This is a genomic window from Pseudomonas sp. D47, assembly GCF_045447305.1.
Lineage (GTDB): Bacteria > Pseudomonadota > Gammaproteobacteria > Pseudomonadales > Pseudomonadaceae > Aquipseudomonas.
This window is the reverse complement of record NZ_JBJGXU010000053.1, coordinates 1-40,888: the sequence shown is the minus strand read 5'-3', so window position 1 is coordinate 40,888 and position 40,888 is coordinate 1. Positions and strand designations below refer to the sequence as shown.

The 40,888-nt window shown below is 61.0% G+C and carries 36 protein-coding genes; 17 read left to right on the top strand and 19 right to left on the bottom strand.

Annotated features, from left to right (window positions below; translation table 11 throughout):
* Nucleotides 1-138: 138 nt before the first annotated feature.
* Nucleotides 139-2,202 (bottom strand): transketolase, encoded by a 2,064-nt coding sequence (tkt, locus tag ACI77I_RS25040; protein WP_094951657.1) that lies wholly within the window; start codon nucleotides 2,200-2,202, stop codon nucleotides 139-141.
* A 175-nt stretch (nucleotides 2,203-2,377) separates the two neighbouring features.
* Here tkt and ACI77I_RS25035 point away from each other — a divergent pair, with 175 nt between their 5' ends.
* A complete protein-coding gene (locus ACI77I_RS25035) occupies nucleotides 2,378-2,602 on the top strand; it encodes a YdcH family protein (RefSeq protein ID WP_094951656.1) in 225 nt (74 codons plus the stop codon).
* 158 nt (nucleotides 2,603-2,760) lie between these two features.
* Here ACI77I_RS25035 and ACI77I_RS25030 read toward each other — a convergent pair whose 3' ends face one another.
* The gene (locus tag ACI77I_RS25030; protein ID WP_406998833.1) at nucleotides 2,761-4,137 is read right to left on the bottom strand and encodes a VOC family protein; all 1,377 of its coding nucleotides are present in this window, start codon (nucleotides 4,135-4,137) and stop codon (nucleotides 2,761-2,763) included.
* Between the two features lie 289 nt (nucleotides 4,138-4,426).
* Here ACI77I_RS25030 and ACI77I_RS25025 point away from each other — a divergent pair, with 289 nt between their 5' ends.
* From ACI77I_RS25025 to ACI77I_RS25015, 3 genes are all read left to right on the top strand, one after another.
* Nucleotides 4,427-5,836 (top strand): OprD family porin, encoded by a 1,410-nt coding sequence (locus ACI77I_RS25025; RefSeq protein WP_263273353.1) that lies wholly within the window; start codon nucleotides 4,427-4,429, stop codon nucleotides 5,834-5,836.
* Between the two features lie 146 nt (nucleotides 5,837-5,982).
* Entirely contained in the window at nucleotides 5,983-8,619 is a 2,637-nt protein-coding gene (locus ACI77I_RS25020; RefSeq protein ID WP_406998831.1) for an MGH1-like glycoside hydrolase domain-containing protein, read from the top strand.
* Between the two features lie 145 nt (nucleotides 8,620-8,764).
* On the top strand, nucleotides 8,765-9,358 hold the full coding sequence (locus ACI77I_RS25015; RefSeq protein WP_406998829.1) for a hypothetical protein: 594 nt from the start codon (nucleotides 8,765-8,767) through the stop codon (nucleotides 9,356-9,358).
* Between the two features lie 62 nt (nucleotides 9,359-9,420).
* Here the strand turns inward: ACI77I_RS25015 and ACI77I_RS25010 are convergent, their stop codons facing one another.
* Together ACI77I_RS25010 and ACI77I_RS25005 are read right to left on the bottom strand one after the other, a co-directional pair.
* The gene (locus ACI77I_RS25010) at nucleotides 9,421-9,735 is read right to left on the bottom strand and encodes an SCP2 sterol-binding domain-containing protein (protein ID WP_048730219.1); all 315 of its coding nucleotides are present in this window, start codon (nucleotides 9,733-9,735) and stop codon (nucleotides 9,421-9,423) included.
* Between the two features lie 56 nt (nucleotides 9,736-9,791).
* The gene (locus ACI77I_RS25005) at nucleotides 9,792-10,502 is read right to left on the bottom strand and encodes a histidine phosphatase family protein (protein WP_242150442.1); all 711 of its coding nucleotides are present in this window, start codon (nucleotides 10,500-10,502) and stop codon (nucleotides 9,792-9,794) included.
* A gap of 196 nt (nucleotides 10,503-10,698) precedes the next feature.
* On the opposite strand from ACI77I_RS25005, the gene sohB reads away from it, so the two are divergent.
* The gene (gene sohB, locus ACI77I_RS25000; RefSeq protein WP_094951650.1) at nucleotides 10,699-11,724 is read left to right on the top strand and encodes a protease SohB; all 1,026 of its coding nucleotides are present in this window, start codon (nucleotides 10,699-10,701) and stop codon (nucleotides 11,722-11,724) included.
* 154 nt (nucleotides 11,725-11,878) lie between these two features.
* On the opposite strand, the gene ACI77I_RS24995 is transcribed toward sohB, so the two are convergent.
* On the bottom strand, nucleotides 11,879-13,414 hold the full coding sequence (locus ACI77I_RS24995) for an MFS transporter (RefSeq protein WP_406998827.1): 1,536 nt from the start codon (nucleotides 13,412-13,414) through the stop codon (nucleotides 11,879-11,881).
* Nucleotides 13,415-13,564: 150 nt separating this feature from the next.
* Here ACI77I_RS24995 and ACI77I_RS24990 point away from each other — a divergent pair, with 150 nt between their 5' ends.
* Entirely contained in the window at nucleotides 13,565-14,446 is an 882-nt protein-coding gene (locus ACI77I_RS24990; RefSeq protein WP_406998825.1) for a LysR family transcriptional regulator, read from the top strand.
* Nucleotides 14,447-14,588: 142 nt separating this feature from the next.
* Here ACI77I_RS24990 and dhaL read toward each other — a convergent pair whose 3' ends face one another.
* From dhaL to ACI77I_RS24955, 7 genes are all read right to left on the bottom strand, one after another.
* Nucleotides 14,589-15,233, bottom strand: a complete 645-nt coding sequence (dhaL, locus tag ACI77I_RS24985; protein ID WP_242150430.1) for a dihydroxyacetone kinase subunit DhaL — start codon at nucleotides 15,231-15,233, stop codon at nucleotides 14,589-14,591.
* Nucleotides 15,234-15,236: 3 nt separating this feature from the next.
* Nucleotides 15,237-16,238 (bottom strand): dihydroxyacetone kinase subunit DhaK, encoded by a 1,002-nt coding sequence (locus ACI77I_RS24980; protein WP_094951646.1) that lies wholly within the window; start codon nucleotides 16,236-16,238, stop codon nucleotides 15,237-15,239.
* A 60-nt stretch (nucleotides 16,239-16,298) separates the two neighbouring features.
* Nucleotides 16,299-17,414 carry an alcohol dehydrogenase catalytic domain-containing protein gene (locus tag ACI77I_RS24975; RefSeq protein ID WP_242150425.1) on the bottom strand — a complete coding sequence of 372 codons (1,116 nt, stop codon included), beginning with the start codon at nucleotides 17,412-17,414 and terminating at the stop codon, nucleotides 16,299-16,301.
* A gap of 27 nt (nucleotides 17,415-17,441) precedes the next feature.
* Complete coding sequence (locus ACI77I_RS24970; RefSeq protein ID WP_094951644.1) at nucleotides 17,442-18,197, bottom strand: SDR family oxidoreductase; 756 nt, start codon at nucleotides 18,195-18,197, stop codon at nucleotides 17,442-17,444.
* A 146-nt stretch (nucleotides 18,198-18,343) separates the two neighbouring features.
* Nucleotides 18,344-19,351, bottom strand: coding sequence for a substrate-binding domain-containing protein (locus ACI77I_RS24965; protein WP_094951643.1), 1,008 nt, complete (start codon nucleotides 19,349-19,351; stop codon nucleotides 18,344-18,346).
* A gap of 57 nt (nucleotides 19,352-19,408) precedes the next feature.
* A complete protein-coding gene (locus tag ACI77I_RS24960) occupies nucleotides 19,409-20,386 on the bottom strand; it encodes an ABC transporter permease (RefSeq protein ID WP_094951642.1) in 978 nt (325 codons plus the stop codon).
* On the bottom strand, nucleotides 20,383-21,870 hold the full coding sequence (locus ACI77I_RS24955; protein WP_094951641.1) for a sugar ABC transporter ATP-binding protein: 1,488 nt from the start codon (nucleotides 21,868-21,870) through the stop codon (nucleotides 20,383-20,385). The genes ACI77I_RS24960 and ACI77I_RS24955 overlap by 4 nt, the downstream gene beginning before the upstream one ends.
* Nucleotides 21,871-22,153: 283 nt before the next feature.
* Here ACI77I_RS24955 and rpiB point away from each other — a divergent pair, with 283 nt between their 5' ends.
* The 3 genes from rpiB (at nucleotide 22,154) to ACI77I_RS24940 (ending at nucleotide 25,617) form a co-directional block, all read left to right on the top strand.
* Nucleotides 22,154-22,615 (top strand): ribose 5-phosphate isomerase B, encoded by a 462-nt coding sequence (rpiB, locus tag ACI77I_RS24950; RefSeq protein WP_242150422.1) that lies wholly within the window; start codon nucleotides 22,154-22,156, stop codon nucleotides 22,613-22,615.
* A gap of 63 nt (nucleotides 22,616-22,678) precedes the next feature.
* Nucleotides 22,679-23,659: a sugar-binding transcriptional regulator gene (locus tag ACI77I_RS24945; protein ID WP_094951639.1), complete on the top strand. Its 981-nt coding sequence runs from the start codon at nucleotides 22,679-22,681 to the stop codon at nucleotides 23,657-23,659.
* Between the two features lie 392 nt (nucleotides 23,660-24,051).
* Nucleotides 24,052-25,617, top strand: coding sequence for a TerC family protein (locus tag ACI77I_RS24940; RefSeq protein ID WP_406998822.1), 1,566 nt, complete (start codon nucleotides 24,052-24,054; stop codon nucleotides 25,615-25,617).
* Here the strand turns inward: ACI77I_RS24940 and ACI77I_RS24935 are convergent.
* Entirely contained in the window at nucleotides 25,598-26,008 is a 411-nt protein-coding gene (locus ACI77I_RS24935; RefSeq protein ID WP_094951637.1) for a thioredoxin domain-containing protein, read from the bottom strand. The two genes, ACI77I_RS24940 and ACI77I_RS24935, sit on opposite strands and share 20 nt — an antisense overlap.
* A gap of 91 nt (nucleotides 26,009-26,099) precedes the next feature.
* Nucleotides 26,100-26,348 carry a hypothetical protein gene (locus tag ACI77I_RS24930; protein ID WP_094951636.1) on the bottom strand — a complete coding sequence of 83 codons (249 nt, stop codon included), beginning with the start codon at nucleotides 26,346-26,348 and terminating at the stop codon, nucleotides 26,100-26,102.
* A gap of 356 nt (nucleotides 26,349-26,704) precedes the next feature.
* Here ACI77I_RS24930 and ACI77I_RS24925 point away from each other — a divergent pair, with 356 nt between their 5' ends.
* The 8 genes from ACI77I_RS24925 (at nucleotide 26,705) to ACI77I_RS24890 (ending at nucleotide 33,339) form a co-directional block, all read left to right on the top strand.
* Nucleotides 26,705-27,553, top strand: a complete 849-nt coding sequence (locus ACI77I_RS24925) for a transporter substrate-binding domain-containing protein (protein WP_094951635.1) — start codon at nucleotides 26,705-26,707, stop codon at nucleotides 27,551-27,553.
* Nucleotides 27,554-27,604: 51 nt separating this feature from the next.
* Nucleotides 27,605-28,267 (top strand): amino acid ABC transporter permease, encoded by a 663-nt coding sequence (locus ACI77I_RS24920; protein ID WP_028616418.1) that lies wholly within the window; start codon nucleotides 27,605-27,607, stop codon nucleotides 28,265-28,267.
* Nucleotides 28,268-28,278: 11 nt separating this feature from the next.
* Complete coding sequence (locus tag ACI77I_RS24915) at nucleotides 28,279-28,941, top strand: amino acid ABC transporter permease (RefSeq protein WP_094951634.1); 663 nt, start codon at nucleotides 28,279-28,281, stop codon at nucleotides 28,939-28,941.
* Nucleotides 28,938-29,720, top strand: a complete 783-nt coding sequence (locus ACI77I_RS24910; RefSeq protein WP_094951633.1) for an amino acid ABC transporter ATP-binding protein — start codon at nucleotides 28,938-28,940, stop codon at nucleotides 29,718-29,720. Before ACI77I_RS24915 ends, ACI77I_RS24910 begins: the two co-directional genes overlap by 4 nt.
* Before the next feature lie 14 nt (nucleotides 29,721-29,734).
* Nucleotides 29,735-30,124, top strand: a complete 390-nt coding sequence (locus ACI77I_RS24905; RefSeq protein ID WP_094951632.1) for a RidA family protein — start codon at nucleotides 29,735-29,737, stop codon at nucleotides 30,122-30,124.
* 207 nt (nucleotides 30,125-30,331) lie between these two features.
* Nucleotides 30,332-31,096 (top strand): IclR family transcriptional regulator, encoded by a 765-nt coding sequence (locus ACI77I_RS24900; RefSeq protein WP_094951630.1) that lies wholly within the window; start codon nucleotides 30,332-30,334, stop codon nucleotides 31,094-31,096.
* Nucleotides 31,097-31,104: 8 nt separating this feature from the next.
* Nucleotides 31,105-32,313 (top strand): amino acid deaminase, encoded by a 1,209-nt coding sequence (locus ACI77I_RS24895; RefSeq protein WP_094951629.1) that lies wholly within the window; start codon nucleotides 31,105-31,107, stop codon nucleotides 32,311-32,313.
* 117 nt (nucleotides 32,314-32,430) lie between these two features.
* Nucleotides 32,431-33,339 (top strand): sugar kinase, encoded by a 909-nt coding sequence (locus ACI77I_RS24890; protein ID WP_094951628.1) that lies wholly within the window; start codon nucleotides 32,431-32,433, stop codon nucleotides 33,337-33,339.
* 34 nt (nucleotides 33,340-33,373) lie between these two features.
* Here ACI77I_RS24890 and ACI77I_RS24885 read toward each other — a convergent pair whose 3' ends face one another.
* The 5 genes from ACI77I_RS24885 to ACI77I_RS24865 form a co-directional block, all read right to left on the bottom strand.
* Nucleotides 33,374-33,649 carry a peptidylprolyl isomerase gene (locus tag ACI77I_RS24885; protein WP_003174397.1) on the bottom strand — a complete coding sequence of 92 codons (276 nt, stop codon included), beginning with the start codon at nucleotides 33,647-33,649 and terminating at the stop codon, nucleotides 33,374-33,376.
* Between the two features lie 50 nt (nucleotides 33,650-33,699).
* The gene (locus ACI77I_RS24880) at nucleotides 33,700-36,237 is read right to left on the bottom strand and encodes a PAS domain-containing protein (protein ID WP_263273321.1); all 2,538 of its coding nucleotides are present in this window, start codon (nucleotides 36,235-36,237) and stop codon (nucleotides 33,700-33,702) included.
* Nucleotides 36,238-36,374: 137 nt separating this feature from the next.
* On the bottom strand, nucleotides 36,375-38,333 hold the full coding sequence (locus tag ACI77I_RS24875) for an acetoacetate--CoA ligase (protein ID WP_406998820.1): 1,959 nt from the start codon (nucleotides 38,331-38,333) through the stop codon (nucleotides 36,375-36,377).
* A gap of 142 nt (nucleotides 38,334-38,475) precedes the next feature.
* On the bottom strand, nucleotides 38,476-39,249 hold the full coding sequence (locus ACI77I_RS24870; protein ID WP_406998818.1) for a 3-hydroxybutyrate dehydrogenase: 774 nt from the start codon (nucleotides 39,247-39,249) through the stop codon (nucleotides 38,476-38,478).
* Nucleotides 39,250-39,256: 7 nt separating this feature from the next.
* Nucleotides 39,257-40,648 carry a GntP family permease gene (locus ACI77I_RS24865; protein ID WP_406998816.1) on the bottom strand — a complete coding sequence of 464 codons (1,392 nt, stop codon included), beginning with the start codon at nucleotides 40,646-40,648 and terminating at the stop codon, nucleotides 39,257-39,259.
* Nucleotides 40,649-40,888: the final 240 nt, after the last annotated feature.

Below are 40,888 nucleotides of genomic sequence, written 5' to 3'. Positions count from 1 at the left end.
ATCCACCTAACCCCTCACAGGCTAAGCTCAACTTAAAGAGTTGCGTAAATACCTATGCTGCGATGACTGATACATCGGTCAAAGCAGTATCGACTGACAGCCCGCCATCGCAGGCAAGCCAGCTCCCACAGTCTTTGATCAGTGTTGAGTCAGTTGAATCTGCTCTTTAGCCAGCTTCACCACATTCTCCACCGTAAACCCAAATTTCTCCTGCAACTTGGCCAACGGCGCCGACGCGCCAAAGCTGTTCATCACCACCTTGGCGCCGGTCTGCCCGACATACCGGTCCCAACCCAATGGCCCGGCCTGTTCCACCACCACGCGCGCTTTCACCGCCGGCGGTAACACGCTGTCGCGGTAAGCCTGGTCCTGTTCTTCAAACAGCTCCCAGCTCGGCATCGACACCACTTGCGCCGCGATCCCTTGGCCTTTCAACTGCTCATACGCCGCCACCGCCAGGCTGACTTCACTGCCCGTCGCCAACAACAGAACCTTCGGCTTGTCAGCACCCGCCAACACATAAGCGCCCTTGGCCGCGCCAGACGCCGCCGCATATTGGGTACGGTCCAACGTCGGCAATGCCTGACGCGACAACACCACACAACTCGGCCGATGAGTTTGCGCCAGGGCGACCTTCCACAACTCCAGGGTTTCGTTGGCATCACCTGGCCGTAAGGTCAGCAACCCCGGCGTCGCACGCAGTTGCGTCAGATGCTCGATAGGCTGATGCGTCGGCCCATCTTCACCCACGCCAATCGAGTCATGGGTAAACACGAACACCACCGGCAACTCCATGATCGCCGCCAGGCGGATCGGCGGTTTCATGTAGTCGCTGAACACCAAGAACGTCGAGGTGTACGGCCGCAGGTAGGACAGCGCCATGCCATTGGCAATCGCGCCCATGGCGTGCTCGCGGATGCCGAAGTGCAGGTTGCGACCGCTGTAGTCGTCAGCACTGAAACGCCCGGCACCGTCAAAGGTGAGGTTGGTCTTGGTTGAAGGCGACAAGTCTGCCGAACCGCCGAGCAGCCAGGGGATGTGCTGGGCAAAGGCATTCAATACCTCGCCACCGGCGGCACGGCTGGCCACGCCCTTGGCGTCGGTGTCGAAGCTGGGCAGCTCATTTTGCCACTGCTCGGGCATTTCGCCTGCGCGCATGCGGCGCAGTTCATCCGCCAGTTCCGGTTCGTACTGTTCCAGCTGTGACAACCGCGCATTCCACTCTTCATACAACGGCTTGCTGCGCTCCAGCAGGGCGTCACGCAAAACGCTGCGGGCTTCGTCGGGCACCAGGAAATTGGAGTCTTCGGGCCAGCCGTAGGCGGCCTTGGTTAGGCGGATTTCGTCCGCGCCCAACGGCTCACCATGGGCGGCGGCGGTGTTGTGTTTGTGCGGCGAGCCATAGCCGATCACGCTGTCGACCACAATCAGGGTCGGCGCGCCGGTATTCGCTTTGAAGGTCTCCAGCGCCGTGCTCAAGGCCTGCAAGTCATTCGCGTCGGTGACGTGCAAGGTGTGCCAGCCGTAGGCCTGGAAACGCTTGATCACATCCTCGCTGAACGCCAGCTCGGTGTGGCCCTCGATGCTGATGGTGTTGTTGTCGTAGATCCAGCACAGGTTATCCAGCTTCAAGTGCCCGGCCATCGACGCCGCTTCGCTGCTGATGCCTTCCATCATGTCGCCGTCACCGCACAGGGTGTAGACGTTGTAGTCGAACAGCACCTTGTCGTCGCGGTTAAAGCGCTGGCCCAGCCAACGCTCGGCCATGGCCATACCGACACTGTTGGCGCAGCCCTGGCCCAGCGGGCCGGTGGTGGTTTCAACGCCGGTGGTCATGCGGTACTCGGGATGGCCTGGGGTTTTGGAGCCCATCTGCCGGAATTGCTTGATATCGTCCAGGCTGATCGCCGGTTGGCCGGAGCGTTTGCCGTGGGCGTCAATCTCCACCACGCCGGCCAAGTGCAGCAGCGAGTAGAGCAGCATGGAGGCATGCCCCACCGACAACACAAAGCGGTCACGGTTAGGCCAGTCGGGGTGCTCGGGGTGATAGCGCAGGAACCGGCTCCACAACGTGTAGCCCACCGGCGCCAAGCCCATGGGCGTGCCCGGGTGGCCGGAATTGGCCTTCTGCACGGCATCCATGGCCAGGGTGCGAATAGTGTTGATGCATTGGGTGTCGACAGCAGTGGCAGCGTGAGTCATAAAACCGTTCTCCCTCAGGTGGCGATCTACAGTGGAGGGCAGGGTGCGGCAAAGGTTTGATCCCATCGCCCACCTTGCGACGAACGGGGATGCATTGACTCAAGACATGACAAGACCCCTTGGAATGGGCTAGCTTCAAGAGCGTAGGCCATTGATCAACGTGCGGAGGTACTCCATGCCAGTGAAACACGACCTGTTGCAGGACCTGGGTTTGAGTAAAGAAACTGTCGACGAGCGCCGGGCAAAAAATCCCCATCTGAATGCGCTCTTTGATAAATACAAAACCGTCGATGACTTGGTGGTGACTGCTGAAAAAGCAGCTGGCAGCGATGAGGAACTGCGCAAGTTGAAGGAGAAGCGCTTGTTGGTTAAAGACGAGATTGTGCAGCACTTGGGCTAAATCAACGCCCGCGCTCCTACAGGGGCGCGGACATATTTGTTCAGAATTGCCTGAGGGACAGCGCGCTTTTGCGTGTTTATGATGCGCCCCGTCCAGCCGGCTCTGGGGACTGTTGTGGCGCAAGGATTGCGCTGGTGAGCCGGGCGGACACTCTCATTTCATGCCAGTAGCGCTTGGGTGCATTCATCTATAGAGCGTTGCTGCGTCTCGCCATACAGCTTCAACTCATCAATCGTCTTGCGGCCCAGCGCCTTCTCGAATTCGGCCTGGTTCGAACTCGCCGCGTAGTGACTTTGCGCCGCATCCCCAAGGTTCGACTGAAAGATCCCCGCCGCACTCACCGGCAGAAAATCCTCATACACCAACGGTTCCACGTCGACGTGGCCGGCAGCAATCAGCGCCTCCAAGGTTTTCGGCTGATCGGCTTGGCCGTGTGCCGGCAGGCCTTGCTCGGTGGCGAAATAGCGAAAGTACGCCAGGCCCTGTTCGCGCATCTGCGTGTGGTTGTCGGGGAAGGCCGCGAAGTGTTGCTCCATCAAGTGCACATAACGTGCGGCGTTGGCCTCACTGGGAAAAGCCCCCAGTTCATCGCGCGCGGCGTTCAGCAGTTGGTCGTACAGGGCGCGGCCCTTGGGCGTCAACGCGACACCGCGTTGTTCAATTTCGCCGAAGCGCGCGCTGTGGCTGCCTTGGGCGTCGGTGAAGGCGATGGGCTCGTCGAGGGCCTTGAAGCTGGTCTGGCGCAGCAGGATCGGGCAGTGGCGGCGCGGCGGGCCTTCGATCACGGCCTTGGGGGTGATGCCTTTGCCGGGCATCGCGGCCTGCACCTTGTCGATGTCCAGCGTGCGCGGGGTCAGGTGGTTGATGTGCGGGCCCTTGAAGGCCACCACGTCGGCGATCAGGCGGTGCTGGTCGCTCAGTTGCTGGTACTGCTGGTCGGTGACGGTGGCGGTGTGGTGCCAGCGAAAGGTTTCCAGGGCCTGGCGGATGAACTCTTCGGCATCAGGGGCGTTGAGGCCGCCGTCGCGTTCGGCTTGTTCGATCAACGCCAAGGCGCCTGGGGTGAAGATCTTGCGCTTAGCCAGCGCGCTTTCGGCGAAGGCGCGCAGTTCGAGGTTTTCGATCAGTTCCAGGCGCAGCAACGAGGTAAACACGCGGAACGGGCTGATCTGCAGCGAGCGTTCATGCACGGCGCGAAAGGCGGTGGAATGCACGGGCACGCCCGCCGGGGTCAGGTCGTAGTAGCCCACCGGTTGCATGCCCATCACCGCAAACAGGCGGCCGATGGTTGCCAGCTCAAAGGCAGTGCCCAGGCGGATGGCGCCGTGGCGCTCCTTGTCCAGGCGCTCGATTTCGCCGGTGCGGCGCAGCTGCCGGGCCAGGCTCGAATCACTGGCCAGCACCTGGGTATTGGTCTCGGCCACCAGCGCCATCAACGCCCCATACAGCGGGACTTCATCTCGGTACATGTCGGACATGGCCTTGGAGAAGCCTTTGCGGATCTCGTCGGGGCTGACATGTGCGGTGGTTGGCATAGAAAAATTCCTGATGGCTATTGTGATGAGCGTGGCCTGCCTCTGATTTTGTTGAGCTTGGGGGCGGCTTGCAAACGAAGATTCCTCTGGACTTCATTCTGCAAATGAATGAGATGAAGTGAATATGACAAAAAACAGCAACGGTAAAATTTCATTTTCGCAGCCCCTTTCCTAACAAATTCTTCACGAGGTGCGCCCCGGTCCTCATGAAACAATCGTCACGTTTGTAGGGATGAAAACGCCGTTTTGCACACAACGTACATAAAAAAATGTTTAGGGGCCGTCACACATGAAAATTTCTACACTGGCGTTATCCATCACCGCCGCATTGCTCGCACAACAAGCCTGCGCGGATGATTTTGGGCTCGGCTCACTGGGCACGGGCACAGGTCACAGTGGCTTTCTTGAAGACAGCCATGCGGCGGTCAGTTCGCGGACCATGTACTACAGCGCAGATAACCGCTCGGGGACCAACAACGATCTGCGCGAAGCCGCGACCTTGCTGCGTTTCGACTACAAATCCGGCTACACCCAAGGCACCCTTGGCGTCGGTTTCGACGTGATGGCGTTCGGCGCCTTGCGTCTTGATGGTGGCGACGGCCACGCCGCTGGCCCAGGCCTGGCGGGGAACGGCAACAGCTTCTTCCCGACCAAAAACAACGGCACCGAGCCTGCCGACAGCTTCGGCCGCGCGGCGGGTAACGTGAAGTTCCGGATTTCCCAGACTGAGTTGCACGTGGGTGGCGGTTTGGCCCCGGTGCTGCCGATCCTGGTCTCCAACGACAGCCGTGTTGCGCCGCAGACCTTTGACGGCGGCATCCTCACCTCCAGCGACATTCCTAACGTGACCTTCACCGGCGGTGAGCTGAACAAGGCCGAAGGCCGTGCTTCGAGCAACTCCACGGGCTTGAGTGTGGCCGGTGGTACGCGTGACAGCGACAGCTTCAAGTTCGGTGGTGTGGACTACAAACCGTTCGGCTCGTCCGACAACGCCATCGCGAAAAACCTGACGTTGCAGTACTACTACGCCAACCTGCAGGACTTCTACAAACAGAACTATTTCGGCCTGGTCCACGTATTGCCGCTGGGCAATGACCAGTCGTTCAAGACTGACCTGCGCTACTTCGACAGCACCAGCGACGGCAAGAATGGCGAGAGCGGCTATGCGTTCAACAACAACGGTGGCTACGCCAAGCACGCCGGCGAAGTGGATAACAAAACCTACAGCGCCGCGTTCACCTACCAGTTGGGCGGCAGCAGCCTGATGCTCGGCCACATCGGCGTAAGCGACGATGGCGGCTTCGTATGGGTTAACCAGGGCAGCCTCGCCGACCCGCAACAACAAGGTGCCGGCGGCAGCGACTTCTACCTGTTCACCGACGCCGTGGTTGGCCAGTTCTCCCGTGCGGGTGAGCAAGTCAACTTTGGTCAGTACACGTATGACTTCAAGGCCTATGTACCCGGCCTGAAAGCGTCCGTGGCTTACCTGGACGGTACGGACATCAAGTCCAAGGTGGCCGGTGGCCCTGATCAGAAAGAAAACGAAACCGACTTCCGCCTGGATTACGTCGTGCAGGCCGGCCCGCTCAAAGGCTTTGGCACCACGTTCCGCACCGGTACTTACCACGGCCACAACACCGGCACTGCGGATCAGGATCAAACGCGCCTGATCTTCAACTATACCTACGCGATCTTCTAAGAAAGCGCGTGCTTTTACACAGTCGAAAAAGCGGAGGCCGCCTCATCAGCGGCCTCTTTTTTTGCGCGACTGGATGAGACTTCATGTGCATCGCAGCACGGATGGGTTCTACACTGCCCCTCACTTTGTCAGTGATGGAGGACCCAATGACGGCCACGCCCGTAACCAACATCCTTGAAACGATTGAAGGCCAACGCCTGGCAACGCAAGAGGCTGAGCGTTGGCGTGAGTGGGGCCCGTACTTGAGTGAACGCCAGTGGGGCACGGTGCGCGAAGACTACAGCGCAGACGGCGATGCCTGGGCCTACTTCCCCCATGAACATGCACGCAGCCGCGCCTACCGTTGGGGCGAGGACGGCTTGGCCGGTTTCAGCGACAAAGCGCAACGCTGGTGCCTGGGCCTGGCGCTGTGGAACGAGCGCGACGCGATCATCAAGGAGCGCCTGTTCGGCCTGAACAACGCCGAGGGCAACCACGGTGAAGACGTCAAGGAACTGTACTTTTTCGTCGATGGCGTACCGAGCCATGCCTACATGCGCATGCTCTACAAATACCCGCATGCGGCTTTTCCCTACGCCGACCTGACCACCGAGAACGCGCGCCGCGGGCTTGAGGATGCCGAGTACGAGATCCTCGACACTGGCGTGTTTGAAGACAACCGCTACTGCGATGTCAGCGTCGAATACGCCAAGCATCAGCCCGATGATATTTTCATGAAGGTCACCGTGCATAACCGCTCGGACCAGCCGACGCGTTTGCAGGTGCTGCCCCAACTGTGGGCACGCAATGACTGGAGCTGGACCTTCGATGCGCCCAAGCCGCAGTTGCGCCTGGACGGCGAGCACGTGCTGGCCCAGCATCATGAACTTTCCGATCGCCACCTTAGCGCCTGGGGCCAGGACGGCGTGGAATGGTTGTTCTGCGAAAACGAGAGCAACTTTCCCAAGCTTGGCGGGCAACCTGCGCCTGGGCCGTTCAAGGACGGCATCAATGATTACGTGGTAGGCGGCGTGCAATCGGCGATTCGCCGGGACGCCGGCACCAAGGTCGCCGCGCGTTTCATCCTCGAGCTGGCAGGCCTGGAAAGCAAAACCCTGTACCTGCGGTTTGCACCCACGGACGCGCCCCAGGTCAATGCGCGCAAGCTGATCGAACAGCGCCGCCAAGAGGCCGATGACTTCTACGCGGCCTTGCAACACGGCATTAGCGATGCAGACGCGCGCAATGTGCAGCGCCAGGCCCTGGCCGGGTTGCTGTGGTCCAAGCAGCTCTACTACTTCGACGTGAACCAATGGCTCGACGGCGACCCGGCTCAGCCCGCGCCGCCGCCTGAGCGCCTGCATATCCGCAATACCCATTGGCGGCACCTGTCCAACTTCGACATCCTCTCCATGCCCGACACTTGGGAATACCCGTGGTACGCCTCCTGGGACCAAGGCTTCCAGGCAGTGGCGATTGCGCTGATCGATCCTGGGTATGCCAAGCAGCAGTTGCTGCTGCTGGTGAAGGACCGTTTCATGCACCCCAACGGCCAGTTGCCGGCGTATGAGTGGCGTTTCGACGACGCCAACCCGCCGGTGCATGCCTGGGCCAGTTGGCGGGTGTATCAGCAGGATAAGGCGCTGACCGGCGTCGGCGACATGGATTTCCTCGAGCGGATTTTCCATAAGCTGCTGTTGAATTTTTCCTGGTGGGTCAACCGCAAGGATGCCGAAGGCCGCAACCTGTTCCAGGGCGGCTTCCTCGGTCTGGACAACATTGCCTTGTTCGACCGCTCGGCCACCTTGCCGCCGGGCTACCAGCTGGATCAGGCCGACGGCACGGCGTGGGTCGCGGCCTATGCGCTGGACCTGATGCGAATCGGGTTGGAGCTGGCCAAGCGCAACGTGGTGTATGTCGACATTGCGGTGAAGTTTTTCGAGCACTTCCTGTATATCGCCGGTGCCATTAACCGCGTCGATGACAGCGCCGAAGGGCTGTGGGATGAGCAGGACCTGTTCTTCTACGACGTACTGCACCGCCCCGACGGCCAGAACGAGCCGGTACGGCTGCGCTCCATTGTTGGCCTGATGCCGCTGTTCGCCGTGCTGGTGCTGGAGCAACGCGAGCATGAGGGCTTGCAAGGCTTGCGTGAACGCTTGCTGGGGTTCATGCACCACCGGCCGGACCTGGCCAAGTTGGTGTCGCGCTGGAACGAGCCGGGGCAGGGCAATCGCCTGTTGCTGGCGCTGTTGCGTGGCGAGCGCACCAAGGACCTGTTGCGGCGCATGCTTGATGACAATGAGTTTCTGTCGGCCTTTGGTGTGCGCTCTTTGTCCAAGGCGTTTGCCGAGCAGCCGCTGGCGTTGAAGATGAATGGCGATACGTTGTGCGCGCGTTATCAGCCCGGGGAATCCGACTCGCGCCTGTACGGCGGCAACTCCAATTGGCGTGGGCCGTTGTGGATGCCGGTGAACTACATGCTGATCGAGTCGTTGCGTGAGTTTCATCGGTATTACGCGGATAACTTCTCGGTGGAGTACCCGACAGGCAGTGGTTACCTGGCGTCCCTGGAGGAGGTTGCTGACGGGCTGAGCCAGCGACTGACACGCTTGTTTTTAAGGGATGAGGATGGCTGCAGGCCGTCGATGGCGGGCTATGCGCAACTGGAGGCCGACCCGGCCAGCCGTGATCTGGTGTTGTTCCATGAGTATTTCCATGGCGAGACCGGGCGGGGGTTGGGTGCTTCGCATCAGACGGGGTGGAGTGCGTTGGTGGCGTTGTTGTTGCAACCGAAAACTTAACGGTCACCAGCAATCGGGCGTGGGCGCTGGCTTGCCAGCACCCACATTGGCGCTGCATCGATTCAGAAATTGCATGCAAAAAAATCCTGCCGGCAACGGTTTGAATCAGGTAAATTCGCCGCCCCTTAAGACAAGGATGTAGACAATGGCGAATGTTATCGCGCGGTTTCGCAATGCGAGCCTCTTGGGTGCATTGCTGATGACCACCAGTATTTTCATCACGTCCCTGTATGCCCAGGCAAGTGTTGCGGCGCCCCTGATGATGCATTGCAGCGACTGCGAGAAAGGTGACCACACCTTCGATGCGACGAAATGGTTCAGCAGCGGCATGTACCGTCTTGAAACGGACATTGATCCCAGCCCGATGCGCTCGATGACGCGCAAGCATCCGGTGGTCTTTACGGCCAAGGACAATGACAAGCTGGTAGAGGCCGCGATAAGCGGGATCAAAAGATTCGACTCATCCCTCGATACCCGCACGCTTGAGTCACAGTGGCCTGTATTGACGGGACGTGTGCGTTACACCTACAGCGTCTTTGTGGCGCCTGACGAACCTAAGGACCTCTACGACATGTATTTGCAGATGGGTAAATACAAGGTGGTGATCGTGATTGGGTTGGACGTCAATACCGGTGATATCACCGACGAGAACGAAGCGCGTTACATTCGTGAGAACGATGGTAATGACCCCGCGTACATGGACACATTTGAACAGATGGATAACGCCGGCACCCGTTGATCGGGAGGCTGGCTGAACGAAAAATCCCGCCATTGGCGGGATTTTTTTTGAGCGCGGCGTTATCAGGCCGGGAACAGCTCGCTCAGTTTCATCGCCAGCATCATGTCGCCTTCGGTGCGCAGCTTGCCGCCCATGAACGCTTGCATGCCGTCGGTGGAGCCGTCAACGATGCCTTTCATGGTGTCGCCGTCCATGACCAGGGTCACTTGGGCGTCCGGGTTTTCGCCTTCCAGCAGTTCGCAGGTGTTGTTCTTCACTACCAGCGAAAAGTTCTGGGTGTCGTCGATACGGAAACCGAACACCAGGTCCAGGCCGTCGGCAGCGGCTGGGTTGAATTTGGCTTTCATTGCTTCTACAGCTTTGGCTACGTCAGTCATGGTTTCGATCCTTTAAGGTAGAGTCCAGTGACCTTGGGGTCACGGTTGGCCGCAATTCATCGGAAAGTGATGAACTGCGGCGCCTTCAACAGTTGCAAGTGGGTATGACTGTTGAAGGAAGCCAGTGCCACCTCGCGACCGCGGAATTTCAGCTGGTTGAGCGAGGTGTTAACAATTTGCCAGTTCAGTTCGAAGGCCTGGGCGGCAGGCATCCGGGTAATCAGGTGGAGCAGGGCGGTGATGGTACCGCCGGAGGTGAACACGGCGATCTTGTGCGAGCTGTCGGCGGCTTCAAGAATTCGTTGCAGGCCGCCTTGTACACGCTCGACAAACCCCAACCAGCTTTCCAGCCCCGGTGGATCATAAGTACCGGCCAGCCATCGCTCGATGATCAACGCGAAGATGCGCTGGAACTCGCTGCGGTTCTGCGCGCCATTACGCAGCACCTCCACAGCGTGGGGTTCACTGGCGAGCAAGTCAGGGAGCAGGGCGCGGATGATGGCCTCGCCGTCGAACTCGTTGAACGCCGGGTCGGTTTCCAGAGGCGGCACCGGCAGGCCCAGGGCGCTGTATTGATCGAACGCGGCCGTGGCGGTGTGCTGCTGGCGGCGCAGGTCGCCGGCGATGCAGCGGTCGAACGTCAGGCCCAGGTCGGCCAGGTGGCGCCCGAGTACTTGCGCTTGTTCCACGCCGACGGGCGACAGGACGTCATAGTCGTCTGCACCGAAGGAGGCCTGGCCATGTCGAATCAAATAAATGCTGCCCACGTCCGTTTTCCCGGTACGTTGAAAGTCTGGCGAGGTTATGAGGATGCCTGCGAGCTGTCAATGAAAAAACATACGCTTGTTTTAAAAGTGCGTTAGAGCAGCTTGGCTGCTGGCGGTTTGAGCACTGGTCGCCTGACGATCGCGTCGGTATGCTTGGGCAATCCGCGCCTGGCGCCGTGCATTGTTAAGGAGACACATGGATTTTTTGGCTGAATACGCGAGCTTTCTAGCGAAGACCGTCACCCTGGTGGTCGCTATTTTGGTGGTACTGATCAGCTTCGCGGCGCTGCGCAGCAAAGGCCGTCGCAAAGCGGCCGGCCAGTTGCAGGTCAGCAAGCTGAATGATTTCTACAAGGGCCTGCGTGAGCGCCTGGAATCGAGCCTGCTCGACAAAGACCAGCTCAAGGCCCTGCGCAAGTCCGAAAGCAAAACCGAAAAGAAGAACAGCAAGAAGAAGCCCGAGGCCAAGCCGCGGGTATTCGTGCTGGATTTTGACGGCGACATCAAGGCCTCGGCCACCGAAAGCCTGCGCCATGAAATCACCGCGCTGCTGAGCCTGGCCACGCCTAAAGATGAAGTGGTGCTGCGCCTGGAAAGTGGCGGCGGCATGGTCCACAGCTATGGCTTGGCGTCCTCCCAACTGGCGCGTATCCGCCAGGCCGGCGTGCCGTTGACCGTGTGCATCGACAAGGTCGCCGCCAGCGGCGGCTACATGATGGCGTGCATCGGCGAGAAGATCATCAGCGCCCCGTTCGCCATCCTCGGCTCGATTGGTGTGGTAGCGCAGTTGCCCAACGTCAACCGCCTGCTGAAAAAGCACGATATCGACTTTGAAGTGCTGACGGCCGGTGAATACAAACGCACCCTCACCGTGTTTGGCGAAAACACCGAGAAGGGCCGTGAGAAGTTCCAGGAAGACCTGGACATCACCCATCAGCTGTTCAAGAACTTCGTCTCGCGTTATCGCCCACAGCTGGCGATTGATGAAGTCGCGACCGGTGAAGTGTGGCTGGGTGTTGCAGCGCTCGACAAACAACTGGTCGACGAGCTGCAAACCAGCGACGAATACCTGGCCACCAAGGCCAAGACTGCCGAGGTGTACCACCTGCACTATGCCGAGCGTAAAAGCCTGCAGGAGCGAGTGGGCCTGGCGGCCAGCGGCTCGGTAGACCGCGTGCTGCTGACCTGGTGGAGCCGATTGACCCAGCAGCGGTTCTGGTAAGCCGACCGATCGTTCCCACGCTTTGCGTGGGAATGCATCCTGTAACGCTCCGCGTCACCCTTGCGAAGGGCTTGAGTCTGGCGTGGGCAGGTTGGACGCGGAGCGTCCGGGGCGGCATTCCCACGCAGAGCGTGGGAGCGATCTAATCCCACATTTAGTTCTGAGTCAGCCTGGAAGACTGGTGTTGTACTGAGGGAATCGGTTTCCTCATTAAAGTCCCCACCACCAACGCCCCCAGCAGCCCCAACAACCCCGCCACCCACAACACCCCGCGGAAGCCACCCACAAATGCCTGCCGCGCCAGCGGTTGCACCTGCACCCGTGCCGGTTCCGGCAACACACCCATCGCCGCTGGCATATCACCTGCCACCACCCGCGATGCAATCCCCGCCACCTGGGCCTGCCACTGCGGATCGATGCTCGCACGCAGCAGCTGTTCACTATGGCTGCTCAGCAATGCCCCATACACACCGATAGCCAACATGATTGCGCTGAAACGCATGGTGGTGCTCATGCCCGAGGCCATCCCCGCGCGGTCCCGGGGCACACAGGCCATGATGTTTTTCTGTGTGTCGCCATTGAGCAGGCCCGCACCGGCACCGGTCACGGCAATCGCCAGGGCGAAGGGCAGATAGCCGCCCGCCGTCACCGCCCAGGCACTCAACAGGTTGCCGCAACCGACCAGGGCCAAGCCGGTCGCCATCATCGTCGCCGGTGCAAAGCGCCCCGCCAGCCGCGCGCCGATGCGGGGGCAGATCAGCATGGTCAGCGCAAACGGCAACATGCCCAGGCCCGAAGCAATCGCGGAGAAGCCCAGGCCGTTTTGCAGGTAGAACGGCAGCAACGTCATCATCACTTGGGCGCACCCGGCATAGGCAAACATGCCGAGCAGGGCGCCGATAAAACGCGGATGGCGAAACAGTTGCAAGTCCACCATGGGCCGTTGTTGCACACGCTCGACGATCACAAACACACCCAGCAGCACCGCGCCGCCGATCAGGCGTGCAGAGGTCAGCGGGTTAGCCCAGCCGATGCGATTGGCCTCGATCAGCCCCCACATCAGGCACAGCAGGCTCGCACTGAACGCCAGGCTGCCCCATGGATCAAGCCGCGCCGACTGAGTGTCGCGCGACTCTGGAATCGCACGCAGCACCAGCGCCATCAAGCCCAGGCCCACGGGCAGGTTGAGGTAGAAAATCCAGCGCCAGCCCAGGTATTCGGTGATCACGCCGCCCAGGGTGGGCGCGGCGGTCATCGCCACGCCCATGCACGCGCCCCAGAACGCCCAGGCTTTGGCGCGTTCCACTTCATCGTGGAAGGTATGGCCGATGGACGCGAGGGCGGACGTCAGCAACAAGGCCGCGCCGACACCTTTCACTGCGCGGGCGACATCCAGCAGCAGCGCAGTGGGCGCCGCACCGCAGCCTAGGGAGGCCAGGATGAAAATGCTCAAGCCCCAGATCAGCGTCTTCTGGCGGCCAAAGCGATCGGCGATGCTGCCGGCCGGCAGCAACAAGGCGGCGAACGCGAGCATATAGGCGCTGACCACCCACTCGATATCGGCGAAGTTGGCGCCCAGGTCGCGGGCGATGCTCGGCAGGGTCACGGCGACAATATTGGTGTCGAGCACGATCAGCGAACACACGCCGGAGGCGGTCAGTAGCGTCAAGCGCGGACTGGCCCGGTTCATGGCTTAATTACCTCGCAGGCAATAGGGGAAAGGCAGTTGACTAACATCGCAAAGGCTCTCTAGTGTTGAGGTGCGCTGAGCTTATCCCTAGCCGCAGCTCGTTCTATTAGCTGGCCTGAAGCACTTCATTACCTTTGAGCTAATCCTACGATGGAAATCCGCCACTTCCGCTACTTCCTGGCCGTTGCCCGTCAGCGCAATTTCACCCGCGCCGCCGAGCAGCTAGGTATCGCGCCGCCGACCTTGAGCCGACAGATCCAGGACATGGAAGCCAGCCTGGGCACGCGTTTGTTTATCCGTCAGCAACGCGAAGTCAGCCTCACCGAAGCCGGCGCCGCGTTGTTGATTGAGGCCGAAGCCACGGTGCGCCAATTTGAATTTGCCCAGCGCAATGCCCAGCGCGCCGGGCGTGGCGAGATCGGCCATATCGAGTTGGGCTACGTGGCCTCGGCGGTGTACTCCGGTGTGTTGCAGCGGCAGATGCAAGCGTTCAGCCAGGCGTTTCCCGATGTAAGCGTGAACGTGCGCGAATGCGCGATGGCGACCTTGCCGAGTGCAGTGGCGGACGGGCGTTACGACATCGGCTATATCCGCTCGCCCATGACCCTGCCCGACGGTGTGGAAGCCGTGCGCCTGCACAGCGAAGGGTTTGTGTTGGCGCTGGCGCAGGATTCCTGGCTGCTGGGGCTCAAGGCCATTGGCTGCGAGCACCTGCAAAACGAGACGTTTATCCTGCCGGAGCAAATCAGCGGCACCTTGCACGTCGCCGCCCAGGGCGGTTTTGCCCCGCGCCTGGGGCCGCAGCCGGGTGGGTTGGTTGCGGTGGTGGCGCTGGTGTCGTTAGGGCAGGGCGTGGCGGTGGTGCCAGCGTCGATGGTCGGGCATGTGAGTTTGCCGGGCGTGGTGTACCGCGGTATTCAGGGCAGCGAGGCGTCGTCGTGGCTGTCGCTGATTCACCGGCGCTTTGAGAAAGCGCCGGCGGTGGCGCGGTATATCCAGCAGGTCAAGCAGATAGCTAGGGTGGAGGCTTGATCGCGGCGGGTGGGGTACTTTGCGGGTTAACGGTGTTGCTACCTTCGCGAGCACGCCCGCTCCCACATTCGACCGCATTCCAAATGCTGGAACTCGATCTAATGTGGGAGCGGGCTTGCTCGCGAAGGGGTCATCTGGGGCGCTACACCAACCTCGGTTGAACCGAATCCGCTAGCCGCGTCAGTATCAGGCAGCACGACACCGCCCCGGCATCCAGCACGCCCAGCGAGCGCTCGCCCAAACGGCTGGCGCGGCCGATTTTCGCGACCAGATCCTTGGTCGAGTCGCGCCCCTGTGAGGCGGCGGTTTTCATTGCGTCCAGCGCATCGTTGAAGGATGCGCCTCCTGCATGCGCGCGCTCAAAGGCTTCAACCGCCGGGATCAGGGTGTCCATCAAACACTTGTCGCCCACGCCCGCCTCGGTAATGTCTTGCAGTGAGGTCAGGCCACCGCGCAGCAGGTGGGCAAAGGTCGCGGCGTCGATGTCTTCACGGCCGCGCACTTCGTCGGCCATGCCGATAAACAGGCTGCCGTACAACGGCCCCATGGAGCCGCCGATGCCTTCCATCAGGCTCAGGGTCAGTTCGTCCAGGGCTTCGGCCAGGGTCAGTTGCCGGCCCTCGATAGTGCGCCCGCAATGGGCGAAACCTTTGGCCATGTTGATGCCGTGGTCGCCGTCGCCAATCGCGCCGTCGACTTCGCTGAGGTATTCACGGTTGGCCACAATCACGCTGACCAAGTCGGCGACGATGGCGCTGCCGTCATGGGTGGAAAAATGTTGGCTCATGGTTCACTCCGCCTGGGTCATGCCGATGGAGCGGCAGGGTTGGTCGATCAGGGTTTTAAGCTCGGCGTCGAGGCCGAGCAGGGTCAGGGTCACGCCCATCATCTCAAGGGAAGTGAAGTAGTTGCCTACGTAGCAACGGTGAATCTTCAAGCCCTTGGCCTTGAGCTGGCGTTCCACCTCAGCGTAGAAAATGTACAGCTCCATGACTGGCGTGGCGCCCAGGCCGGAGACCAGCACGACCACGCTGTCGTCCTGGCTGAAGTCACGGTCGGCCAGGATCGGCGCGAGCATGCGTTCGGCCATGGCAGCGGCGGATTCGATGGCGATCACTTCAATGCCCGGTTCGCCGTGATGGCCGATGCCCAACTCCATCTGGCCGTCGGGAATCTGGAAGTTCGGCTTGCCCACCGCCGCGATGGTGCAGGGTGTGAGGCCGATGCCGATCGAGCGGCAATGGTCGACGGTTTTCTGCGCGACGCGAATCACTCCGTCGAGGTCATAATGCTGGGCGGCGGCGGCACCGCCGATCTTCCACATGAAGATTTCCCCGGCCACGCCACGGCGCTTGGCGATTTCGGCCTTGGGCGCGGAGGCCACGTCATCGTTGGCGACCACGGTGCGGATGCGCATGTCTTTGCTGGCGGCCATCTTCATCGCCAGCTTTACGTTCATGTTGTCGCCGGCGTAGTTGCCATACAGGCAGGCCACGCCCGCGCCATGGTCGGCGGCGCGGAAGGCGTCGAAAAAACTCTTGGCGGTGGGCGAGGAGAAGATTTCACCGACGGCCACGGCGTCCACCAAGCCTGGGCCGACGTAGCCGAGAAACGCCGGTTCATGGCCGGAACCGCCGCCGGTGACAATGCCCACGTGGCCCTTGTTCGAGGGCTTGGCTTTGACGATAACGCGTGGGTTGGACTCGTATTGGCGCAGCTCGGGGTGCGCGACCAGAATACCGCGCAGCATGTCCTCGACCACTTGGTCCGGATCGTTGATCACTCGATTCATAACGCGGGTTCCTGTGTTCTTATTTATAGGGCAACAAACTATCAACTGTGGGGGCTGGGGTCAGGGTTCCAGCACAACCTTCAGCGACTTGTCCCCGCGCTCCATCACCGCAAACGCTTCCTTGAAGTCCGCCAGCGCAAATTTGTGGGTCACTACGTCGCGCATGTCGATCTTGCGGTTGCCGATAAAGTCGATGGCGCGCGGGTACATGTACGGGCCCAGGTGTGAGCCCAGAATGTCCAGCTCTTTGCGGTCGCCGATGATTGACCAATCTACTGTGGCCTCATCATTAAAGACGCTGAATTCGACAAAACGCCCCAGCTTGCGCAGCATCGCCAGGCCTTGGTTCACCGCCTTGTGGTGCCCGGTGGCTTCGATGTAGATGTCGCAGCCATAGCCGTCGGTGATCGCGCGGATTTTGGCCATCACGTCGACTTCCGCCGGGTTCCACACTTCGTCGGCGCCCATGCGCAGGGCGAGGGCGGCGCGTTCGGGTTTCATGTCCAGCACGATCAGCTTTTTCGGGTTGCGCAGGCGCACGGCGCCGATGATGCCCAGGCCCAGGGTGCCGGCACCGGCCACCACCACGATGTCGTCATGGTCGACATTCGCGCGCTCGGCGGCATGCAGTGAGCAGGCCAGCGGTTCAATCAGGATGGCTTCGTCGGGGGCGATGGATTCCGGCACTTTGTGGATGATGCCTTCCTTGGTGAAGATCATGTACTGGGCCATGGCGCCCTGCACATTGTTCTGGAAGCCATACAGGTCATGCTTCTGGCACATCCAGTACTGGCCGTGGTTGCAGAAACGGCAGCCCCAGCACGGCACGATCTGCTCGGAGATCACCCGGTCACCGACCGCCACACCACGTTTTTCCGCGCCTGGGCCGAGGGCAACCACGCGGCAGACGAATTCATGCCCGGGAATCATCGGCGGTTTTACGTAGCGCGGTTGCTCGGCATCGCCCCAGAACGACGGCGCGCCGCGATAGGTCTTGATATCGCCCATGCAGATGCCACACAGCTCGACTTTGGTGAGGATCTCGTCAGGCCCGGGCGTGGGCACGTCGACGGTTTCCAGGCGGTAGTCTTCCGGGCCATGGCAGACCACGGCCTGCATGGTTTTCGGGATGCTCGGGGCGAGTTGTTCGGGTGTGCGTTCGGTGACGGTGGACATGACAAAACCTCACGACAAAAAAATGAATTACTGAATGCTGTAGCCGCCGTCGATCACCATGTTGGCGCCGGTGATCATCTGTGCTGCGTCGCTGAGCAGGTACAACGCCAGCCCGGCGATTTCTTCCGGCTGGGCGAAGCGGCCCGCCGGGATCTGCAATTTGGCCCGTTCGCCCACCTCACCGGCCCAGGCTTTCTTGCCCAGCGCGGTCTCGACGATGGTCGGGGAGATGGCGTTGACGTTGATCTGCGGCGCCCATTCCATGGCCAGCACCTTGGTCATGCCGACGATGGCGGCCTTGCTCGCGCAGTAGGCGACGTGGCGGTCCAGGCCGATCACGGCGGCTTGCGAGGCGAGGTTGACGATGCGCCCGCCGCCGTTGGCCAGCATGTGTTTGGCGCAGGCCTGGGCCACGAAGAAGCTGGCCTTGAGGTTGATATCCAGGGTGCTGTCCCAAGCGCTTTCGCTGACATCGACGGCCTTGTCGAGCAGGACGATGCCGGCGCTGTTGATCAGGTAATCCAGGCGTTGGAAGTGCTCGAACACCTGGTCGATGGTGTGTTGTACCTGGCCGATCTGGCTGAGGTCGACGGCAATGCCCAGGTGTTGGGCGCCCAGGCGGGCGGCGACTTCAACCACCGCTGGGTCACGGTCAAGCAAGGCCACGCGTGCGCCGCGCTCTGCCAGCAAGGTGGCGCAGGCCAGGCCAATCCCGGCGGCGCCGCCGGTGATCACCGCGCAACGGCCGGTGAGGTCGAAGGCTTGGTTCCAGAATCCAGACATGAATAACTCCTCTTTCAAAAGCGCTGCTGATCCAATGTGGGAGCTGGCTTGCCTGCGATGCAGGCGACTCGGTCTTTCAGTCAAACCGAGGTGATGCCATCGCAGGCCAGCCAGCTCCCACACTTGACCTTATTTCAAGGTGAAAGCTACTTACCGCCGCTGACTTGTTTGTACAGCGCATCCGCATTCGCATTGGTCACTGGTACCCACGGCAGGATGTAGTTTTTGGCCGTGCCATCAGCCCATTTCACGTCCTTGGCATAGCGCTCCCAGATCACCGATTGCGGCTTGTAGTCCTTGCCCGCCAACGCGCGCAAGGCCACGTCCAGCGCGCCTTGGGATTGCGCCTGGGCGTCTTGCAGGAAGGTGGTGACTTCGTCTTTTTTCGCCGCCTGGATCGCGTCCGGCATGCCGTCGATGGAGGTTACCGGCACGTCCTTGGAGGTCAGCCCGTGGGACTTAAGGGCCTGCACGGCGCCCAGGGCCATGTCGTCGTTCTGCGCGATCACGCCGTTGATGCCTTTGGGGTGCGCGTTCAGCCAGTCTTCGGTGAGGGTCATGGCCTGCGCGCGGTCCCAGTTGGCGGTCTTTTTCTCGATGATCTTGATGTCCGGGTGCTTGCCCAGCACTTCCAGCTCGCCTTTTTCCCGGTCGATCTGCGCCGACTGGCCAATCGGGCCCTGGATGATCACCACGTTGCCACGGCCGTTGAGCTTGTCGACCATGGCCTGGGCCTGCAGGCGGCCGCCTTCCACGTCATCGTTACCCACGTAAGGCACGGAGGCATCGGCTACTTTCGTATTGGAGGCGATGACCACCACGTCGTTGCTCATGGCTTGCTTCACGGTGCCGACGCCGGCCTTGGTGTCGATTGGCACGAACAGGATGGCGTCGTAGCGCTGGGTCACCATGTTTTCGATCTGGTTGTTCTGGGTCAGGGCGTCGTAGTTGCCGTCGAACACGGTCAACTGCACGGTGCCGTCCTTGACTGCCGGGTGTTCCTTCAGCTCGCGGACCCAGTTCTGCATGAACTGGCCCTTGAGGCCGTAGACGGCTGCGCCGACTTTGTAGGTCTTGCCATCGGCGGCCAACGCGATACTGCTGGCGAGCAGGGAGAGGGCCGCGACAGCAGCCAAAGACATTCCAGATTTCATGGTGAGAACTCCGCTTATTGTTGTGGGTCGTTCAGTGCATTTTTTGAGGAACAGCGACTAGCGTTTTTTCTTGCGCCACACATCGATCAGTACCGCGAACACGATGATCAGGCCCTTGGCGACTTGCTGGTAGTAGGAGGACACGCCGAGCAGGTTCAGGCCGTTGTTGATCACGCCGATCAACAGCGCACCAAACAGCGTGCCGACAATGCTGCCGGTGCCGCCCGACAGGCTGGTACCGCCGATCACCACGGCGGCAATCGCGTCCAGCTCATAGGAAACCCCGGCCTGGGGCAGGGCGGAGGTGGTGCGTGCCGACAGCACCACACCGGCCAATCCGGCGAGCAAGCCTGAGACCACGTACACCGAAAACATCACCTTGCGCACGCCGATGCCGGAGGTGCGCGCGCTCTTTTCGTTGCCGCCTACTGCGTACACATAGCGCCCGTACGTGGTGTAGCGCAGCACCATCCAGAAGATCAGCGCGACCACGGCGAAGATGACAATCGGCACGCCAATCGGGCCGATCTTGCCGATGCCCAGCGCCAGGTAAGCGTCGGGCAGGTCGGTGATCGGGCTGCCGTCGTTGAGGATAAAGGTCATGCCCCGAGCGATGCTGAGCATGCCGAGGGTGGCCACGAACGGTGGGATCGACAGGTTGGCGACCATAAAACCGTTGACCACGCCGAGCATCGCCCCGGCAAACATCCCGGCGCTGACCGCCGCCAGCAGGCCGTAGCCTTGGGTGGCGACCATGGCGCTGCACAACCCGGCGAACGCCAGGATCGAGCCTACCGACAGGTCGATGCCCTTGGTCAAAATCACGTAGGTCATGCCCACTGCGAGGATGCCGTTGATGGACGTCTGGCGCAGGATGTCCATCCAGTTGCGCCAGGTCATGAAGTATTCGCTGGAAAACGCCATCACCACGCACAGCAGGATAAACACCAGCGGCAAGCCGAAACGGTCAAGGGACAAACGCAGGCGATTGCGCGGCGTGGCAGTCAGGGGTGGGGCAATGGTTTTGGCATTCATGAGGCAAGACTCAACAAGGCTTCCTGGGAAAGGGCGGTGTCGGTGCTGATGGTCACCAGCCGGCCGCCCTTGAATACGGCGATGCGATCACTCAGGTGCAGCAACTCCGGGGCTTCGGACGACACCACAATGGCCGCGCCACCGGCACGTACGAATTGGTCGAGCAAGTGGTAAATTTCTTGCTTGGCGCCTTCATCAATGCCCCGGGTCGGTTCATCGCAGAGCAGGCACACCGGTTCGGTCGACAGGCATTTGGCGAGCACCACTTTTTGCTGGTTACCGCCGCTCATGGAGGCCACCGGCAAGTCCAGTGAGGTGGTTTTGATCTGCAGGCGCTTGACCATGTCCTGCGCCAGCTGGGCTTCTTTGCGTGCATTGATCAGCGACCAGCTCGACAGGCGTTTGTAGGCCGACAGCGCAATGTTGGAAAGAATGCTGCCGGTGAGCACCAGGCCGCTGTCTTTGCGGTCTTCGGTGACCAGCGACATGCCGGCGTTGATCGTGGCCTTGGGCAAACCGATGGGCATGGGCTTGCCTTGCAGGGTGACGCTGCCGGAGTCCGCCACTGTCAGGCCGTAGATGCAGTTGAGAAATTCGCTGCGCCCCGAGCCCATCAGGCCATAGATGCCGAGGATTTCGCCTTGGCGCAGTTGCAGGCTGATGTCGTGAAACTCGCCGTTGCGGCTCAGGTTATCGACTTGCAGGCAGGTGGCGGCGGCGCATTCGCGGCCGACCTTGTGGTCGATGCGCGTCAGTTCCTGGCCGACGATGCCGCGCACCAGGTGGTTGCGGTCGATATCGGCCATGCGCCCGCTTTCCACAAAGGCGCCGTCGCGAAAGATGCTGTAGTCGTCGGCGATCTGCGCCAGTTCACTTAAGCGGTGCGACACATACACGATGCCGGCGCCGCGGTCGGTGAGGCGGCGAATTGCCTTGAACAGGGTTTGCGCCTCGCGCTCGCCGATGGCCGAGGTCGGTTCGTCCATGATCATCACCTGGCAGTCATGGCTGAACGCTTTGGCGATTTCCACCAGTTGCACCTGCGCCACGCTCAGGCGGTGCATGGGGCTGGTGGCGTCGACGTCGAACTCCAGGCTGTCGAGCAGCTCGCGGGTGCGGCGGTTGAGGGTCTTGCTGTCGACGATGAAGCCAGCACGGCGCGGCTCACGGCCCAGCCAGATATTTTCGGCGACGGTCATATAAGGGATGGGTTCCAGCTCCTGGGTGATCATCGCGATCCCCGCCGCCAAGGCTTCGCTCGGGCGGTTGAACTGCACGGGTGCGCCGTTGAGCAGAATGCTCCCGGCGTCACGTTGGGTGATGCCCATCAGGATGCTCAGGAAGGTCGACTTGCCTGCGCCATTGCCGCCGCACAACGCGTGGACGCTGCCGGCCCGCAGAGAGAGGCGCCCGTCACGCAGGGCAGGCACCCCGGCGTAAGCCTTGGCGACGTGTTCAGCCTGGAGCAGTAATGGCGTGGCCATCGGCGTGTCCTCGTGCTGTGAATTCTTATTAGGTCGCACAGTCATGTTTCGCTGTGATCATATGTGTATCAAATGAAATTCTGATCAGTCAATCTCTTTCACTTAAAAGGTGTAAATCTCATCTGGCGGGGTCTAATCGCCCCTATATAGGGCTTTGACTGCGAGGTCAGTTAAAACTCGCTTGACAGGAAGGGCGGAATACCCGCGAAATGACTGAGCGAAATTTCATTGAGTGATCATATGATCAGTCATAAGTACGATCACGGCAGCGGAGCCAGACGCCATGAACACACCTTTCCCGGTGGCTATCGGATGCGATGAAGCGGGTTTTGAGCTCAAAGAGCTGTTGAAGCGCCATATCGAGGCGTTGGGTTACCCGGTGACCGACTTCGGCACCCACTCCACCGCGCCGGTGCTGTACCCGGACATCGCCCTGGCGGTGGCCAATGCCATCAATGCCGGGCAGCAGCGCCTGGGCGTGCTGGTGTGTGGCACCGGGATAGGCATGGCTATCTCGGCCAATAAGGTGCTGGGCATTCGGGCTGCGCAGGCGCATGACACGTATTCGGCGGAGCGGGCGCGCAAGAGCAACGATGCGCAGATCCTGTCCATCGGCGCGCGGGTGATCGGCGCAGAGCTGGCCAAAAGCATCGTCACCTCGTTCCTGGCGTCGGAGTTCGAGGCGGCGCGCTCCGGGGCCAAGGTGGCGCGCATCAATGCGATCGAGCGTGATGGGCATCAGTAGTGGACGGCGCGGGGTAAGAGTCGGGAGAATGCGCCTTTGACGCCGAAACGGAAGCCCGTCCCCATGAGTGAGAGTACCCAGCGCATCGCCAGCGATATCGATCAGATGACCGAAGTGGCGATGCTCTATTACCTCGAGAACGTCACTCAGGAAGCCATCGCCAAACGCTTCGACCTGTCACGCGCCAAGGTCAGTCGCCTGCTCAAGCGTGCGCGCGATGAAGGGATTGTCGAAGTGCGCGTGTTGCAGCACCCGGCGATGAACAACGAGCTGGAGCGGGCGCTGGTGGAACGCTTCAAGCTCGACCGGGCGTTGATCGCCGTCGACCACAGCGACCCCGACACCCAGCGCTCGGCCGTTGCCAGTCTGGTGGCCAACTACCTGAATAAAACCCTGAGTGACGGCATGATCGTCGCGGTGGGCATGGGGCGTAATGTGGGTGCGGTGGCTGACAACGTGTTTTTGCCGGTGACGCGCAATTGCACATTTGTCTGTGCCATCGGCGGTTCGCTCAAGGCTGGCGAGTACATGAACCCCGACCATATCTGCCGCCGCCTGGCCCTGCGCTTTGGCGGCGAGAGTGAAAGCCTGTACGCCCCGGCACTGGTGGCGAACCCGGAACTGCGTGGGGTGTTGATCAATAACGACACGGTGCGCTCGACCCTGGACCGGGCGCGGCGGGCGGACATTGCGCTGATTGGCATTGGCGATATGAGCGAAAACAGCAACATGGTGCGCATGGGCTGGTTCTCGCCGCAGGAAATCGCCCAGGCGCGGTTGTCCGGTACGGTGGGCGACATGATGGGCTATGACTTTATCGACATTCACGGGCAGCCGGCGGTCAACGCGATTCAAGGGCGGGTGATCGGGTTGACGGTGCAGGAGTTGTTTCGCATCCCGGATGTGGTGGCGATTGCCAGTGAGAACACCAAGGCGGCGGCGACGCTGGGGGCGTTGCGGTCGGGGGTGATTAATACCCTCGCAACCACGGTGACGAATGCGCATACGATTTTGGCGTTGGATGATGCAACGCGTAAAAGCTGATTCAACACCGATTAAAATGTGGGATCGGGCGTGTGTGGGAGCTGGCTTGCCTGCGATAGCATCACCTCGGTCTTGTTGATAGACCGAGTGGCCTGCATCGCGGGCAGGCCCGGCTCCCACAGGTTTCTGTGGGGGTGAGAGGGTTGATTACAGATCTTGTAATAGTTTTATGTTGTGGGGAATTTGGGTTTGGGTTGTAGGATTTGAGTCCTTTTGTCATTTCAGGACTTGCATGAACACCCTCTCGGAGCCTCCCGGTCGTCTTTCCCCAAGACACCCACTGCCGCTGTTTCCGCTAAAGCATCCCGTATTCCGACTGCTAACATTGTCCCGGTCCACTGACCGCGCTTTGCCGTGTCTGGCACTCTGAAATCTATTACGAGACTCTATAAATGGAATGGTTAGCGGATCCAACGGCCTGGCTCGGCCTGTTGACCTTGATTGTGCTGGAACTGGTGCTGGGCATCGACAACCTGGTGTTTATCGCGATCCTGGCGGACAAGTTGCCGCCGGAGCAGCGCGACCGGGCGCGGTTGATCGGTTTGTCCCTGGCGCTGTTGATGCGCCTGGGCTTGCTGGCGAGTATTTCCTGGTTGGTGACGCTGACCCAGCCATTGTTCGAGGTGTTCGACAAGAGCTTCTCCGGCCGTGACCTGATCATGCTGTTCGGTGGTGTGTTCCTGTTGTTCAAGGCCACCATGGAATTGCACGAGCGCCTTGAAGGCCATGTGGCCCAGCGCTCGGGCAATGTGGCGTATGCGATGTTCTGGCCGATCGTGGCGCAGATCGTGGTGCTCGACGCAGTGTTCTCCCTCGACGCGGTGATTACCGCCGTGGGCATGGTCGATGAGCTGGCGGTGATGATGATCGCGGTGATTGTCTCCATCGGCCTGATGATCGTGGCCAGCAAGCCGCTGACCCGCTTCGTCAATGCGCACCCGACGGTGATCATGCTGTGCCTGGGCTTCTTGATGATGATTGGTTTCGCCCTGACTGCCGAAGGCTTGGGCTTCCATATTCCGAAGGGCTACCTGTATGCGGCGATTGGTTTCTCGATTCTGATCAAGGTGTTCAACCAGATTGCCCGTGCCCGTCGCAAGAAGTCGGCGCAAGGCACCTTGCCAGTTCGTCAGCGTACCGCGCATGCGGTGATGCGTTTGCTGGGCGGTCGCAGTCTGGCAGTGGAGGGCATGGATGACGAGGTTGCCGACCTGATGGGCGAGCCGGACGCGACCCAGGGCCCGCTGTTCGACCGACGCGAGCGCGTGATGATCAGCGGCGTGCTGCAATTGGCCGAGCGGCCGATCCGCACCTTGATGACACCACGGGCGCAGGTTGACTGTATCGATCTGGCGGACGATCCCGACACTATTCGCCTGAAACTGATGCATTCGTCCTACTCGCGGCTGCCGTTGATCCGCAATGGTGCCGTTGATGAGCCATTAGGCTTCGTGCATAAGAAGGAACTGCTCAAGGAATACCTGGCCGGCAACGAGCCGAACCTGGAACACCTGGCGCGCCGTGCGATTAACCTGCTGGAGAGTTTTTCGATCCTCAACGCCCTGGAGCAGATGCGCCAGGAATCCACCCACATTGCGTTCGTGATCAACGAATTCGGCGATTTCATGGGCGTGTTGAGCATGACCGACATTCTCGAATCCATCGCCGGTGAATTGCCGGATGCCAGCGAGATTGAAGGGCCGGATATCGTCGAGGAAGGTCAAGGTTTTCGCGCCAATGGCGCCTTGAACCTCAACCAGATTCGCCAGCGCACCGGCTTCAAGGCCGTGGCCACCGACGATTATCAGACCCTCGCAGGTTTAGTGATGAGCCTGCTGGACCGCCTGCCGATGGTCGGCGACAGCCTGGAGCATGAAGGCTGGCGCCTTACCGTGGCGGCGGTGGAGGAGCGGCGAGTTACGCAGGTGTTGTTAATGGCTAGTGCGCCTGCGATTTAAGCCGGTGTGTGCCATGTAGGTGATGCTTGGGGTTGTGCAGGGATGATGTCGGCCGTTTGTGCGTGTTTGCGTAGCGCATAAACGTCCGCATCAGCCGTTTTACCTGGCCCTCGTAGACGCCAAAGCCCTTGAGTTTTTCCTGCAGCTGCCCATTGAGATAAATCAACAGCGTCGGTGTGCCTCCCACCTCTGGGTGCCTCGGCGTATTGGCGCAGTCGAGCACCAGGCTGACGACGTCCGGATACCTGGCAGCGATCAGTTCGAATAGCTCCACCGCGTCCGGGCAGGCAGGACAAGACTGCGAGGCAAACAGCAGGAACACGGGGTGGTGGGTGCTCAGAACTCTCTGATAGTCCTCGGCATTGGCAATGGTTGCGTTGGTGATCCCCATGGCAGTCTCCTTTTCTGACAGCATTCGTTTCGGCCAACGCTAAGTCGAGAGAGCACCACCGTCTACTGTCAACCTTCACAGGTAGACAGCTTCACGCATCCTCCGCACGCTCCACGCGTTCGCGAGCTTTGCGCGCCTGGCTCGCGCATTTCTTATATTCCTCGTTATCCCGCGACGCCTTCGCCTTGCGGTAACCATGATGGTTCTGGCTGGTGTAGTCCGTGCTGAAGGCCTCCTTGAGCTTGGTCAATTCTTCCTTGCATTCACGCCGATCATTGCTGGCCGAAGCCGTGCCGGCCGCCAAACAGCACAGCAAAACCACACTAAGGCTTAACTTCATCACGCCAGGCTCCTAAAGACAGATTTCCCTCAGCCTAGCCCAGCCCAAAAAATCAGCCAGAGCCCGGCAAAGAAACCCTTTGTGGGATCGGCGCACAGCCCCGCGACGGTGCACGGTAACGCCTCAATGGTGCACCCCATAACCCTGTCACCGCACTGTGTGGCCTTGAGTAGCAAACTGCTCCCACCTGCTGGCCCAGCGCGTTACTCCCCGAAAAATTTATCTACCTGATTTAAAACGAATTAATCCCCGACATGTTTTTCTCCTACAGCGTATGGCACACTTTCTGCTGTCTATTCCGTTGTTACATACCAAGTTCCGGTATAGCGGAATACACAACTCCTGGAGTGCTTGTCATGCATCACCGACCTTCCGTGTTTAAAGCGTGTGTTTTTCTCTTCGCCGCATCGGCTTCCCTCGCAAGCGTTGTGCAAGCGGCGGACAGCAAGCTCGATGATGTGCTCAAGCGTGGGCATCTCATCGTGGGTACAGGCAGTACCAATGCGCCGTGGCACTTCCAGGGAGCGGATGGCAAGTTGCAGGGTTTTGATATCGATATCGGCCGCATCGTGGCCAAGGGTTTGTTCAACGACCCGAGCAAGGTCGAGTTTGTGGTGCAGTCCTCCGACGCGCGTATTCCCAACCTGCTGACCAATAAGGTCGACATGAGTTGCCAGTTCATCACCGTTACCGCCAGCCGTGCGCAGCAGGTGGCCTTTACCTTGCCGTACTACCGCGAAGGCGTGGGCCTGCTGTTGCCGAATAACAGCAAATACAAAGAAATCGAAGACCTGCAGGCGGGCGGCGATGGCGTCACCGTGGCCGTGCTGCAAAACGTCTACGCCGAAGAACTGGTGCACCAGGCACTGCCCAAGGCCAAGGTTGACCAATACGACAGCGTCGACCTGATGTACCAGGCCGTGAACTCCGGCCGCGCCGATGCTGCTGCCACCGACCAATCCTCGGTCAAGTACCTGATGGTGCAGAACCCAGGCCGCTACCGCAGCCCGACCTACGCCTGGAGCCCGCAAACCTATGCGTGCGCGGTCAAGCGTGGCGACCAGGACTGGCTGAACTTCGTCAACACTGCGTTACATGAAGCCATGACCGGCGTGGAGTTCCCCACCTACAAAGCCTCGTTCAAACAGTGGTTCGGTGTGGATTTGCCAGAGCCGGCGATCGGCTTCCCGGTTGAGTTCAAGTAAATCGTAACCCTGGGGCGTCGCTGACGACGCCCCAATCAGGTACTGCCGACCATGAACTATCAGTTGAACTTTGCCGCCGTGTGGCGTGATTTTCCCAGCTTGCTGGCGGGGCTCGGCCTGGGCCTTGAGCTGGCATTGCTGTCGATCGCGATTGGCTGCGTGATCGGCTTGATGATGGCGTTTGCCATGCTGTCCAAACACCGCGCGTTGCGAATCTTCGCCTCGGTGTATGTGACGGTAGTGCGCAATACGCCGATCCTTGTGCTGATCCTGTTGATCTACTTCGCACTGCCGTCACTGGGCATTCGTCTGGATAAAATCCCATCCTTCATCATTACCCTGTCGTTGTACGCCGGTGCTTACCTGACCGAAGTGTTCCGCGCCGGGCTGTTGAATATTCCCAAGGGCTTGCGTGAAGCCGGCCTGGCGATTGGCTTGGGTGAGTGGCGTATCCGCGCCTACATCACCGTGCCGGTGATGCTGCGCAACGTGCTGCCGGCGCTGTCGAACAACTTCATTTCGCTGTTCAAGGACACCTCGTTGGCCGCTGCGATTGCCGTGCCGGAGCTGACCTATTACGCCCGCAAGATCAACGTCGAAAGCTACCGGGTGATTGAAACCTGGATGGTCACGACCGCGCTCTACGTGGCTGCCTGTTACCTCATTGCCATGCTGCTCCGTTACCTGGAACAGCGTCTGGCGATCCGTCGTTAAGGAGGGTTTCCATGTACGAGTCCCCAAGCGTGTTGCATGAGTTGTGGATCGCCCGGGACACCCTGTGGGCGGGCTTTCAGGCCAGCGTGTATGTGTCTGCGCTGGCAATTATCTTCGGCACGCTGATCGGCATTGTCGCCGGGTTGATCCTGACCTACGGCAAATTCTGGATGCGCGCGCCGTTTCGTCTGTATGTCGATCTGATCCGTGGCACACCGGTGTTTGTACTGGTGTTGGCGTGTTTCTACATGCTGCCGGCGCTCGGTTGGCAGATCACCGCGTTCCAGGCCGGCGCCGTCGGGCTGACGTTGTTCTGCGGCTCCCACGTCTCGGAAATTGTGCGCGGTGCGCTGCAGGCCATTCCCCGTGGGCAACTGGAGGCGGGCAAGGCGATTGGCCTGACGTTCTACCAATCCCTGGGCTACGTGCTGTTGCCTCAAGCGCTGCGCCAGATCCTGCCGACCTGGGTCAATTCCTCCACGGAAATCGTCAAGGCCTCGACCTTGCTCTCGGTGATCGGTGTGGCCGAACTGCTGCTGAGCACCCAGCAAGTGATTGCGCGTACCTTCATGACTCTGGAGTTCTACCTGTTCGCCGGGTTTCTGTTCTTTGTCATCAACTACGCCATCGAGTTATTCGGGCGCTACATTGAAAAGCGGGTGGCCTTGCCATGAACCAACCTCAAAAAGAACAACCGCTGCTGAACATTCGCGGCCTGCGTAAACAGTACGGCGAGGTCGAAGTGCTCAAGGGCGTCGACCTGTCCATGCAACGCGGCAACGTGGTGACATTGATCGGCTCCAGCGGCTCGGGCAAGACCACGCTGCTGCGTTGCGTCAACCTGCTGGAAGAATTCCAGGGTGGGCAGATCACCCTGGACGGCGAGTCCATCGGCTACAGTGAGATCGCCGGCAAGCGCGTGCGTCACCCCGAGCGCGTGATCGCCCAGCACCGCGCGATGACCGGCATGGCCTTCCAGCAGTTCAACCTGTTCCCGCACCTGACGGCCTTGCAAAACGTCACCCTCGGCCTGCTCAAGGTCAAGAAGATGGGCAAGGACGAAGCCGTGGCCCTGGCCGAAAAATGGCTGGACCGCGTCGGCCTGCTGGAGCGGCGCAACCACTTCCCCGGTCAGTTGTCCGGCGGCCAGCAACAGCGCGTGGCGATTGCCCGTGCGATTGCGATGAACCCAAGCCTGATGCTGTTCGACGAAGTCACCTCCGCCCTCGACCCGGAGTTGGTGGGCGAGGTGCTCAGCGTGATTAAGGGCTTGGCGGAGGAGGGCATGACCATGCTGCTGGTCACCCACGAAATGCGCTTTGCCTATGAAGTATCAGACAAGATCGTATTCATGAACCAGGGCCGTATTGAAGAGCAGGGCAGCGCGAAGGACATCTTCGAGCGCCCGCAATCGCCGCGCCTGGCGGAATTTTTGAAGAACATTCGTTTTTAATCAGGAGCAACTTTATGAGCATTACTCGTTACGGCACCGGCAGCACCGCCGGCGGTGGCCAACCTCGTCCTTTCGCACGTGCAGTGGAAGCGGACGGCTGGCTCTACGTCTCGGGCCAGGTGCCAGCGGTGGACGGTGAAATCATCAGCGGTGGCATCGTCGAACAGACCCGCCAGACCATGCGCAATGTGGTGGCGATCCTCGAAGAAGCCGGCTTTGAACTCAAAGACGTCGTGCGCGTGGGTGTGTGGTTGGAAGACCCACGGGACTTCTGGAGTTTCAACAAAGTCTTCGGCGAATACTTCACCCCAGAACACGCCCCGGCGCGCGCCTGTGTGCAGGCCAACATGATGGTGGACTGCAAGGTTGAGATTGATTGCGTGGCCTACAAGAAAAAAGGCTAAATGCTCGTTCCCACGCTCTGCGTGGGAACGTCGCCCTGGACGCTCTGCGTCCGCTTCTGTGACGCAGAGCGTCACGGTATGCCTTCCCACGCAGAGCGTGGGAACGATCATGGCTGCCTTGTAGCGCGCGCTATTGTGGCGAGGGAGCAAGCTCCCTCGCCACAGGGTTATCACTAGCTTTTAGACTTTGACCGGACCGAAACTGCCATGACCGAAGACACCATCAAACGCCGCGCCAAAGGCCTGGACCGTGCATTCGACATCCTCGATTTCCTCAAGGAAATCGGCCAGCCCCTGCGCCCGAATGATATCGCCAGCGGCATAGGCAGCCCCAAATCCACGGTCTACGAACTGGTCGCGTCGTTGCTGGAACGGCGCATCCTCGAAACCGTAGGCAAGGACGGTCACGTCTACCTCGGCCGCCAGCTGTACTTCCTCGGCCAGGCGCACCTGCGCCATTTCGACCTGACCCGCGAGGCCGACCATGCCTTGCAGGAAATCGTCAGCCAAACCCACGAAACCGCGCAAATGTGCCTGCTCAACGGGCGCAAATACACGGTGGCGCTGATGCGCGAAGGCGAGCGGCATTTTCGCATCTCGTCGGACATCGGCGAAAACGCGCCAATCCCGTGGACAGCTTCCGGGCGCCTGCTGCTGGGGCACTTGAGCGACCAGCAAATCATCGACCTGATCGACTACGACGATTTCATCCTGCCGGACGGCCAGCGCCTGCCGTTGGAAACCTTCCTGGCGCAAATCCGCCAGGCCACCCTCGATGGGTTCTTCTCCTTCGACAGCGTGGCCGACACCTTTACCCATTGCTTTGCCGCCCCGGTGCGGGACGCGCAGGGCATCAGCATTGCGACCTTGTGCATCGTTGCCCCACGGGCCGACGCGCTTAAAAATTACAACGACTATCGCCGGGTGTTGATCGACAGCGCCAACAACCTGGCCCGTCGCATCAACGAATAGGAGTTTTTATGTCTGCCCTCAATGCCGTTGAAAAAGGCGCCGCCGCCGTTGGCGCTCACTTGGTCCGCGACGTCAGCCTGCCGGCTCTGGTGCTGCATCGCGACGCCCTGGAACACAACATTCGCTGGATGCAGGCATTTGTCAGCAACAGCGGCGCAGAACTTGCACCCCACGGCAAAACCAGCATGATGCCGGCGCTGTTTCAGCGCCAGATTGAGGCGGGCGCCTGGGGCATCACCCTCGCTAACGCGGTGCAAACCCGCGCCGCCTATGCCGGTGGCGTGCGCCGCGTGTTGATGGCCAACCAACTGGTCGGCGCGCCGAACATGGCGTTGATTGCCGACCTGCTGGCCGACAACGATTTCGACTTCCACTGCATGGTCGATCACCCGGACAACGTCGCCGACCTGGGCCTGTTCTTCGCCGCCCGTGGCCTGCGCTTGAACGTGATGATTGAGTACGGCGTGGTCGGTGGCCGTTGCGGTTGCCGCAGCGAGCAGGAGGTGCGCGAGTTGGCCACGGCGATCAAAGCCCAGCCAGCCTTGGCCCTCACCGGCATTGAAGGCTACGAAGGCGTGATCCACGGCGAGCACGCCGTCAGCGGTATCCGCGACTTCGCCGCCAGCCTGGTGCGCCTGGCCGTCGACCTGCAAAACAATGGTTCTTTCGACCTGCCCAAGCCGATCATCACCGCCTCGGGTTCGGCGTGGTACGACCTGATCGCCGAGTCGTTCGAGAGCCAGAACGCCGCCGGCCGCTTCCTCAGCGTGTTGCGCCCGGGCAGTTACGTGGCCCACGACCACGGCATCTACAAAGAGGCGCAATGCTGCGTGCTCGACCGCCGCAGCGACCTCAACGAAGGCCTGCGCCCGGCGCTGGAAATCTGGGCCCACGTGCAATCGATGCCCGAGCCAGGCTTTGCGGTCATCGCCCTGGGCAAACGCGACGTGGCCTACGACGCCGGCTTGCCGGTGCCGCTCAAGCGCTACAAGGCCGGTATCCTGCCGGCTGAAGGCGATGACGTGAGCGCCTGCAAAGTCACCGCAGTGATGGACCAGCACGCGTTCATGACCGTTGCGCCTGGGGTTGAGTTGCGTATTGGCGACATCATTTCCTTCGGCACTTCACACCCGTGCCTGACCTTCGACAAGTGGCAAGTGGGCTGCCTGGTGGATGAGCAGTTGCAGGTGGTTGAGTCATTGCATACCTGCTTCTAAACCGCGTCGCGCCCATCGCAGGCAAGCCAGCTCCCACATTGGAATTGTGAATACATTTCAAATGTGGGAGCTGGCTTGCCTGCGATGAGGCCTTAACGCCCACCAGAGACATTGGCTATGAACACACAACCGCGTATCGCCCTCATCGGCGAATGCATGATCGAACTCCAACACCGCGCCGATGCAAGCCTGCAACAAAGCTTCGGCGGCGACACCCTGAACGCGGCGGTGTACCTGCGCCGTGAGCTGGGCGATGTCGGCACGGTCGACTACGTCACCGCCCTGGGCGATGACAGCTTTAGCGATGCCATGTGCAAGCACTGGGCCGAAGAAGGCCTGGGCCTGGGCATGGTGCAGCGCCTGCCCGGGCGTTTGCCAGGTTTGTACTGCATCCAGACGGACGCGAACGGTGAACGCAAATTCCTCTACTGGCGCAACGAAGCCGCTGTGCGCGACTGCTTCACCACGCCGGCCGCCGAGCCGATCCTGGCCGCCCTGGCGGATTACGACGTGGTGTATTTCAGCGGCATCACCCTGGCGGTGCTGGGTGAAGTCGGGCGTGCTCGTTTACTGCAAACCCTGATCGAAACCCGCAAGCGCGGTGGCCAGGTGGTGTTCGACAACAACTATCGCCCGCGTTTGTGGGCCAGCGTCGAGGCGGCGCGCGCGGCCTATCACACGGTGTTGGCCGAAGTGGATATCGCCTTGCTGACCGAGGACGACGAGCGTGCGTTGTTTGGCTACGCCGACAGCGAGCAGGTGTTTGCGGCGTACCCGGCGATGGCAGAGGTGGTGCTCAAGCGCGGGGCGCAGGCGTGTTTGATCCGCTGCGCGGGCGAGCGCTTTGCCGTGCCGGCGCTGAAGGTTGAGAAGGTGGTGGACACCACGGCGGCGGGGGATTCGTTCAGTGCGGCGTATTTGGCCAGTCGGCTGAAGGGTGGTTCGCCAGAGGCGGCGGCCTTGGCTGGGCATCGGTTGGCGAGCCGGGTTATCCAGGTGCCCGGAGCACTGATCCCTAAACACTGATCGTTCCCACGCGAAGCGTGGGAACGATCGCTGGTCAGTCGCGGTAAAACACCTGCACCAAGTGGTACCCAAACTTGCTCTTGATCGGCCCATGCACCACTTTCACCGGCTTCTTGAAGATCACCGCATCAATCGCCCCCACCATCTGCCCCGGCCGCACTTCACCCAGGTCACCGCCGCGCTTGCCGGACGGGCAGGTCGAGTACTTTTTGGCCAGCACATCAAACGCTTCGCCCTTGGCAATGCGCTGCTTGAGCTGTTCGGCTTCTTCACTGGTTTTCACCAGGATGTGACGGGCTTGGGCTTTCATGTTGTTACCTTGCAACGGTCAAACGTAAGGGCGCGCGATTATGCCTGAACTCATTCGTTGACGCTGATCATGCTGCGGATTTTTGTCGCCAGCAAGTCGATGGAAAACGGCTTGGCGACCATGTCCATGCCGTCTTCCAGGAAGCCTTGGCGCTCGGCGGCTTTTTCGGCGTAACCGGTCATGAACAACACGCGCAGGCCGGGCCGATGCTGGCGGGCGATTTCTGCCAGTTGCCTGCCGTTCATGCCCGGCAGGCCGACGTCGGTGACCAGCAAGTCCACGCGCAAATCCGACTCCAGCAACGGCAGCGCCGCGCGTGCGTCGGCTGCCTGGTGCGCGGTGTAGCCCAATTCATCCAGCACGTTGACCACCAACATGCGCACCGCAGGGTCATCCTCGACGACAACCACCGCCTCACCGGCCAGCGCAAGCGGGGCTTCGCTCAGGTGTTGCGGCAGGTTGCTCTCCAAGGCCGTGCCATGCAGGCGCGGCAGGTACAGGCGTACGCAGGTGCCTTGGCCGGGCTCGCTTTGAATGGTCACGTGGCCGCCGGACTGCTGGGCGAAGCCGTAGATCATCGACAGCCCCAGACCGGTGCCCTGGCCGATGGGCTTGGTGGTGAAGAACGGGTCAAACGCCTTGGCCAGAATCTTTGGCGCCATGCCGCTGCCGTTGTCACTCACGCCGAGCATCACGTAATCGCCGGCCTTGACCGGTTCCAGCGTGGTGATGTCGGTGCCGTCCAAGTAACTGTTGGCGGTTTCGATCAACAATTCGCCGCCGTCAGGCATTGCATCACGCGCGTTGATCACCAGGTTGAGCAGGGCGTTTTCCAGCTGGCTGGCATCGGTGTTGACCGGCCAGATATCTTTGCCTAGTTCCACCTTGAGCGCGATGTGCGCGCCCTTGGTGCGCCGGAACAAGTCTTCCAGGGACGCCACCAGCGTGTTTGGGTCGAGCGGGCGCCGGTCCAGCGACTGGCGGCGTGAGAACGCCAGCAGCCGATGGGTGAGGGCGGCCGCGCGGTGGGCAGAGGACACCGCCGCGTCGGTAAACCGGCCGATCTCGTCACTGCGCCCGGCGGCGATATAGCGCTGCATCAGGTCGAGGCTGCCGATAATGCCGGTGAGCATATTGTTGAAGTCATGGGCGATGCCGCCGGTGAGTTGGCCCACCGCTTCCATCTTCTGCGCATGGCGCAGCGCATCTTCGGCACGCTCGCGTTCGAACATCTCGTTTTGCAGGCGCTGGTTGGCCTCGGCCAGCGCCTGGGTGCGCTGGGCCACCCGTTCTTCGAGGTTTTCGTTGAGGTTGCGCAGGGCTTCTTCGGTGAGTTTGCGTTCGGTTTCATCGATGACAAAGATGTAGAAACCGTTCACCGAGCCGTCATTGCTGAAGCGCGGCAGGTACTTCATCAACGCATGGCGCGGCCGACCGTCGTGGTGCGGCGTAACCGTCATGAAGCTGCACGCCTTGCCTCGCAGGGCGGCGGCGATCTTGTCCTCGCGCCCGGCATACAGTTCGTCGCCGATGATTTCGCGGATGCTCTTGCCGTACAACTCCTGCGGCGTCATGCCGTACCATTCCAGGTACGCGCTGTTGTTCAAGCGAAAGCGTTCTTCATGGTCGACGTAGCCGATCAGCACCGGCATGGCGTTGATGATCAGCTGCAGCTCGGTCTGGCTTTGGCGCAGGGCCTGTTCAGTGTGTTTGCGTTCGGTCAGGTCCAGCGCCGCGCCTAAAAAGCGCGCCGGGCGGCCTTGGTGATCCTTGTAGCAACGGCCACGGGCAAACACCCAGCGCACTTGGCCGTCGGCTTGCAACAGGCGGTACTCCTCGGCGTACTCGGTGCCGAAGGTGATGCAGTGCTTGATGCTGCGCGCCACCATGCCACGGTCTTCGGGGTGCACGCCGTGCAGGTAGTCGCTGATCGGCAAGAGGTCGGCATCACTCGGGTCAACGCCGTGCAGGTAGGCGAAGTGGGCGTCGGCGACAAAACGGTCTTCGCCGATGTCCCAATCCCAGGTGCCGACCGCATCGGTCGCCGCGAGTGCCAGTTGCAGGCGTTGCTCGGAGTTGTGCTGGGCCTTGAGGCTGTCTTCGGAGCGCTGTTGCAGCTCCAAGGCTTTGCTGCGGCGTTCGTTGGTTTCGATGGCGGTGACCAGGATGCCGGCGACGGCGCCGCTTTCATCACGGACCGGGCTGTAAGTGAGGTCGAGCCAGATTTCAGTGTCGCGATGGTGGCGTTGCAGCACGAAACGCTGTTCGCTGAAGCTGCGCACCTGGCCGCTCAGCACCGCGTCGTAGACCGGCGCGGTGAAGCTCGCCAGTTCCGGCCAGGTCTCGTGGGCCGGCTGGCCCATGGCGCCGGGGTGCTTGTTGCCTGCGAGTCGGGCAAAACTGTCGTTGTACAGCTGGGTGAGTTGGCCGCCCCACAGCAGCAGCATCGGCATCGGTGAGTTGACGACGATATCCACCGCTGTGCGCAGGCTTTGTGGCCAATCATTGGCCGCACCGAGGGGGCTTTGCGCCCAGTCCAGCCGTGCAATCAATGCAGCAGCTTCGCTACCGGTGGATGTTGCGTTCATGAAAAAACCCTACGCATAACACTTTGAAAAACCACAAAAGCCGATTATCCCGCGAGTCGGGAACGGCTGACTACCCCTCGAAAAATAGCATGCATTGGGGCTTTGTCTTCAAATGAGTGCTTTTGCGCTGAAACCTTTCATCCTTCAGCCAGCTCGGGGCGATGGCGAAATTGCTCCAAGGCCTGCGGGTTTGCCAGGGCATCGGTGTTCTTCACCGGCTCGCCATGCACCACGTTACGCACCGCGAGTTCGACGATCTTGCCGCTGAGGGTGCGCGGGATATCGCTGACAGCGAGGATCTTCGCCGGCACGTGGCGCGGCGTGGTGTTGGCGCGGATCACCTGGCGAATCTGCTGCTGCAGGGCCTCATCGAGTTCGACGCCGTCATTGAGGCGCACAAACAGCACCACGCGCACATCGTCCTGCCAGCGTTGGCCGATGGCCAGGCTTTCCAGCACCTGCGGGACCTTTTCCACCTGGCGATAAATCTCCGCCGTGCCGATGCGCACGCCGCCGGGGTTAAGCACCGCGTCAGAGCGGCCGTGGATGAGCAGGCTGCCATTCGGGCGCTGCTCGGCGTAGTCGCCCTGGGCCCACACCCCGGGAAACTGGCTGAAATACGAGGCGCGCAGTTTTTTCTGCTGCGGGTCATTCCACAGGCCAATCGGCATGGCCGGAAAGTGCCGGGTGCACACCAACTCGCCTTTTTCGCCGATCAGCGGCTTGCCCTGGTCGTCCCACACTTCGATGGCCATCGCCAGGCTCTTGCATTGCATCTCACCACGGCGCACCGGCAGCACCGGGTTGCCGATCACAAAACAGGAGACGATATCGGTGCCGCCGGACATCGACGACAGGCACAGCTCGCCCTTGATTTCGCGGTACACGTAGTCATAGCTTTGCGGCGATAGCGGCGAGCCCGTCGAGATCAGGCCCTTGAGGCTGCTCAGGTCGTGGCTCAAGCGTGGTTGCAGCCCGGCGTTCTCCAGGGTGGCGAGGAACTTGGGGCTGGTGCCGAACACGCTGATTTTTTCCGCGTCGATCAGGTCGACCAAGCGCGCAGGCCCTGGGTGAAACGGTGAGCCGTCATACAGCACCGCCGTGGCGCCGAGGGCCAGTACCGACACCAGCCAGTTCCACATCATCCAGCCGCAGGTGGTGTAGTAGAACAGGCAGTCCTCGCGCGACAGATCGGCGTGCAGGCCGTGCTCCTTGAGGTGGGTGAGCAGCACGCCGCCGGTGCCGTGGATGATGCACTTGGGCACGCCGGTGGTGCCGCTGGAATAGAGGATGTACAGCGGGTGATCGAACGGCACCGCAACGAAATCGGGCACGCCGTTGGGTTGGTAAAAGTCACGCCACAGCGCGACCTTGGCCGGGGTCCGATAGTCTTCGGCGCGCGCTTGCGGCCGCGCATAGGGCACGATAATCAACTGTTCGAGGGACGGCAGGCGTTCGAGGATTTCATTCAGTTTGGCCGTCTGGTCGATGTCCTTGCCGGCATAGCGGTAACCCGCGCAGGTGATCAACACCTTGGGTTCGATCTGGCCAAACCGATCGATCACGCCTTGGGTGCCGAAGTCCGGCGACGAGCACGACCATATCGCCCCGAGGCTGGTGGTGGCGAGCATGCCCACCAGGGTTTGCCAGGTGTTGGGCATGCACGCGGCCACGCGGTCGCCCACGCCGACACCGGCCGCGCGCAGGCTGTGTTGCAGGCCGGCGACGTGTTCGGCCAGTTCGGCGTAGGTCAGCTGTTCGCGCTGGCCGTCCTCGCTGATCGCGACCACCGCCGGGTGATCGTCGCGTCGGCGCAGCAGGTGTTCGGCAAAGTTCAGGGTGGCGCCGGGGAACCACTGGGCGTTGGGCATCTCAGTGTCTTCGATCAACGTCGTGGTGGGCGGGCTGCGAAACGCTACGTCGAAGAACGCGATGATGGCCTGCCAAAAGTCGGGGCGCTGGTCGATGCTCCATTGGTGCAGGGCAGGGTAGTCGGGCAGCTGCAGGCCGTGACGCTCATTGATAAAGCGCCGGAACTGGTCCATGCGCGTGTTGCGAATACGTTCGGGGGAGGGTTGCCAGAGGATTTCGGACATCAGCAAAGTCTCTTGTTCTTGTATCAATCTACCCAACAACACAGCGCCAAACTGTGGGAGCTGGCTTGCCTGCGATAGCGGTGTATCAGTCATGCATGAGCCAGGTGACCCAGCGCCCACATTTGATCTTCAGTGTCTGTTTTTATTGGGCCAGCCAGCCGCCGTCGATGTTCCACGCGGCACCACGCACCTGGGCGCCCGCCTCACTGCACAAAAACAACACCAACTCACCCAGCTGCGGCGGCGTCACAAACTCCAGCGACGGCTGTTTCTCCGAGAGCAAATCATGCTGCGCCTGCTGCGGGCCCACGCCTTTGGCTGCGCGGTCATCAATCTGCTTCTGCACCAACGGCGTCAGCACCCAGCCCGGGCAGATGGCGTTGCAGGTGACGTTACTGGTGGCGGTTTCCAGGCCCACCACCTTGGTCAAACCGATCACCCCATGCTTGGCCGCCACATACGCGGCCTTGCCCACCGAACCGACCAGGCCATGCACGGAGGCGATGTTGACGATGCGCCCCCAGCCCTTGGCCTTCATGCCTGGCAAACTCAAGCGCGTGCTGTGGAACACCGAAGACAGGTTGATCGCGATAATCGAGTCCCAGCGTTCGGCCGGGAAGTCTTCCACCGCCGACACATGTTGGATGCCGGCGTTGTTGACCAGAATGTCCACGCCGCCGAACTCACGATCGGCGTAGGCGATCATGTCGGCGATCTGTGCCGGGTCGCTGACGTCGGCCGGGTGGTGGCCGACCTTGCCGCCGAACGCCTGCACCTGGGCGATCACCGCGCTGGCGTCGCCAAAGCCGTTGAGGATCAGGTTGGCGCCGGCCTTGGCCAGGCTCAGCGCGATGCCCAAACCGATGCCGCTGGTGGAGCCGGTAACCAGGGCGGTCTTGCCGTTCAAAGTCGTCATGAAAACCTCACACAATGCCGGTGGCGTAGAAAGTACCGATCACCACGAACACCGCAAGGGTCTTGATAATCGTGATGCCGAAAATGTCCTTGTAGGCTTCGCGGTGGGTCAGCCCGGTCACCGCCAGCAGCGTGATCACCGCGCCGTTGTGAGGCAGGGTGTCCATGCCGCCGCTGGCCATGGCCGCGACCCGGTGCAGCACTTCAAGGGGGATATTGGCCGCATGGGCCGCCGAAATAAAGCTCTCGGACATCGCCGCCAGGGCAATGCTCATGCCGCCGGAGGCGGAACCGGTGATGCCGGCCAGCAAGGTCACTGTAATCGCTTCGTTGACCAGCGGATTGGGGATGCCCTTGAGCCAGTCCGCCAGCACCAGAAAGCCCGGCAACGAGGCGATCACCGCGCCAAAGCCGTATTCCGACGCGGTGTTCATCGCCGCCAGCAGCGCACCGCTCACCGCGCTTTTACTGCCTTCGGCGAGCTTGCTGCGAATTGCCGACCAGCCGAATACCAACACCATCACGATGCCGACCAGTAACGCCGCCTGCACCGCCCAGATCGCTGTGAGCTTGGCGATTTCGGTGGTCACCGGCGCGCTCATGCCCGGCAGGCTGAGGCTGTGGGTTTTGCCGTACCACTGTGGGATCCAGTGGGTGAACAGCAGGTTCATCACGCCCACCAGCAGCAGCGGCGACAGTGCGATCCACGGGTTAGGCAGGGCGATATTTTCAGCAGTTTCCGGCTCGTTGCGCAGCTCGGTGCCGTAGCCTTCACCGGCACGCTGGGCCTTGTTGCGCTGGCGCGCCAGGTAGAGCATGCCGGCACAGAACACGAAGATCGTGCCGATCAAGCCCAGCCACGGCGCGGCCCACGCGGTGGTGTTGAAGAAGGTGCTGGGGATGATGTTCTGGATCTGCGGCGTGCCGGGCAGGGCGTCCATGGTGAACGAGAACGCGCCGACGGCGATGGTCGCCGGGATCAGGCGCTTGGGGATATTGCTCTGACGGAACATCTCCGCCGCAAACGGGTACACCGCAAACACCACCACAAACAGCGAGACGCCGCCGTAGGTGAGCAGGGCGCAAACCAGCACGATCACCAGCATCGCCTGGCGCGTGCCGAGCAAACGGATCGCGGCGGCGACGATGGCGCGCGAGAAGCCCGACAGTTCGATCAGCTTGCCGAACACCGCGCCGAGCAGGAATACCGGGAAATACAGTTTGATGAACCCGACCATTTTTTCCATGAACACCCCGGTAAACGCAGGGGCGACGGCGGACGGGTCGGTGAGCAGGACGGCGCCGAGGGCGGCGATGGGGGCAAACAGGATAACGCTGTAGCCACGGTAGGCGGCCAGCATCAGCAGCGCGAGGGCTGCCAGGGCAATGATCACACTCATGGTGTGTCTCCAGATCGAATTGTTATTTTTGTGGGGTGGTGCTTTGGAGAGGGCTATAGCTAGATGTGTGCCAACACATTAACGTGTTGAAATATAAGGATATTATTTTTACTTTAAGCTGCGTTTTTGAATTTTGTCTCTATTTGGAGACAGGTGAATATTCAATGTGGGGGCTGGCTTGGCTGCGATGGCCATAGGTATCTACACATCTTTTTATGGGTTGAATTCTTTGGTTGTCGC

Bases quoted from the DNA above. Each gene is read 5' to 3' on its own strand.
- tkt (WP_094951657.1), bottom strand. From the start codon at position 2,202: ATGACTCACGCTGCCACTGCTGTCGACACCCAATGCATCAACACTATT.
- ACI77I_RS25035 (WP_094951656.1), top strand. From the start codon at position 2,378: ATGCCAGTGAAACACGACCTGTTGCAGGACCTGGGTTTGAGTAAAGAA.
- ACI77I_RS25030 (WP_406998833.1), bottom strand. From the start codon at position 4,137: ATGCCAACCACCGCACATGTCAGCCCCGACGAGATCCGCAAAGGCTTC.
- ACI77I_RS25025 (WP_263273353.1), top strand. From the start codon at position 4,427: ATGAAAATTTCTACACTGGCGTTATCCATCACCGCCGCATTGCTCGCA.
- ACI77I_RS25020 (WP_406998831.1), top strand. From the start codon at position 5,983: ATGACGGCCACGCCCGTAACCAACATCCTTGAAACGATTGAAGGCCAA.
- ACI77I_RS25015 (WP_406998829.1), top strand. From the start codon at position 8,765: ATGGCGAATGTTATCGCGCGGTTTCGCAATGCGAGCCTCTTGGGTGCA.
- ACI77I_RS25010 (WP_048730219.1), bottom strand. From the start codon at position 9,735: ATGACTGACGTAGCCAAAGCTGTAGAAGCAATGAAAGCCAAATTCAAC.
- sohB (WP_094951650.1), top strand. From the start codon at position 10,699: ATGGATTTTTTGGCTGAATACGCGAGCTTTCTAGCGAAGACCGTCACC.
- ACI77I_RS24995 (WP_406998827.1), bottom strand. From the start codon at position 13,414: ATGAACCGGGCCAGTCCGCGCTTGACGCTACTGACCGCCTCCGGCGTG.
- ACI77I_RS24990 (WP_406998825.1), top strand. From the start codon at position 13,565: ATGGAAATCCGCCACTTCCGCTACTTCCTGGCCGTTGCCCGTCAGCGC.
- dhaL (WP_242150430.1), bottom strand. From the start codon at position 15,233: ATGAGCCAACATTTTTCCACCCATGACGGCAGCGCCATCGTCGCCGAC.
- ACI77I_RS24980 (WP_094951646.1), bottom strand. From the start codon at position 16,238: ATGAATCGAGTGATCAACGATCCGGACCAAGTGGTCGAGGACATGCTG.
- ACI77I_RS24975 (WP_242150425.1), bottom strand. From the start codon at position 17,414: ATGTCCACCGTCACCGAACGCACACCCGAACAACTCGCCCCGAGCATC.
- ACI77I_RS24970 (WP_094951644.1), bottom strand. From the start codon at position 18,197: ATGTCTGGATTCTGGAACCAAGCCTTCGACCTCACCGGCCGTTGCGCG.
- ACI77I_RS24965 (WP_094951643.1), bottom strand. From the start codon at position 19,351: ATGAAATCTGGAATGTCTTTGGCTGCTGTCGCGGCCCTCTCCCTGCTC.
- ACI77I_RS24960 (WP_094951642.1), bottom strand. From the start codon at position 20,386: ATGAATGCCAAAACCATTGCCCCACCCCTGACTGCCACGCCGCGCAAT.
- ACI77I_RS24955 (WP_094951641.1), bottom strand. From the start codon at position 21,870: ATGGCCACGCCATTACTGCTCCAGGCTGAACACGTCGCCAAGGCTTAC.
- rpiB (WP_242150422.1), top strand. From the start codon at position 22,154: ATGAACACACCTTTCCCGGTGGCTATCGGATGCGATGAAGCGGGTTTT.
- ACI77I_RS24945 (WP_094951639.1), top strand. From the start codon at position 22,679: ATGAGTGAGAGTACCCAGCGCATCGCCAGCGATATCGATCAGATGACC.
- ACI77I_RS24940 (WP_406998822.1), top strand. From the start codon at position 24,052: ATGGAATGGTTAGCGGATCCAACGGCCTGGCTCGGCCTGTTGACCTTG.
- ACI77I_RS24935 (WP_094951637.1), bottom strand. From the start codon at position 26,008: ATGGGGATCACCAACGCAACCATTGCCAATGCCGAGGACTATCAGAGA.
- ACI77I_RS24930 (WP_094951636.1), bottom strand. From the start codon at position 26,348: ATGAAGTTAAGCCTTAGTGTGGTTTTGCTGTGCTGTTTGGCGGCCGGC.
- ACI77I_RS24925 (WP_094951635.1), top strand. From the start codon at position 26,705: ATGCATCACCGACCTTCCGTGTTTAAAGCGTGTGTTTTTCTCTTCGCC.
- ACI77I_RS24920 (WP_028616418.1), top strand. From the start codon at position 27,605: ATGAACTATCAGTTGAACTTTGCCGCCGTGTGGCGTGATTTTCCCAGC.
- ACI77I_RS24915 (WP_094951634.1), top strand. From the start codon at position 28,279: ATGTACGAGTCCCCAAGCGTGTTGCATGAGTTGTGGATCGCCCGGGAC.
- ACI77I_RS24910 (WP_094951633.1), top strand. From the start codon at position 28,938: ATGAACCAACCTCAAAAAGAACAACCGCTGCTGAACATTCGCGGCCTG.
- ACI77I_RS24905 (WP_094951632.1), top strand. From the start codon at position 29,735: ATGAGCATTACTCGTTACGGCACCGGCAGCACCGCCGGCGGTGGCCAA.
- ACI77I_RS24900 (WP_094951630.1), top strand. From the start codon at position 30,332: ATGACCGAAGACACCATCAAACGCCGCGCCAAAGGCCTGGACCGTGCA.
- ACI77I_RS24895 (WP_094951629.1), top strand. From the start codon at position 31,105: ATGTCTGCCCTCAATGCCGTTGAAAAAGGCGCCGCCGCCGTTGGCGCT.
- ACI77I_RS24890 (WP_094951628.1), top strand. From the start codon at position 32,431: ATGAACACACAACCGCGTATCGCCCTCATCGGCGAATGCATGATCGAA.
- ACI77I_RS24885 (WP_003174397.1), bottom strand. From the start codon at position 33,649: ATGAAAGCCCAAGCCCGTCACATCCTGGTGAAAACCAGTGAAGAAGCC.
- ACI77I_RS24880 (WP_263273321.1), bottom strand. From the start codon at position 36,237: ATGAACGCAACATCCACCGGTAGCGAAGCTGCTGCATTGATTGCACGG.
- ACI77I_RS24875 (WP_406998820.1), bottom strand. From the start codon at position 38,333: ATGTCCGAAATCCTCTGGCAACCCTCCCCCGAACGTATTCGCAACACG.
- ACI77I_RS24870 (WP_406998818.1), bottom strand. From the start codon at position 39,249: ATGACGACTTTGAACGGCAAGACCGCCCTGGTTACCGGCTCCACCAGC.
- ACI77I_RS24865 (WP_406998816.1), bottom strand. From the start codon at position 40,648: ATGAGTGTGATCATTGCCCTGGCAGCCCTCGCGCTGCTGATGCTGGCC.